This window comes from Geobacter sp. (genome assembly GCA_009684525.1).
Taxonomy (GTDB): Bacteria; Desulfobacterota; Desulfuromonadia; order Geobacterales; family DSM-12255; genus Geoanaerobacter.
In genome coordinates this window covers 1,035,622-1,093,292 of record WKKR01000002.1, presented here as the reverse complement: position 1 = coordinate 1,093,292, position 57,671 = coordinate 1,035,622, and the positions used below count along the sequence as shown (strand labels likewise).

Below are 57,671 nucleotides of genomic sequence, written 5' to 3'. Positions count from 1 at the left end.
TCGCAAGGGGCACGACTATCATTTGAGGGTAACTATACCGAACAGGCCAATTATCTGACCTTGAAGCGGATCTACGTGCAGGCAATTGAAGAGAACAACAAAATGGGTATGAGATGAAACCGGTTGAGACTGAAGATATTCTTGACTATGCAGTATACGCCGACGACCGCGAAGCATGCATAATGAACATTTCCGACTGGGTTGCATCAGGTGACCATTGCCGTTGGCTGGCCTGCCTCAATCCCCATTCCTTTGTTTCGGCACAAGACGATCCGCAGTTTGCCGAGGCACTGCACGATGCTGACTGGCTCATCCCCGATGGATCGGGGATCGTGCTGGCAGCGAAGATCCTCGGAAGACGAATTCGAGGGAGAATTACGGGAAGCGACATTTTCTGGGGTCTACAGGAGACATTGAATCGCTCTGGAGGATGCTCAGTATTTTTTCTTGGATCAACAGCAAAGACGTTATCAATGATACGAACAAAGATGTCGCAGGATTTCCCGCATATTGAAATTGCCGGAACATATTCGCCACCCTACAAAACCGAGTTCAATGAGGAGGACAACGGGCTGATGGTCGAGGCGATAAATCGTGTCAAGCCCGATGTATTGTGGGTGGGAATGACTGCACCTAAACAGGAAAAATGGATTTGCCAGAACAAAGCTTTGTTGAACGTCAAATTTATTGGCGCAATCGGTGCAGTCTTCGATTTCTACTCAGGGAAAGTAAAACGCTCCCATCCTCTTTTTCAAGAGCTGGGGCTTGAATGGTTGCCTCGACTTATGAGGGAACCACGTAGATTGTGGCGAAGGAACCTTATTTCAGCTCCCCGATTTTTGGTGAATCTATTATTAATGAGGGCCAGGAGTTTGGGTACTAAACAGAAATATTAGACAGATAGAAACAATATAGGCATTGGTGAGAAGCTGAAAAGCTCTCGGAAGAAATGCATGATCTTCTCGCCAGGCAAGTAGACGCAATAAGAGCGGGTCAAAGAAGAACCCGCTCTTATTGCGTCTGGGACAACAATCAGTGTTTATTGAATGGTGTAACTAGGTTGTGCATATGCCTGGAATGCACTCGTTGAACCAGTACTGCGAGCCCTAACCTGGACAACATATGTCCCAGCAACAGTCGGCGTCCAAACGTACGTGTTGGTGGTTGAGTACGCCTGCACCATCGTCCACGTACCTGCCGTGTCACGAAGCCAGAATTCATACTGTGGTAAATACCCACCGACCGCAGCCGCAGTAAAGGTTACGATTGTCCCCGTAGGCCTTGGGCTCGTCATGTTAGGCGTCAGGGTGACACTAGTTACTGCTACTGGTGCGGTTATCGTATAGCTGGGTTGTGCGAACGCCTGGAATGCGCTCGTTGAACCAGTACTGCGAGTCCTAACCTGGACAACATATGTCCCAGCAACAGTTGGCGTCCAAACGTACGTGTTGGTGGTTGAGTACGCCTGCACCATTGTCCACACACCTGTAGGATTACGAAGCCAGAATTCATATTGTGGTAAATACCCACCAACCGCAGCCGCAGTAAAGGTTACGGTTGTCCCCGTAGGTCTTGGACTCGCCACATCAGGCGTCAGGGTAACACTAGTTACTGGTGGTGGCGCCACCGTAACCGTCGTGGTAGCAGTCCCGACCCCACCGTTGGAATCGGTCACCTGCAGGGTCATCGTGAATGTCCCGATCCCGAGAACCGTCTTGAGGGTGTTGTAGGGGATGGTCGGGTTGGCGGTGAAGAAGTCGTACGCTCCCTTGTTATCCACGTTCCAGGCATAGGTGAGCGGCGTGGTGTTGCACGAATCGAGCGTGTCGGTCCCTGAACCGTTCAGGGTGACGCTGCCGCCAGGGGCAACGGTATACGGTCCGCCAGGGATTGCGGTCGGGTTGTGGTTGACGACCGTGACGTTGCTGGTTACCTGGGCTACTTCGCCGGTGCCGCTGTTTGTCACTGCCAGCGTTACCGGGTAGGTGCCAACCGGCAACGTGGTGCTGACGTTCTGGGTAAGGTAGTTGACGCCGTTGATCGTCCAGCTGTAGCCGGTGATGCTGCCGCTTGAGGCTGTACTGGTGCTGGTAAAGGTTATGGTTTCACAGAAGCCGATATCAGCGCCATTTGCCGATCCGGTAGCAGTGAAGCTGGCAGTAAGCGCCCCAGTAACCGCTACAGTAACCGGTGCGGAGATTGCCACCCCGCCCAGGCTGTCGGTCACCTGTGCCGTAATGGAATGATTGCCCTTTGCGACATTGCTCCAGACGAACTGGTACGGTGCAGCGCCCGGGGTCGTGTCTACGCCTATCTGGGTTGCGCCGTCAAAGAAGGCAACCTGGGTGATGTTCACGCCAGCCGGGATGCCGGCAAGCGTGGCTTCCAGTGTGATGGGGCCAGGAGCGGCGAAAGGACCGCCGTTGGCAGCAACGGTAACCGAAATCGGGCTGGCTACCGAGGAGAACGTGGAACCCTTGGCACTGAATGCCTCAATTTTGTAGCTGTATGCGGTGCCTGATACCGCAGTGGTATCAGTGTAGCTTGTGGCGTTGGCAAGAAGCTTGGCAGCATTGATCTTCGTGAAGTTCGTGCCGTCGGTCGAACGCCAGACATTGAAGCCGATCTCGCCGGCCGGGTCGCCATAGGTGGCAAACGAAGTGTAGATGACCGGAGTCGGGTCAACCCACGACAGGGAAACGGTACCATCCTGGTTGGTTGTCGCCGTCGAGGTGAATCCCGGAGGAGTCATGGCTGTATACTGGAGGACAATCGGACGCATCATGTCCATCTCCTCGTGGGAGAGGATATGGCAATGCCAGACGTATTCCCAGCCGAAATCGTACAGAATATTGGTTACTGCAGGAACCCGAGCCTGTCCCGTTACCCAGTCGACACTGTTGAAGCCCATGCCGGAGCCGATGGGGATGGCCGGATTGAGGGGACGCATGCTGTTGGGAATACCGAACGGCAATGCCGGGGCAACCGGACGAACAGCAACGATGGTATCCATCAGCGGGCTGATACGAACGGTATCTTTCCAGCCCAGTTCGTTGGGATCGGGCATGTAGATCTGGCCGTCCCAGGCAAGACGGTTGATCAGCTGAACATCGAAGATGTGGAAATGGATCGGATGGGTGTCCACACCGTTATGGGAAATGTTCCAGATCTGGGTACCGTCATCAAGGGTATAGAGGACATCCGCCTTGACCTTGACGATCCCTTCCGGTGAATTCTGGATGGTTTCTGTCGGAATATCGGAAAAACCGTACAGAATCAGGTTTGCGTTGTTGGTGCGCGGATTGGGGATCTCCATTGCCAGGTTGCCGCTCATGCGACCGTATTCGGGGTCGAATGAGGCGCCCATTTCGTCGTGAATCCCTTTCGGCTCCATGGGGACAATAACCGCTTTCCCGTCTATGGTCAGGAAGCTGAGGGAGTTTTCCAGCATGGAAGACCGGGTACCGCGCCACTGGCCGGCAACGGGGAAATAGGAATTCGGATAGGCATTCTGGTATGCGGCCTGACCGACGATGATCGGTTCCTGAGCGCGAGCGAACAGCGGCGCCCCAGTCGGGTTGGCTGCGGTGACAGGTGCGGCAGAGGTGAATTCCGCCTGAAGTGCTGCCTTGCTGAAGCTATAGGGCGTGCCCTGAACCGATGAACGCACCTTGATCTGCATGACAGTGCGAGTGTTCGGCCCCTTGCCGGGAAGCGTGCCGGTGCCGCCGACCCAACTGCCGGTTATCGGGTCATAGGTGCCGCCGGTACCAAATCCGCCGACATCCCGCTGGTCGGGAGCGCCGGTATAGTAGTCATAACGGACATCCAGAGCAGGCCACGCAGTCGGAGCATCGTTGTACAGGATGAGGGTCTGCCCCGCATACTGGCTGAAGTCGACAACGACATCGGCACGCTCGGCAGGCATCACGGCAAGGGAGGTATCCTTGACAACACCAACGGCAAATGCGGTCGGATCAGTGATATAGGTGATCGGCTGCGGCTCCCGCTCCACCAGATTTGGGAGGAACCCACTTTCAGTCCCGATTTGCAGCCATGTGGGCCCCCAGTTGCTGTATCTGCCGTCACCCTGGAGGGTACCAGGATCGGGAACGCCGCCTTCGCGGCCATCTGTCGGCCAGAGCGCCGGCCAGCCGGCAGTCGGGGCAGCAGAGACCATCTTGACTTCGGTGAGATTCGATTTCCGGCGGTTATCGGTATGGTAGACCGTGGGGTCTGCCTTGTACAACGACAGGTTCAGACCGCGGTCATTGTCAGCGTTCAGTATCCGGAAGCGGTACGCACGCGGATCGACTTCCAGCACCGGCAGAACCGTACCGTTCACGGTCATGGTGTCTAGGAACGCCTCCATGCCCATGGAGGGATGGGGAGTACCCGGTATGACCGGCGGCTGCCCCGGTGTGGTGCACTGGGCATAGATGAACGGATCTGTGCTGTCGCAATCCGGGTCATGGTAGGGGTTAGCGACCGGCCCATGCTTGATGACGGTGGGCGGGTAGAACCAGGGGCCGTACATCCAGCGGCCAAAGGGGTTCACGCCACTCAGATCAGGGTTGTACGGGTTCTGGGCAGGCATGTAGACATGCGGCAGCCACAAATCGCCGGTCACCGGCGGCCGGATGCCGTTTCCGTCAGGGGTACCGCTCCCCCAGTTCCAGAGGGGGTCCGTGATCCGGATCTTGGGAACGGTCTGGCCTGTTACCGGGTGCGTCGTGGGGGTGGCGTCGACAAAGGTTCTGTCCTGGATAATCAGGGGGATCTGGTCTGGAGGCAGAATGCCGCGAGTGATCAGATCCTGGTCCCACGTATCGGTGATCACGTATCCTGCTGCCATGCCGGCATAGACATTCAGGCGGGTGATGCCAAAGGCATGGTCATGATAAAACAACAGTCGGGCGCTCTGCTGATTCGAGTAGTAGAACGTCATGGAACCGTCGCCCGGATTGGGCATGTCCGGTACGTTCTGGACACTCACCCCTTGAGGATAGGGGGTGTTTTCGTTGGCAGGAGTAATCCACTGATGTGGTGTGCCGTCACTGATCCAGGGGGTGCGTCCGCCATGGAGATGGATGGTGGCGCGGTTCTGGGCGTAGCTCGCACAGGTGTTGCCATCAACCGTGTTGTCACAATCGGCGCCCGTTCCACGGGTTGCCCCCTGGTATGCCGGGCCTTTTCCTGCGCCCATGACCGAGGTATCCACCGGGATAAAAAGATCCCCGCCAGCTCCAGCCGGCAGTTTGTTGGTAAACTTGATCCGCACCGGGCGATCACGCTGGGCAACGATAATGGGCCCCATATAATGGATCGGCGCGACATCGTTACCAGCAGCATTAACCTGGACGTAGCCCCGCAACTTTGTGGGGTTGAGGTCGCTGTGCATTTTTTCGGAATATTCGCGCAGCTCAATGATGTAATAATCCGAGCCGGGATAGGTGGTGGTGTCCGGAACCGCCACGGGAATGCACTGCCCCAGATTGTTGGGGGTGGTGCAGCCGAGCGGGGCGAGCGTGTCGACAAATTTCGTCAATTGGGGGCTGAACGCCCAGTTGGCTGTGGTGTTGTAGTCGGGGACGGCCCAGTTGCCATTGGCATCTTTTGGACCGGTCGGGATGGCCAGGGGATTGCCCGCGAATGCGGTTACCGCCCACATGCAGAGCATTGCAGCGAGCAGGAGATTGCAGAATACTTTCGTTTTACGGTTTTTCATGGCCCCTCCTCGGCGTCTGGTCCTGTCCGGAATTATTCAAATTTGCTGGAGTCTGCAGCATGGTTCCGTGTTTTGCTTCATAGATTTTCTGCCGCTCCCGCTTGATGGCTTCTGCAGCTGCCCGCCGTTTTGCCGGCGTGATGCGCTCGGCCTGCTGACGCTTTGAACGCTCAGCCTTGGCAGCGACCTCAGGAGTCATCGGAGTTTGGCCTGCAAATACACTGCTGTACAATGTGCTCGCCAGCACTACAGCTAGACCCACTCCAATACTATTTCGCAGAGCTCTTTTCATTGTTACCTCCAGTCGTTGAGAGTGCAATTACTGCTGCCTCCATCTGAGCTATTGTATGAATGCTTGTGATACGGAATTTTTCCTACCAGGCAACTAGGCCTTTACACATTCTGTACCACTAATTTGATCAACAAATAACTATCTGGAAATAAAGCAATATATGAGTAATTAGTCTGACTTGGCCATGCCGAAGGGGTGCAAAAAAATTGACAAGTGGTTGTTCCGGAGGTGGAGGTTCAGATCAATGGATGACCCATTCGCTGACCGGCAGGATATCGGGTTGCGTGCCTTTCCCGAGTTGGATTATGTAGCATCCTTTTGAAGCATACCGTTGACCCGGCCCGAAACTGAATCGTTCATAGTCTCTGACAACCTGATCCATCTGCATGCTCATGACATCGAGCAGGTGATCCTGGTACTGGTTTTCGTAGAGCAGCTTGAGCCCTTGCAGAGCTGCCTGGAGAAGCATGGTTACAGTCCGGGAGGTTATCCTTCTGTCCCCGAAATCCTTGGAGGTGGTCAATATGGGGACTTTGGCGTCATACCCCTCCCGAGTGCCCAGATAAGGGGTGAGGCGATAGGGAAAGCTGAAGTAAACCCTGTCCCGCATCGCTTCGTCAACCTGCAGGGTCTTCTTCCCCAGGGCAGTCGAAGAGGCGAAAATGGGGACACGAGTATCCGCCCCCTGCGACAGGGCATTCAATGCGGGGAGTATGGCATCATCCCCCCAGAGAAGCAGAACTTTCGCTGGCTGTTCGGCCAGGATTCTCGCGAGCTGTCCGGGATCGGCAAACTGTTCTGCCGAAAGGGACAAAGACTGCACCGGGGACCGCCCCAGATCTTTCCAGCTCTGCAGAAAGCCGTCGGCCAAGGCCTTGCCCGTGGGCGTGTCCTGGACGATCTGCAGTATCGGCGCGGTGTCGTCAATACTCTCAAGACGGTTCAGATAGTTGGCTACGGCTTCGCCTTCTTGGAAATACCCTTTGTTGAAGTAATAGGTGTACCAGTCGTGTGTCGACACAACCGGAAAGTCGGTAATGGGAAAGAGGCAGGGAAGGCGACGCTCTTCGCAAAAATCGTGAACGGGCTGCCAGGAGCTGTTTGAAATCCCCCCCAGGACTGCAAAGACCGGGCCTTTTGCATAATATGCTTCAAGCTGCTTCCGCCAGCTTTCAGGCGGGCCTTTGAGTTCCCAGACAGCCAGGGACGCCGAACGGAAGGCATATTTCATGTCTATGGTCGGGGTATAGCCGAATTTGAGAAAGTCCCTGAACATCTCGACCTGACTGTTCGTGCCGTCGATGAATCTCTGCAGCACATCCAGCATGGCGGCACGGTCTTCGCTCTTCACGTCGTCGGTGACAATGGTGGCAAAGGCGAAGGATGACGGCGTCGCACCGGGAGAGATATCGGACGACAGCCGTTCGAGATACCTGACCAGAATCCCCATGTCCCGATCGTTCAACGGATACCGGGGCATCACGTCGTTGAAGACCTGCCCGGCGGGATCGACACCGAAACGTAGCGCTTTGGCGAGTGATTCCCTGGTATAGGCAGGTCGCTCGAGAACGGTTTTCGCATAGATATAGCGCCCGGTCTTGTCCACCACGTCCCCGAACGACGGTGGTCGCCGGTAGGGCTTAAACAGCTTGGCGCCGTTGGTCGGCGGAGTGACCACTCCGCCTTCGACCGAGCCGAGACCTGCGCGCAGATGGCAGCTGGCGCAGGAAAATGAGGTACTGTCGACTTCGACATCCCCACGGATGAATGCCTCCATGACCTTGCCGGAAGGGAGTATCCCCTCACGGTACATCCGTTCGCCAAGCCGCATGACATTGTCGTTTGAGACATCATCCGCAGGGGAAACGCCGGCCAAGGAGATCGACCCTGCAAGAAGGACGACAAGGGCCACTGCCACCACGCAGACGAGGTGACGGTATGCCGGCGCATGCCGAGTGAGCAGCCTCTGTAGGTGTTTGCCGCAAGTCGTCATCTGCCGACCGCCCACAGGTATTCATCGAGAAATTCGCGGGAGCTCATGATACCGAAAAGCCGCACCCAGGAGCCGTCTTTTCCGGTACGGATCAGGTTGATGGGATAGTGCGACATTTTGTCCGGGATATAGGCATTGAACGCAACCATGATCTTCGTGATATCCGCCCGGCTCCCGGTGAGGAAATCCCAGCCCGGTTTTGCGCGGAATCTTTTCAGATACTCCTTCATGACTTTCGGCGTATCGTTTTCAGGATCGATGGTGATCGAGATAAGGCGCGGTTGCGGCAGTCTGGCATCGAGCTTGTTCTGCAGATTGACGAAACCGGCAGAAAGCACGGGGCAGATCGTGGTGCATGTCCCGTAAATAAAGTCGATGATAACCGGCTGATTCACGTCGACAAGCTGCCGCAAACGGACCTTTTTGCCATCCTGATTGATCATGGTGACATCAGGCACGGTGTACCGTTCAACGGTGCGTTTGTATTTCTTGGTGTCAGCATGTGCCGGAGCTGCGAAAACAGCGAGCAGCACCAGCACGAGCAATAATCTCACCAGTTCTCTCAGGCTCTTGCCGTTGGGACAGTTCATTTATTTTACCGCTTTCGAGGTTTCTGCAGACGACGCAGGCTTGGAGAGACTCTCAGCCTTCTTCACCCCGACCAGTTCGACTTCGAAATCGAGAGTTGCGCCTGGAAGGATCATTTCACCCACGCCGTTATCTCCGTAGGCCAGGTTGGCAGGGCAGACAAACCGGGCCTTACCGCCGGGCTTCATCTTCTGGACACCTTCAGTCCAGCATTTGATGACTGCATCGAGTCTGAATTCCAGCGGTTTTCCCCGTTTGTAGGAACTGTCGAACTCCGTACCGTCGACCAGGGTGCCACGATAGTTGACCTTGACCGTGTCTGTTGCCGCAGGAGATTCCCCCTTCCCCTCCACGAGGGAAAAATAGACCATGCCGGAACTGGTCTTCACCGCACCCTTCTCCTGAGCGGCCTTATCGAGAAACTCTTTTGCCGCCGCTGCCTGTTTTTCACCAAGCTCCTTGCGTCGAGCCCTGGCCAATTCCTGGATTTTCGCATTATAGGCATTGAGATCTACGTCGCTCTTCTTGCCGTGATAGGAATCCTTGACCCCCTGGATCACCTGGTCGAATTCAGACTGGCTCAGATTGAAGACCGAAAGCGAGCGGTAGACATTCTGGCCGATGGCATGAAATACCCGCTCCTGCTCCGGATTGGCGGGATCTGCGGCAAAAACCGATGAAGCGGACAACAGTACCAGTGCAAGCGCAATAATTCTGTTCATTCGTCGAACCTCCTAAGAAAATTAATCAACTATCCAGGATAACACTCAGGTCTGGCACCCAAACTACGCAGTAACTATGCCATTTTACCCGAATTTTAAAAACTTCTGCAATTCAGTCAGTTGCAGGCCGAATCAACACCCTTGGCGCCAGAGAGGGTTGTCGCAAAAATTGCTGCCGCTGGCAACCAGCCTGACAACGCCCCACCCCTAAGCCGGCCCATCGGCATCTCCCCCTTTTTCGAGCAGGTTCGTCGACTCGTTTCTCAGCCGCTTGTTCAGACCCTGTCGCGATATCCCGAGCATCGATGCCGCTATCCCCTGGTTCCCCTTTGACCTCAGCATTGCCTCCGAGATCAGGTAATCCTCAACCTCGCGCATGGACGGGAAATGCCCGAACAGGTCCTCCAGCGGATTGCCTGCCGGAGGTCTCTGCTCGCCACGGCTGCGGGGCGTTCGTGCGCTGCCGATGGCACTGCTGAAACTCTCCATGGAGAGGACTCCGCTGCAGTGCCGGGCAACGGCATCATGAACCATCGCCTCGAGCTCCCTGACATTCCCCGGAAAGTCATAGGTTTGCAGCAGGGTAACCAGTTCTCCCGGAGGGGTCGGTTTCTTCTTGCCAAATGAAACGGCAGCCACCTCCAGAAAGTGGTCGAGCAGGGGAGCAATATCCTCGCAACGCTCGCGGAGCGGGGGAATGGTCAGCCGGTGCGCGTACAGCCGGTAATACAGATCTTTCCGAAAGCGTTTCTCCTCGATCAATTTCTGCAGATCGTGATTGGTCGCCAGGAGAACCCTCGCACTGCTCACGTTCGCGTTGTCCGAACCGACCGGATAGTACTCCCGTTCCTGCAGCAGCCGTAACAATTTGATCTGCGACTGGTCGTTCAGATCGCCGATCTCGTCAAGGAAAAGGGTCCCTTCTGCGGCCTTGGCAACGAGCCCCTCCCGGGCCTGATCGGCTCCGGTGAACGCACCCTTTCTATGTCCAAAAAGAGTATCAGAGAAGACCGTATCATCAAGTCCGGCCACATTGACCGCGACAAAGCCGCCTCTGCAGCCGCTCAGCGAATGCAGGGCCTTTGCCACCAATTCCTTGCCGACCCCCGTTTCGCCGCAGATCAGGATCGGTTGACGGGACGGCGCGATGACCTCCATATACTTGAACAGGTTATGCATCTTGGGGCTTGCGGTAACGATCGAGCTGAACGCCGCAATGTTCTCAATCTTTTCAGAAAAGAAACGTTCCCTGAGCGTATTGAGTTCCTGGTACATTGCCCGGTGTTCGATCGCCCGGCGGATGGTCGATGCAAGCCGCTCGGTCTCGACCGGTTTCACCAGGAAATCGAATGCTCCGGTCTTCATGCAGCTGACCGCGGTATCGGTTTCGTCTATGGCGGTCATGACCACAACCGGCGTGGAGGGATACTCGTTGGTGATCTCCGGCAGAAGATCAAGACCGCCGAGATGGGGCATGTTGAGGTCCAGCACGACAACACCGACGTCATGCTGCTGCAGGTAGCCCATCACCTGCCTGCTGTCGCTGATCGTCGCCACATTCGAGAACCCTTTGCTCATGAGCAGGAGCTGTGAGGCCTTGAGCAGTTTCAGCTCGTCATCCACCAGTAAAATGGGCGTCTCATTCATGCAGTGCATCTCCTTGAGCCGGCAGAACAGCTTCCGCAGCGGTATCGGCAATCGCCGGCAGGGACACATGTACTGTCGTGCCTTGCCCAGCCTGGCTGTAAACCTCAATGCTTCCGTGATAGGTCAGAACGATGGATCTGGTGATGGAAAGGCCGAGGCCGGTACCACCGGCATCCAGCTTCGTGGTGAAAAACGGTTCCATGATGCGCGCCTTCACGCCATCGGGGATTCCGCACCCTTCATCCGCAACCGTCAGGCAGACAGCCCGGTTTTCTTTATCATAGCCGGTCTTGAGGGTGATCCGCTGGGACCGGCAGGTCAGTGACTGCAGCGCGTTCATGACCAGGTTGACGATCACCTGCTCAAGCTGCTGGGCATTGCCTCGCAGTGCCGGGAGCTCTTCTCCGAGCTCGACAATGAAACTGTCGGTGTATTTGTTGATATGATGACTGAGAAGCTGCAGAGACGCCCGGACGGTCTGGTTGATATCCAGATCCCCCATGACGATGGCTCCCTGGCGCGAATAGCTTTTCAGGCTGCCGATGATCCCCTTTATCCTGCGTGCCCCTTCGGAAATGGCGGTAATCATCTCGGGGAGGGCCTCTTCGAGCCTGGAATAGGGAAGGCCCCCGAGCTGAAAGTCTCCGCGGCGGGCCGCTTCGTCCCTGAGCAACGGGTCGAGATCTTCCCAGATCCGGTAGAGCATCTGGGCATTGGCCATGATGTAGTTGTTGGGGTTATTGATCTCGTGGGCGATGCCGGCCACAAGCAGCCCCAAAGAGGTCATCTTGTTGGCATGGATCAGCTGCGACTGGATCGTGCGCGCCTCCTCCTCCATCTGCAATCTCTGGGTTATGTCCCGCAACGTGCAGTAGATTGCCTCGTCCCCCTGCAGTTTGATCACCTTCGCCCGCACGGAAACATGGATCTCGGCGCCATCCTTGCGGACGTTGATCATATGGTCGAACTGGGACGTCTGCGGCTCCTGCAACATGCATACGGCATGGATGAACTCATGGTACTCGTCCTTTGACCTGAAGACATTGAAGTGGAGCCCGATCAACTCTTCCCTGGAGTAGCCGTAGAGCTTTTCCGTGGTCGGGTTCACGTCGATGATGGTGCAGGTACCGGGGAGAAAGAGGATAATGGCATCCTCCGATTGCTCGAAGACCTTGCGAAACCGCTCCTCGCTCTCCAGGAGAGCGCTCTCGGCCACCTTCCGTTCATTGATGTCGATGATGATCCCCAGATACCCCGTTATGCCCTCATCCGAGCCCCTGAGGGCAGTGGCGCTCCCGAGCACCCAGTTTTCCCGGCCATCCGGGGTGCGGAACCGGTATTCAAGACTGAATGGCCTCCCTTCCCGGACCGATTCATACCACTCGTCCTCGATCAACTGGGCGTCATCCGGGTGCAATGCCGTGGCCCAGCCCCTGCCAAGGGCCTGTTCAGGGACTATCCCGGCAATTCGGCACCATTGCCGGTTGACAAAGATGCAGTTTCCCGTCGCATCGGTTTCAAAGATCCCCACTGGCGCGAAATCGGCAAGATTGCGAAACCGCTCTTCACTCTGCTTCAACTCCCTCTCGGCGCGAATCCTGTCCGTGCTGTCACTGAAGCTCCAGACCCGGCCGATGCTCTCGCCGTTGACCAACTGGGGCTGCGAATGCCGCTCGATGATCCTGCCATCGGCAAGAAGCAGGATGTCATGGGATATGGAATGCTGATCCCGATACAATTCCTCAACGCGGGTCCGGAAATCCGCAGGAACGGCCATGAGGCCGGACAGGTATTCGAACATCCCCCGGTAGTCGCGGTTTTCCATCAGGTTGCCGGGAATCCGGAACAGATCGACGAACTGCCGGTTGTACAACTGGATTTGACGATCCCAGCTGACGGCGAGAATGCCGTCGGCAGTTGACTGCAGCGTCGCTTCCAGCAGGGCATAGGACTTTTCCAGCGCCTGCTCCGCGACCCTGATCTTCGTCAGGTCCCTGACTATCAGGATCCGGACCCGTCGTCCGTTGTAGACTGCCTCGCTCGCCGACAGGGAGAGCGGAATCCGTTCGCCGTCTCCACGCAGCCCGAAACAGTCCAGGCGAACCACCGGTTTATCTGCATCAGCAGTCTCATGCGAACTGCCGAACAGCTCAGGGCTTCCCTCGGGGCAGGCAATGATGGTCTGGATCGGCGCTCCCACCAGTTGTTCGGCACTGCTGCCGAAAATGGACTCTGCTGCGGCATTGCACGAGGAGAGCCGGTTCAGCTCGTCAAGGATGATGACGGCATCGACGATCTGCTGTAAGAGATGCTCGAACTGGGCTTTTTCCGCCAGAGCCGCGGCACGCAACGGCCTGAACACAATCCACCAGATGAACGGGGCACTGAACAGGATGAGGAGGATGCTGTCCGCCAAGACCTGCGCCCAGGGGTCGGAATATGGCAGGAGCTTGGGCAGAAGCTGGTCGGCAGCAAACTCGATGACAAACACGAGGAGGATTACGGCGATGATTCTCGCCAGAAGTGCGAAAGCGGACAATTTGTCACTGTTGTGCCGGGGCTGTGGGATCATGACCGGCATTCCCGATGCGAAACAGCGCAACAAGTTTGACAACAGCTCATTTTGTTACAACGGTACGCCGCTCCGTGCATAAGCGCCTTTCGGGATCCGTAATCGGGGCAAGCGATCGATCTACGCCAGACAGAAGGATTTTGCAGCTCCCCACGCCTCTGCCACGGCGGAGAAATGGTCAGCACTTTTGCTTTGGCATCAGTTGTGCTGCAGAGTATTACGAAATCGTCAGACAGAGGCTCATCTCCTCGCAACGCAGAATACACATACATTCGACTCTTAAAATATATACCGCATAAGCAGAGTGCCAGCAAGGCAAGGGTACAACCAGCCATGGATCAGCCATCAATTTTCTCCTCGACACTCGGCCTTGCCACACCCTGGCAGATTACCAGGGTGGACGTATCTAAGGAACATCCACGGTTCGACATCTATATCAGCTGCAATCAATCCGTCTCCATGCCATGCCCCCTGTGCGGCCAGGACGCAACGATATGCGGCTTGGCCCAACAATCCTGGCATCACGACGATTTTTTCAGCAAGGACGCCTATCTGCATGTAGCCGTGCCCGTGGTACGCTGCAAAACCCCCTGTGGAGTACACAAGGTAAGAGTGCCATGGTCCCATCCCGGTTCGCGCTTTGTCCTCGTCAATGATCCATAAGACGCCGGAAAACCAGGGAGCGCCCCGTCGATTGACTTGTCGACCCATTTTGACTACTCTCGGGAACGACCTTACGCTTCAGCCACATCATTTGACACCCCGCCTTGATAGTCATTCCAGATATGTTATCTTGGTGGAGACTGTCCCGCTTTTGGAAAGTGCGGCTGAGTTGGACCATTTCGAACAATCGTGACGGCAGGATACCGGACCGCACGAGAGAACCGAACATATCCCCATCATGAGAAATTCTACCATTTACCTGCTCTTCACCACGGTGACCCTTTTCGCGATGGCCCTGATCGGCCTGCACGCACGCCAGGGCGCATCAGAGGCGCACAAGCACCGCAGCTACCGACTGCATCTGGTAAAAGAGCTGCGGCTTACCGACATCTGCCTCTTTACGGAGGCGCGCTATACCAGGCACCTCTCCATGGCAGACGACCATGCACCATTCCAGGATCACCCCGTCGCGCTGGAGCATTTCCCCTCAGGGGCATTGACACTCCCCCCGCTGTTGACTCAGAGGCACAATGACCAGGCCCGTTAACCGGCTCAAGAACATCCTCGACTTCGCCCTTTCCTCGCTTCTGCGCAGAAAAGTCAAGAACCTGTCCCTGTTGACATTATATACCCTGATCGTCTTCATCCTTGCCTCGCTGATCTTTTTCGTGCAGGCGCTGAAAAAGGAGTCCACCAGCATTCTCACCGGTGCTCCGGACATGGTGGTCCAGCGTCAGACAGCAGGCAGGCATGACCTCATCCCGCTCGAGTACGCCAGGAAGATCACCACGATCCTGGGAGTGACAGCCGTTGAACCCCGCTGGTGGGGGTATTACTACGATCCGGTTTTCGGCGCAAACTTCACCCTCATGGTCCCTGCTGCCAGGAAGGTCGAGCCAGGGAATATCATCATTGGCCAGGGAGTCGCACGAATCCTGCGGATTGCCACCGGCGACCTGGTAACGTTCAGGAGCTATGCAAAAACCCCTCTGCTCCTCAATATCCAGGAGATACTCCCCTTTGAGTCGGAACTGGTGGCATCGGACCTGATTCTCATGTCACAGCAGGATTTTCATGAGATGTTCAACTTCCCTGACGGCGTTGCGACCGATCTTGCGGTAACGGTCAGGAATCCCCGCGAACTGACAACCGTGGCGACGAAGATCGTGGAGGAGTTCCCTGATGCCCGCCCCATCCTGAAAAGCGAGATCCTGCGGACCTATGATTCCCTTTTTGACTGGCGGGGGGGCATGATAACAGTAGTGCTCTTCTCCGCCATCATCTCCTTTGTCATCTTTGCCTGGGACAAGGCCACCGGCCTGTCGGCCGAGGAGAGGAAGGAGATCGGCATCCTGAAGTCGATCGGCTGGGAAACAGCGGATGTGCTCCTGCTGAAATTCTGGGAAGGAATCGCCATCTCGTTCTCCGCGTTCCTGGTGGGAGGTATTCTGGCATATGCGCATGTCTTCATCTTTTCCGCGCCGCTTTTCGGAAGCGCCCTCAAGGGGTGGTCGGTTCTCTACCCCCACTTCCGGCTGGCACCGGTCATAGATGTCTATCAGCTCTCCATGCTCTTCTTTCTCTCGGTGTTCCCCTATACCGCCGCCACCATCATCCCGTCCTGGCTGGCCGCCACGGTCGATCCCGATGCTGCCATGAGGTCCTGACCGTGATCAGCCTTGCCCATGTCACGAAAACCTACAATGCCGGCAAATCCAACCAGTTTACGGCTGTGGACGATGTCAGCATCGATATCCGGCCAGGGGAACTGACCGTCCTCAAAGGGCCGAGCGGCTCAGGCAAGACCACGCTCTTGTCGCTGATCGGCTGCATGATCCGGCCGAGTTCCGGCAGGATCGTCCTGCATAACATGCGGACGTCATTCAGCCAGGGGGGGGACGGCAAGGAACTGTTCGACATCACCAGCCTCCCCGAGCGGTTTCTCACCGAGATCCGGCGCACCACCTTCGGGTTCATCTTCCAGCAGTTCAACCTGATCAAGGGGATATCGGTACTGGAGAACATCCTGCTCCCGGCCTATCCTACGGGCGAAAGCCATGCTGAATTCAAAAAGCGAGGGGAAGAGCTGCTGGAGCTGTTCAACATGAAGCGTCACGCGGCGTCACGCACAGACTGGCTTTCCGGTGGAGAGCTTCAGCGCGTAGCCATAGCCAGGGCGCTGATAAACAACCCGTCCATTCTCATTGCCGATGAACCAACCGCGCACCTGGACACCAAGCTCTCCCAGGAGTTCATGGAGATCATTGCCGACTTGAAGGCCAAGGGAAAGACCATCCTGATCGCCAGTCACGACCCGCTGGTGTTCGATTCGCCCCTGGCCGAGACGGTGGTGGAGATGCGGGACGGCCGGATAACGGCACAGGGGGACAAGGCGTGATCCAGCATCCGGCAATCCTCTCTCTGCTGGTATCGTCGGTCATCATCAGCCTGATGATCCTCTATGCCGGCTGGCACGGGCTCCGGATCGTCAGGAGCTGGGACCTGGCAAGCGGAAGCGAAAAACAGCTGCGCCTGGAGCGGACAACCTATCTGATCTCCACCATCCTCGGCTACAGTCTCTTTTTCCAGATCCTCTCGCTTTTCCTCTACATATTCACGGCAGATTACCTGCACGGCCAGTTCGTGGGGGCGATGTGCGCAGCAGGCTCACTGAATGCGAACGGTTTCGGCTACCCGGTCCTGATCCTCAAGATCGTCACCTGCCTCTTTGCCGGGGCCTGGCTGATCATCAATCACGCCGACGGCAAGGGGTACGACTACCCCCTGATCAGGTACAAATATGCGCTCCTCTTGGCGCTCGTCCCGTTTGTCGTGACCGAGACCGTCCTCCAGTTTTTCTACTTCGGCAAGCTCAAGGCGAATATCATCACCTCCTGCTGCGGCAGCCTGTTCAGTGCAAATACCAGCGGGATCGGTTCGGATATCGTCGCCCTCCCCAGGGTTCCCATGGAGATTGCGTTCGTTGCGGCGCTCGTGTTGACCTGTCTGTGCGGGATCTTTTTTCTGAGTAAGGGGAAGGGGGGGTATCTCTTCGCGGGGGCAAGCACGCTGACCTTCGTCATCGCGATTGCGTCATTGATCTCGTTTATCAGCCTGTATATCTATGCACTGCCGACACACCACTGCCCGTTCTGCATTCTCCAGAAGGAATATGGCTATGTCGGCTATCCTCTGTACGCGACGCTGCTCGGTGCCGGTATCTGCGGCCTGGGGGTCGGGGCGCTGATGCCGGCCCGGAAACGGCAAAGCCTTGCACGGACGGTGATGCTGTTTCAGCGGAAGCTTGCGGCGATAGCCCTGGTTCTCTACCTGCTCTTTTCCCTCATCGTGGCCTACCAGATGACCTTCTCCGCCCTGGAATTCTGAGCTCCGCCCCCCCACAAAAGCAATTCCGACTGGCAACCCTCCGCTGGCATCCAACCGCGGCATCTCTGCCGGAAACGGCTAACCTGCGAATCTAACCCTGGCGAACCGCCGCTTGCCGACCTGGAGAACGTATTCTCCCGTGGCTGCCAGTTCCAGGTTTTCGTCGGAGACCTTCTCGCCGTTGACCTTTACCCCCCCCTGCTGGATGGCACGACGCCCCTCGCTGTTGGAGGTCACGATCCCTGCCTTGGCAAGCAGCTTGTAGAGCACCACTGGCTCCCCTTCCACGGGGAATGAGAACTCCGGCATCTCGTCGGGGGTTTGGTTGTCGCGGAAGCGCTTGACAAAATGCTCTTCTGCCTCGCCGGCTGCGGCCTGGCCATGGTAGCGGCCGACAATCTCCCGGCCGAGGCGTTTCTTGGCATCCATGGGATGGAGTGTGTGGGCCTTGATCTCCTGGCGCATGGTTTCGATCTCGGCCAGGGAAAGATCGGAAAGGAGTTCGTAGTAGCGGAGCATCAGTTCGTCGGAGATGGACATCACCTTGCCAAAGATCTCGTCGGGCGACTCGTTGATGCCGATGTAGTTGCCCAGCGACTTGGACATCTTGTTGACGCCATCGAGCCCTTCCAAAAGCGGCATGGTCAGGACGGTCTGGGGGACCTGCCCCCATTCCCGCTGCAGCTCGCGCCCCATGAGCAGGTTGAACTTCTGGTCGGTCCCCCCCAGCTCGATGTCAGCCTTGAGCGCCACCGAATCGTATCCCTGGATGAGCGGGTAGAGGAATTCGTGGATGCTGATCGGCATCTGGGTGGCGAAGCGCTTGCCGAAATCGTCCCGCTCCAGCATCCGCGCCACCGTGTACTTGGCGGCCAGGCCGATCATGTCGCCAGCGGAGAGTGCGCTCAACCAGTCGGAGTTGAATACCACCCGGGTCAGCTGCGGGTCAAGGATCTTGAAGACCTGCTCCTTGTAGGTTTCGGCATTCCTGAGCACATCCTCGCGGGTCAGGGCCTTGCGGGTTTCCGACTTGCCGGTGGGATCGCCGATCATGCCGGTGAAGTCGCCGATGAGGAAATAGACCTCATGCCCGAGCTGCTGGAACTGCCGCATCTTCTGCAGGAGCACTGTATGCCCCACGTGGAGATCGGGCGCGGTCGGATCGAACCCCGCCTTGACCTTCAGCGGCACGCCGGTCTTGGCCGATTTCGCCAGCTTCTCCTCCAGCTCCTTTTCCACCAGGATCTCAACCGTACCCCGCTTGATGAGCTCCAACTGTTCGGCTACGGAAACTGCCATTGCCTCTCCCTCCACTATAACTATCGATCGGCTAAATTCTGAAAAAAGCATTCAACCGCAGATAAACGCAGATAAATGCGGATAAAAGCAAAAAAATACTTCACCCCTCAGTGCATGTTTGTCGGTCAGAAAGGTTTGTCATTATTCGTAGTTATCAGCGTTCATCCGCGTGCATCAGCGGTTAATTGCCGTTATCAGGTTCATTCGCAGGCGATGTTTACTCGCTCGATGGCGAGCGCCTTGCCGGTCGCGTCGTCGATCTCGATCACCACGCCGTTCAGCCGGATATCCTTCTTCGCCACCTCGAACTTGGTGGGTATCTGGGTCAGAAACTTCTGGATCGGCTCATCCTTGCGCACCCCGATCACCGATTCGAAGGCGCCGGTCATACCGGCATCGGTGAGGTAGGCGGTCCCCTCGGGCAGAATCCGCTCGTCCGCGGTCTGCACATGGGTATGGGTGCCGACCACGGCGCTCACCCGGCCGTCCAGGTACCAGCCGAGGGAGGTCTTTTCCGAGGTGGCCTCGGCATGGAAATCGACGAAGATGATCGGCGTCTCCTGCCGCAGCCGTTCGACCTCGCGGTCGGCAACCCGGAAGGGGCATTCCAGGTTGTTCATGAACACCCGGCCTTCCAGGTTGAGCACCCCGACCTTGATCCCGCCGGCGGTCCTGAGCAGGGTGCTCCCCTGCCCCGGCGTGCCCGGCGGGTAGTTGGCCGGACGGACGAGGCGCTCTTCGCGGGTGACGTACTCCAGCGCCTCTTTCTTGTCCCAGATGTGGTTGCCGCTGGTGAAACAGTGGATTCCGAGCTGGAACAGTTCCTGCGCCGTCTCTGCGGTAATACCGAAGCCGCCGGCGGCATTCTCGCCGTTGGCGATCACCAGGTCGATTCGGTGGCGGTCCACCAGCCGGTGCAGCATCCGGCCAATGGCCTGGCGTCCCGGCTTGCCGATGATGTCACCGATGAACAGCAGTTTAACGGGCATATTCGACTGCCCTGGTCTCCCGGATCACGTGAACCTTGATCTGCCCCGGATAGGTCATCTCGGCCTCGATCTTCTTGGCCACGTCCTTGGCCAGCACCACGGCCTGCTCATCGCTGACCTGGTCGCTGGAGACCATGACCCGGATCTCGCGTCCCGCCTGGATGGCAAAGGAATTGGTCACGCCGCCGAATGAGGTGGCGATCCGCTCCAGGTCTTCGAGCCGCTTGACATAGGTCTCCATCATCTCGCGGCGTGCGCCCGGCCGTGCGCCCGACAGGGCATCGGCTGCCTGAACCAGGACGTCCAGGACCGAGTTCGGCTTCTCGTCTTCATGGTGCGCCATGATGGCATGGACGATCTTGGGGGACTCGCCGTACTTGCGTGCCAGTTCGGCGCCGATAACGGCGTGGGAGCCCTCGACCTCATGATCCACCGCCTTGCCCAGGTCGTGCAAAAGGCCGGCACGCTTGGCCTGCTTGACGTTGATCCCCAGTTCTGCCGCCATGATGCCACAGAGGAAGGCAACCTCCAGGGAATGGAGGTAGACGTTCTGGCTGTAGGAGGTCCGGTACTTGAGCCGGCCGATCAGCTTGAGGATCTCCGGATGGATGCCGTGGACCCCCAGGTCGAAGGCAGCCTGGTCGCCTGCTTCCTTGATCGACTGCTCCACCTCGGCCTCGGCCTTGGAAACCACCTCTTCGATCCGCCCCGGATGGATGCGGCCGTCGGTGATCAGTTTCTCCAGGGCGATCTTGGCAACCTCCCGTCGAACCGGGTTGAACCCGGAGAGGATGACCGCCTCAGGGGTATCGTCGATGATCAGGTCGATGCCGGTGGCAGCCTCAAGGGCGCGGATGTTACGTCCTTCGCGGCCGATGATCCGCCCCTTCATCTCGTCGGACGGCAGGGCAACGACCGAAACGGTCCGTTCGGCCACGTACTCGCCGGCATAGCGCTGGATCGCCAGGGCCATGATCTCCTTGGACTTCTTGTCGGCGGTCTCCCTGGCCTCTTCCTCGATCGCCTTGATCCGCTTGGCCGCATCGAGCTTGGCCTCGTTCTCCATCTCGTCCATGAGGAGCTTTTTCGCCTCGACCGCGGTCATCCCGGAGATGTTTTCCAGCTTGAGCCGCTGCTCCTCGATGAGTTGGTTGATCCGTTCCTCTTTCTGCCCCAACGCCTGCTCACGATTGAAAAATGCCTGCTCGCGCTTGACGAAATCAGCGTCACGCTGATCGAACAGGTTGATCTTCTTGTCAAGGTTCTCCTCTTTCTGCTGCAACCGTTTTTCAAGTGCCTGGAGATCCTTGCGTTTTTCCTTTGCATCCCGCTCTGCCTCTGCCTTGGCCTGGAACACCTCATCCTTGGCCTTCAGCGAAGCCTCCTTGATGATGGTTTCGGCCTCCCGTTTGGCATCTTCCAGGACCCTGATCGCATCTTCCTGGACAGCCCCACCCTTTTCCGCCCCCTTGCGACGCGTCAGGACCCCGATGGCCCCTCCGGCCACTGCAGCGACCACTAGCAACAGCACTACCACTGTCATGTCCAAGGTTGTTTCCCCCTTTATGTGAAATGACCGCGAGGGTGGATCACCCTCTGGTCGGTAACGACCATATCCATCTGTACGTCGTGCGGAGCTCCGCTGATCGGCTCCACCAGCTGGAAATCGTAACAGAGCCCGACCAGGCGCCCCTGCCCCTCCAGACGATGGAGGGTCTTGTCGTAAAAGCCTTTGCCGTAGCCAACGCGCAGTCCTGCGGAATCGAAGGCCACGCCCGGGATGAAGAAGAGGTCGATCTCCTCCGGGGCAATGACCGGACAGCCGGGCAGCGGTTCGCAGATGCCGAAGCGGCTGCAGACCAGATCCTCTGGGACACGGACGACCCGGAATACCAGCAGATCCGCCACCATCGCCGGGAACACAACCCGCTTTCCCGCCGCCAGGGCCGCATCATGGAGCATCTCGGTTGCGACCTCGTTGCGGATCGGCGCGTAGAGGGCAACGGTACGCGCCGCGGCAAATTCCACCAACGCGAGGCCATGCTGTTGCGCGCGCCGACCGGCCGCCAGACACTCGGACGGGGCAAGGCTGTTCCGCCGCTCCAGCATCAAACGCCTGAGATCCCGCTTGGGCATCGCGCCACCCATGGGTACTGCCGACCGTACACTATTGCACAATGGGAAATCGGCCGGGCTGCGGCCTGCCGCATCAGCGGACCAGGCTCGTTATTGCCGGCTCTCGGGGAGAGTTTTTGAGTATGGAGGAAGGGTTACAGAGTTGCCTGAGCCTGCTGCGGGACCGATCCCACTGCATTCCGTTGCGACGCACTATTCGCTGGCTTGACCTCTGACAGATTAATGATGGCTGCAGAGCCATCTATCAGTGAAACAGGGGCATGAATGCAAGCGGTGCGGAAGGCCCCTGCTGGAACTGACGTAAATTTCCAATCCGACATACTCATATATGAAAATCTCCCGAGAGAGACGGTACGGCTACGGATTCCCCCCGTCCAAACGGTTGAGGAGCCGAATCAGCCGATCATGGTACTCCTGGCTCAACCGGTCATGCTCTTCGGCCAGCGCCAGAAAATCCCCGGCAAGGTTGAGCAGTGCCAGACTCACAACCGCCAGGGTGTCGCCCCCCGACGCCGAAGAAGGAACCTCGGCCAGCCGGGCATTGACGAACTGCTCTATTTCGAAAACCTTTTGCGGGGACGCCGGACTCCTGACCAGCAGCTCGCGTCCCATGACCTTCACGCGATGGGACAGCACACCACCCATCAGACCGTCTCAAGACGGCTGATAATGGCATCGATGCGGCTTTTGAGCCCCTCCCGCTCCAGGAGCAGGCGCTGGTTTTCTTCCGAAAGCCGTGCATGTTCCTGTTTCAGGGTGGCATACCCATCCAGCAGGGTCTCGATCCGCTTTTCCAGAACCGACAAGAGTTCGCCGTCCATGCAAGCCCCCTTGTTTCGCGGAGAAATTTTATGTGACAACCCCGCAAAAGTCAAGGCGTTTTCTTGATTTCGGCAATTAGGTAGTGTCCATCCGGAAACCGGATGAGACACTACCGGTTTCCAGATCGGAAACGAGGGATTTTTTGTCCTGGCAAGGAAATCAAGGGGGTGCGCGGAGGCGTACATCGGTACGCCGCACAAGCAATCCCGCAGATTGACACCGCCAGGGCGGAAAAGAACTGTTTCCGGATGGAAACTAGGTAAAGAGCGCCTTTACAAACTGTTCCGGATCAAAGAGACGCAGGTCGTCGGCCTGTTCACCGATGCCAATGAACCGGATGGGAAGCTGGAATTCGTTGCTCACCGCCACCACGATCCCCCCCTTTGCCGTGCCGTCCAGCTTGGTGAGCACCACGCCCGACACGCCGGCCGCCTCCTTGAAGAGACGGGCCTGGGAGATGGCATTCTGCCCGGTGGCGGCATCCAGCACCAGCAGGGTCTCGTGGGGCGCGCCGGGCAGCTCCCGCGACATGACGCGGCGGATCTTCTTCATCTCCTCCATCAGGTTGACCTTGGTATGGAGCCGGCCGGCGGTATCAACGATCAGGATGTCGCTCCCCCTGGCCAGAGCGGCCTTGCAGCTGTCGAAGACCACGGCCGAAGGGTCGGACCCGTCCTGGTGGCGGATGACGTCCACCCCGGCCCGCCTCCCCCACTCCTCGAGCTGTTCCGCCGCCGCGGCGCGGAAGGTATCGCCGGCAGCCAGCAGAACCTTTTTCCCTTCGCCGGTATAGCGGCTGGCCAGCTTGCCGATGGTGGTGGTCTTGCCCACCCCGTTCACGCCGATCACCATGATCACGTAGGGCTTGGCCGCGGAAACATCCAGCGGCGACGCGTACTGCTGCAGCCGGGCAAGGATCTCCTCCTGCAGCGCCTTTTTGATCGCTCCGCCGTCCTGCAACTCGTTCCTCTTGAGACGCCCCTCCAGGGTCCTGATCAGCTCCACTGTCGTGGCAACGCCGATGTCGGCAGTGATCAGGATCTCTTCCAGCTCCTCCAGCGTGTCGGCATCGATCTGCTTTTTCCCCAGGAGCAACGTGTCGATGCGACCGACCAGGCTTTCGTGGGTCTTGGCCAGCCCCTTTTTCAACCGCTCGAAAAAACCCACTTTCGCCGGGGCTTCCGTGACCGGCGGGGCGGGGGCCGTTGCCACGACCGGCTCCCCGGCCGGTTCTTGGGCCGGTTCCGCAGCAGGCTCACTGACAGGTTCCCGGGCCGGTTCTTTGGCAGGCTCCGCGAGCTGCTCTTCCTCGCGGTCCGCCTCGACCGGCTCGCTGTCAGCCGCAGCTCCGGTCAGCTTGCCCCATAACCCCTTGAAAAAGCCCTTGTTCTCTTCAGCCATCTCAGTATATCTCCTTCGCAAACAGATGCGCCACCCGGCGGAGCCCCTGCACGGCTCGGGCAGGCAACGCAGCCCGCTTCATGGTCATCACCAGCACGTAATCCGGGCCAACGGTATGGATGACGTGATGCTGTTCTTCCGTGGTTATGACGATATCCTGCAGTTCGCCAAGCGGATAGCGGGCGTGCAGTTCGCGCAGCTGGCTCAGGATGATCCCCTTGTGGGCACCGATCACCTTCATCTCGAACTCGTCGAAATAGCAGTACTGCTCGACCGCTTCCCCTTCCCAATCGGCCAGAATGGCCCCGCTGGCACCGGGAACCGACTCCACAAGCTCCTTGAGGGTCTCCTTGAACGACACCTGAACCTCCCGCATCCGACAGGTAGTTTCCATCCGGAAACTCCGGCCGGAAACGAGATAAATCAGTCGGATATTCTTGCACGTTTCCGGTTGCGAGGCAAGTGCCTGAAAGGGAAATACGCCGGTAAAATGGAGGAATAGCGCCCTATTCAGCCTCCAGTTCCGCTTCCTTGACAAACGGCGCAACAAACACGCCAGCTTCTTCATTCTCAACATCAAACTCTTCCGCATCGACATACGGTTCTGTTCTGCAGCCGAAGAAAGAAATGATTTTACCGGAAAAAAGCCCGGAGCCAGCGGCGATGAGTACCGTTACCGCAATCCCGGTCAACTGGGCGCGACTGTCAATGCCGGTCACCACGAGCAGTGCCGCCAAGCCGCCAAACAGGCCGGGCAGGCCGTGGAGATAGAGCACGCCGCAGGTATCGACCTTTTCGATCGCATCGGTGAGCCTTCCCTGGATGACGGCAAAACCGAAGGTCGAGACAATGCCTGCCAGAACGCCTATAGTAAAAGCGGCGCCAGGTGTTGCAAGGTCGCAGGTCGAGCCGATGGCCACTCCCCCGGCCAGGGTTGCATTGGCGATGTCTGCCGTCGATATCTTCCCGCGCAGTTTGACCGTGGCAACGTAGGTGGCAAGGGTTGACCCGCACAGTGCCAGGATAACGTTGACCGCAGTTTTCGGCACGTCCGCCGGTGCAACAAGGGCGGCACAGAAACTTGGCCAGAATACCCAGAGGACCATGCTCCCCAGCAGAGAATATCTGTCGCTGGTTTCGTCGCATTCGATCGGGGTATCGAACTCTTTCGGTGTAGTCATGGAAGCGGCCACGGCAAGACCGAAAATGGCACCAAAGGCGTGAATCACGATGGAGCCGCCGGTATCCACGACTTTATTGGTGATCAAGCCCAGGCCGCCACTGAGAACGATCCATTCATTGAGCGCATAAAACGGCACAAAGAGGATGCCCAGCAACAGGTACTGGTTCATTTTCAAACGGCCCAGAACAGCACCCGCACAGATCAGCAAGCTGGCGGCAGCAAATTCGGCCAGGATAAGCTTGTCGATAACCGCTTCGGAGCCTCCCAGGTTGAAAAGGCTGTCCTTCAGAAAGTAGAGCGGAATGGCAACACTCACCAGCAGGTAGGTCGCCGTGATCGCCGACCGGCCGTACTTTTTGACGAATACCATCAGAAAACCGAAGCCTACGAGCAACATCGCCATGATATGAATGGACCGGTTGTATTTTTGCACATCCGTCAACTCCCCGAGGGTCGTCCCCGGCGATTCTCCGGCAAGTGACACTCCCAACAGTGTTAACAGCACGACAACCGTGACAAGCAGACAGGTAATACATTTCTTCATGCCAATTCACCTCGTTGTGAAAAGTACCCCGAGAAGGGGTTTGCAGCGGCGACGTCGTTGTCGCCTTTGAAATGAGCTGTTTTGTTGGGTATTGAACAATGCTGGAGGTGCGGGCGGCTAGGAAGGGAGCAATACAGGCCGTGCGCAGACGTTAAAGTAAACCAATGTCCATGTCAAGGCGGGATTACGACAGGTGTCTCGTAATTACAGCGCACCAGATAGAGGACTGCACGCAATATTGGCCGGTTAAGCAGGCAAGGCACAAACAGGGGCCAGCCGTTTTCAACCGGCAGCCCCCCTAGAGTAACCCGACCGCCATACGCAGGATCACGATGGTGTCCTCGACATCAACCAACCCGTCACCGACTGAGATACCATTGACCATCGGTGCTACATCGAGTCGCAGGACCTGGCCGGCATGCTGCGTGACGACACCGACCGTCATCATCAACGCCTGCAGAGCGTCGACAATGGTGAAGGGATTGGATACACCCGAGGTGCGGACGATGTTGCGATGCACGGTCTGACTGGAGCTGTTCTCGTCGATGCCGGTTACGCTCACCCGGTATACCCCGGCATCGCTCAGGTAGAGCTGCTGCTGGAACGCGCCATCAACCACGGCCGGGTGGTAGCTCTGTCCATCCATGTCCACGGTAATGGCAACCGGGGTGGTATTGTCCGCCACGGTGCCGGTCAAGAGGCAGGTATCCCGTACCGTGCGGACATCGCTGTCAGGCGAGGCAATAGCCAGGGAAAAGGGAGAGAGGGAGCTGAGCGTCCGTTTCGCCTGGGCGGTTTTCCCTTCACTGTTGACCGCCGATATCTGGATGGTGTTCATCCCCTGCGTGAGGTTCGCGGTGAACGAGAAGGTCGTATCGGTCAGGGTTGCCGTTTGCGGGGAAGAGCCGTTTACCGTGTAGGTGACAATCATGCCCGGAATGGTTGCGACCGTGCCGGTAACGGTAACGTAGTTCTGGGCCACGGCCGCGTTGTCCGGCGGGAAGGAGACAGTCAGATTCGGGGCCGTGCTGTCCAGGGTAATGGTGCGGACGTCGCTGGTAACGGTGCCGACGTTGTTGGTGGCGGCCACGGTGATGCTGTTGGCCCCGGCCACGAGTTGTACCGGGAAGCTGAAGCTGCCGTCCGGGTTTACCGTGACGCTGGTGCCGTTGACGGTCAGCGAGCCGATGCCGTTGAGATCGAAGACCGTGCCGCTGATGTTCTGGGTGGTCCGGGCGGTGGTTGCGCCATCAGGAAGAGCCGAAATGGTCAGGAGCGGCGGCGTGGTACTGATAGTCACCGTCAGATTCTGACTGACGGACACGGCCGCATCAAAGTTGGCATTGCCGGGTTGCGAGGCAATGATGGAGGTCTCTCCGACACCGACAATGGTTACGGTGCTGCCGCTCACGGTGGCCACGGCCGGATTTGAGCTGGCAAAGGCAACCGGCAGGCCGGAAGTTGCCGTGGCACTGATGGTGAAAGGCGCAACACCGAAATATTTTGGCGGAAGCGATGCAAAGGTGATGCTCTGGCTCCCCTTGCCGACCGTGATATCCTGGGTGACCTGCGGTGCCGCGTCGTAGTTGGCATCGCCGGCCTGATTCGCGGCAATGGTGCAGATGCCGGCAGTCAAGCCGGTAACGGTGGTGCCGCTGATGGTGCAGACAGGGCTGGTCGTGGAGCTGAACAGCACGGGACTGGTGGAAGTACCGCCCGTGGCGCCGACCGTGCCGATGCCGCCGACAACCACGGCTGGAGCATTGCCGAAGACGATGGCCTGGCTGCCCTTGCCAATGATAATGTTCTGCGTCACTTGCGCTGCAGCGCTGTAGTTTGTATCTGCTGCCTGATTCGCGGCAATGGTGCAGGTGCCGGCGGTCAAGCCGGTAACGGTGATGCCGCTGATGGTGCAGACAGAGGTGGTCGTGGAGCTGAACAGCACGGGGCTGGTGGAAGCGCCGCCCGTGGCGCTGACCGTGCCGGTGCCGTCAACTGCCACTGCCGGGACCGTTCCAAAGGTGATGGTCTGGCCGGCCTTGTCGATGGTCAGGGTGCCGGTGGCCGTGCCGTTGTAGTTGCTGTCGTTCACGGTGGCGACAACCGCGTAGCTGCCGGCGTTCGTCGGGGCGCTGGCCGAGCCGTCGTAGGTGAGAGCCGTTGTCAGGCCGGCCGGTGTGGTGGTGGCGCTGGCTGCCTTGGCCGTGCCGTCGTAGGTTGCCGTCAGATTTCCCAGGCTGACCGTGGCAGTCCCCTTAGTATTGGTCAGGTTATACGTAGCGCTCAGTGCGCTGACCGCGGCCGTAACCGTGTATGAACCGGCCGTGCCGTTGGCGCTGACGCCGTAGGCAGCGATGCCGGAGCTGTTTGTGACGGCGCTGCCGGCGGCGCTGATGCCGGCACCGCTCCCCGGACCGGTAAAGGTGACGCTGGTGCCTTCCAGCATCCCGCCGAGAGAGTCGACAACCCTGGCCGCGAGTGACGTGGCAAAGGGGGTATTGATGGCCGTGGACTGAGAGGTGCCGGCGGTTGCCGTCAAGGCAGCCGGGACGCCACGTTCGTAGGAGCCCATGTCGCAGGTAGCATTCTGGGGACGGCTCATGCCGCGCTGGTCAGTGGCCGGACCGCTGGCGCAGTTTCCGGAGTCGATGGCCGGACTGCCGGCAAGCAGGGGGATCGTACCGGTGTTGCCACCATAGTTGCCGAGAACGCCCAGAAGCGGATCAACGCTGCTGACATTCGTACAGGTGCTGCCGGGGTAACAGCCGTTCGTGACGATGCTGTCGCTGATGGTGGCTATGCCGGAGATATACGAGCCACTGCCCCAGAATATGGCGTTCCGGATGGTGACCGTGCCACCTGACAAGTTGACCAACCCCCCGCCGGAGTTGTCGGCGATGGTCGAATGATCGACCGTCAAGGTGCCGGCCGAGTTGTTCAGCATGCCGCCGCCACCGCCCGCCATGGCCGCATTACCGAAGATGGTGGTGTTGGTTATGACGGCTGTGCCGTTGTTGTTGTAAACGCCGCCGCCGAGAGCATCCGCCGAATTGCCGGAAATGGTGCAGCCGGTTACGGTGAGCGTAGCTCCCGGATTATTGTAGATACCCCCCCCGGAAGAGCTCTGGGCGTAATTCCCGGAAATTGTGGCATTGGCAACGGTGAGCACGCCGGAGTTGAAAATGGCAGGACCATCGAAGGCCATGCCGTGGGAAATGGTCAACCCGGAAATATGCACGGTTCTGCCCGAATTCACGGTGAAGATCCGGGTCATGTCACCGCCGCTGATGATCAGGTTTGGCGCACCGGGACCGCTGATGGTCAGGTCTTTGTCAATACTGAGATCGGTGGCAATGGTGATGACCTGGCCGTCAAGGCTGCTGTCAAAGGCAATGATATCGCCGGGATTGGCGTCGGTGACGATCTGACGGAGCGATCCGGCGCCGCTGTCGCTGGTGGAGGTGACGATACGGGTCGTGGCCGTGGTCAGGGCGATGGTGTTGGAACTGTCGCCGGTGCCGGCGCTGCTGTAGGCACGGACCCGGTAGAAGTACGGGGTGCCGGCAGTGAGGCCGGTGACGCTCAGGCTGGTGACGTTCCCTGCATCCAGGTTGCTGTAGCCGGTGACAAGACTGGTGAAGCCGCTGTCCGTTGCGACATCCAGGTAATAACCGGTGGCGCCGGTGACGCTACCCCAGTTGGCGCTGAATCCGGTGGCGATGATGGAGGTGGCGGCCGTGGCAGTGGGGATCAGGGTATCCACCAGCACTCCGGTTGTTGCGCCCACGGCATGCAATGACAGCACCGCATCGTTACCCGCCACATCCCTGATGGAGGTGGTGTTCAGGGTCAGGGCGCCAACGGTGATGCCGTTGTTGTCAATATCGCCGCCCTGAACCGTGTAGCGGTAGGTGATGCTGGTGGCTGTCTTCGACTGGTAGGCCGCCGGTCGGGAAGCAGCGCCGACGGTGAGGCTCAGGGTCGAGTCGGTGCCGGTGACCGTGACGTTCTTGTTGACGTTCACGGTGAAGTCCAGGTTCTGCCCGGTATCGTAGGTGGCATCCGCCGGGACGCCGACAGAGGTTATTGTCGGCGCTGCCTGATCGAGCAGATAGGCCTGGCTGTAGGCTGTCCCGATGTTGCCCGCCGTGTCGGCGACACGCACCTTGAGGGTATTGCTGGCGATCAGCGCCTGGCCGGCCAGGGACCAGGTGCTCTGGCCGGCGGTTGCCGTCGCAGCGGTCCAGGTGGAGCCGTTGTCCAGGGAGACTTCGACCATTTCACCTGCCGCAAGGTTGGCGTTTAAGGTTCCGCTGATGGTCTGGGCCGCGGTGTTGGTAATGAAATCCGTGGCACTGGTGCCGGTATCGGCGGAAAAGGCTGCTGTAGCGACCGTGGTGGCAGGACCGGTGGTGTCGATGGTAACGCTCAGGCCACTGGAAGCTGCCGAGGTATTGCCCGCGGTATCGGTTGCCTTAGCCGTCAGGGTGTGCGCACCAGCGCCCAGGGCGCTGCTGGTGATGCTCCAGTTGCCTCCTGTGGCCGTGGCGCTGCCGAGCACGGTGGTGCCGTCGGTGTCGTACAGCGTGACCGTGGCGCCCGCCTCGGCCGTGCCGGTGATGGTGGGCGTGGTGGCACTGGTAACGTTATCCGTACTGGAGCTGCCGCTGTCGCTGCCCGCTGCCAGGTCCGGCGTGCCGGGCGCAGCCGGTGGCGTGGCGTCGATGGTAACGCTCAGGCCACTGGAAGCTGCCGAGGTATTTCCCGCGGTATCGGTTGCCTTGGCCGTCAGGGTGTGCGCGCCAGCACCCAGGGCGCTGCTGGTGATGCTCCAGTTGCCTCCCGTGGCCGTGGCGCTGCCGAGCACGGTGGTGCCGTCGGTGTCGTACAGCGTGACCGTGGCGTCTGCCTCGGCCGTGCCGGTGATGGTGGGCGTGGTGTCGCTGGTAACGTTATCCGTACTGGAGCTGCCGCTGTCGCTGCCCGCTGCCAGGTCCGGCGTGGAAGGCGAGGACACGGAGTTGTCGACGGTGTAGGTGTTATCGTTGGTCCCGGTAGGCGTGGTGTTGGTAAAGGCGTTACCTGCTGTGTCGGTGATATTTTGACCGGCGGCAAAGCCGAGGGTGACGGTGCCATTGAGGCTGGCCAGGTTGCCACCGGAGATGGTGACATCGCAGACCATGTAGTCAGAAGAGGTCACGCCGGTGACTATGGCGGTGGTGCCGGAGACGGCGAAGTCGCCGGTGCTCAGGTTATTGACCGGTGTGCTGAAGGTCACCCGGAACACCAGGATGTCGGCGTTGGTAACGGCTTCTGCCGGGGTTCTGCGGACGATGGAGGTAACCGTGAGCGGTGGGATTACCGTCACCGAGATCTGCCGGGTGGCCGTGTCCGAGCCGTCGCTCACCTCCACGGTAAAGGAGTCGGTACCGATGTAACCGGCTGCTGGCTGGTAGGTGATGGTACCGCCGGGCGTAATGTCGGTGGACCCTGAAGAAGCCGTGGCGCCGGAGAAACTGAGGGTGCCATGATTCGGGGCGACGCTCTGGGTCCAGGTCTCGGTCTGACTGGCGTCGGCATCGCTTACGTGCAACAGGCCCTTGATATCGGTGACGCCTGAGTTCTGGCTGACCGTCAGGGTGGTGGTCGCGCCGACAAAGGTCGGTGCCGTGTTGACAACAGGGTTGTCGATCACGATATCATTGATGCCGAACCAGGACCCGAAGCCATCGGTTTTGGAAATCCGGACCTCATCGATATTGTTGAACCGATCATCCAGAACGCCGCCTTGCGCCAACAAATAACTGGCACCAGTGGTGATAAAATCAAAATAGCTTTTACCTCGGGAATTACCGTTGTCGAATGCTTCTATTGTCCAGAAATTATGAGAGTCCAAATCTTCTGCATAATCGTTGAAATTGAGCGACGTCAGCTTGAAATGCGTACCTCCTGTCGCTTTTATCGCCATTCCATAGGGAGCACTGCTGCCATTCCACAGTACTATTGGCGGTACGCCCCAGTCGTCATGGAACTCAAGAGATCCGTTAGCCGTCAGTTTTGTGCCAACACTGTTGGAAATCCCGTACACTTCGATGGTTATGCTTGGTATGTCCGTCGAACCGCCCTGCCCATCGGCAGCGGTATTCACCGGCACTCCGGTAAATCCCGCACCGCTCGTGAAGGTTATGGTGCTGGCCGCCGGGATCTCCCCATAGGCGTCACGGGCAGGAAGCGCGAAAAGAACGAGAACAAAAACGGCAATCGCACATACATGAAAAGCTCTGTAAATGGATGTCATGATTGAGGGCTTCCTGCCTGTCGAGGCATGTAAATGTTATGCCAATCCCAAGACAAAGTGAGGTTTTCTAACCAATCAGGCTGGACTTGCACATAGACTTTTGATCATCTCTCATATTCCGTATCGGATAATATTTAATTTTATTTATTAATTTCTATATATAATCCAGTAAATTGCATGATTACGAGGAGATACCCGTTCCATTCGCCTCCTGCAGAAAAAGGAGTCCCCGGAATTGCGTTCGCAGATAAACCCGCTATGATCATTAAACTTGCCGAATTATTGTTACCCGGCCTTAATGAAAATACTCGGCAACATGGTGCGGTACTGTGCGGCATGTCCTGCCCGGAAACCGCGGGCACGTGGCAGACAAGACTGAAATGTCGCCTTTCCGGATTACGATACGGGATCTCAAAACATGAATGAGGAGGTTGTGGATGGTTGATTACATGCGGGAAGTCAAGCGGACCAAGATCGTGGCCACATGGGGACCATCATGTGCACTGCCGGGGATGGCGGAAAGGCTGATCAGTGAAGGGGTCGACCTCTTCCGGCTCAATTTTTCCCATGGCACCCATGAGGAGAAGCGCACGGCCCTGGAGACCATCCGAAGCGCCGCGGCCGCATGCTCTGTGCCGGTGGGGATCATTGCCGACCTGCAGGGGCCCAAGATCCGGGTCGGGACCCTGCAAAACGGCGCCATGCAACTGACGGACGGGACCGAGGTCGTGATTGCGGTCGGCGAAACCCAGGTCGACCCAGCCATTATCCCGACGATCTACGAAGGGCTCGTGCGCGACGTGCAGCCTGGATCGCGGATACTTCTGGATGACGGCCGCATGGAGCTGCGGGTGATCGATACGAGTGCGGCAACAGTCCGCTGCCTGGTGGTCAAGGGAGGGGTGCTGAAGGACAAGAAGGGGATCAATCTCCCCCAGGTGAATGTCTCCGCGCCATCGCTGACCGACAAGGACCTGGAAGACCTCCGCTTCTGCGTCGAGATCGGGGTCGACTGGGTTGCACTCTCCTTTGTCCGGACCCGGAACGACATCCTGAATATCAAGGTGGAACTGGCCCGTCTGAACAGCGAGATCCCCGTGATCGCCAAGATCGAGAAACCGGAGGCGGTGGAAAACCTGGACGAGATCATCGCCGTTGTCGATGCCCTCATGGTGGCGCGGGGGGATCTGGGGGTGGAAATGGAGCCGGAACAGCTCCCCCTTATCCAGAAAAGGATGATCCGGGCCTGCAACCAGGCGGGCAAACCGGTCATTACCGCGACCCAGATGCTTGAGTCCATGACCGACAACTCCCGGCCGACGCGGGCCGAGGCCTCCGATGTGGCCAATGCCATTCTTGACGGGACAGATGCCGTCATGCTCTCGGGCGAGACGGCCGTGGGGAACTACCCGCTGGAAACGGTCGCAACCATGGCCAAGATCGCCTTCACCATCGAGCGCTCCACCCTGCTCGACTCACACCACCTCACCCCGAAAGGGGGCGAGATAGACATCGCCATTGCCAGGGCTTCCGCCGAAGCCGCCGAATCCCTGCAGGCAAAGGCGATCATCGCCATGACCGAAAGCGGCCACACTGCCGCCCTCCTGTCCGGCTGCCGCCCCAATGCCCCCATCCTTGCCATCACGCCGGAAGAGCGGGTGCGCAGGAAGCTCTCGCTCTACTGGGGGATAAACTCCCTGGTGATGCAGATGAAAAGCGATACCGACGCCATGGTGGCCGAGGCAGGCCGGCTCCTGCTGGCAAACGGCTTCCGACTGGGGGATATGGTGATCATGACCATGGGCGCGCCATTGGCGGCCCGGAACACGACCAACCAGCTGCGTGTCTTCAGGCTGGGCGAATGACCGTGCCCCTTCCCTGACAGGGATCACTCAATCCTCAGGCAACCCCTCTCATTCCCGCTGTGGCAGAGGGGCCGGCGACGGCCGGCCCCGTGCCATGGCGACCGGCTACTGGTGGCCCACGGTATCGCCGTCCCGCAGACCCGGCTTCGTTGTCCAGCTTTCCGTGTTGTTCAGAGCACGCACCTTCACCATCCCCAGCCCGCCCCGGCTGGTGTGCACGGTCAACCTGGCCTTCATCCACCCGTCGATCCAGTCATCGAAGATCAGGTCCTTGAAGGTGCAGCGCGGCTCGTCGAGCAGGGCAAGTGCCACGGCGCAGGTCATGTTCTCCCGCGGAGGCGGCCTGAGCACCCGTTTTCTGTCCCCTTTGCACAATGCGGACACTTTCCTGGCTATGCGGCAATCCTCGGGGAATTCGGCCCGCAATTCGGCATCCTGCACCTGGACCCGGTTCGGAAACCCCGACTTGTTCTCGACGAAGATCGTGATGGTGTTTCGGTACTCCCCGGCAGACGAATCGCCGCCGACAAACGGAAGCAGTGCGAGTGCACAAACGAGGATCGTTTTCATGGCTTACCCCTTTTCCTCGACACGATGGCTTGTTCTCATCGGCCGCAGACAGTGGCCGCGCCTACTTCAGATATTTCTCCACCAGGATCTCCGCGATCTGCACCGCATTGGTGGCCGCGCCCTTGCGGATATTGTCCGCCACCACCCAGAGGTTCAGGCCGTTCTCCACCGATGCGTCCTCGCGGATGCGGCCGACCAGGGTCAGGTCCTGCCCTGCCGCATGGATCGGCATGGGATAGACCCCCTTGGCCGGGTCGTCCAAGAGCTTGCAGCCGGGCGCCTTTTTCAGCAGCTCGCGGGCCTTGGCAACGGTTAGTTTCTTTTCCGTCTCGATGTTCACCGACTCGCTATGGCCGAAAAAGACCGGCACCCGGACTGCAGTGGCGGTAATGCCGATCTCCGCCTCCATGATCTTGCGGGTTTCATCGATCATCTTCAACTCTTCCCTTGAGTAGCCGTTCTCCTCGAAGACATCGATCTGGGGCAGGCAGTTGAAGGCGATCTGGTGCGGATAGACCGATGATTGTGCCGGCCGGCCGTTGAGCAGTTCCACCACCTGTTTGCGCAACTCCTCGATCGATTTCTTGCCGGTGCCGGAGACCGCCTGGTAGGTGGAGACCACGATCCGCCTGATGGTGGCAAAGTCGTGGAGCGGCTTCAACGCCACCACCATCTGGATGGTAGAACAGTTGGGATTGGCGATGATCCCCTTTTTGACATACTGGGCAATGGCATGAGGGTTCACCTCCGGGACGACCAGGGGGACGTCCGGGTCCATCCGCCAGGCGCTGGAGTTGTCGATGCAGACCGCCCCCGCGGCCGCCGCCACGGGACAGAACTCCCTGGAGCGTTCGCCGCCGGCGGAAAAGAGGGCGATATCGATCCCCTCGAAGCTATTACGGGTCAACTCCTCCACCATGACCGGCTTGCCGGCATATTCCAGGACATCACCGGCACTGCGGCTGCTGGAGAGGAACCTGATCATTCCCACCGGGAATTTCCGCTCCTCAAGGCATTCGATCATCTGGCTGCCAACGGCGCCGGTGGCACCGACAACGGCAATATTCCACTGTTTTTTACCCATTGTGTACAATCTCCTCTCGTAACGACACAGAAAGCACCGGCAACCGGGAATGACGGTGCCGGCGAATGTAATACCCCCTACTGATACCGAAACCGGCCGGTAAAGACAAGGGAGAATTGGGTGCACCGCCTTCAGACAAGGCGGCACATCTCAGCTCACGTTGTGCATCAGCAGCGATATCCCCAACGCGAACATGATACAGGCGATCAGCGAATCCAGGACCCGCCACGCGCCGGCCCGGCTGAACAGCGGGCCGAGCAGCCGCGCCCCATAGCCAAGGGAAAAGAACCAGGCAAAGCTGGCGGCAGCGGCCCCGGACCCGAAGGCCCAGCGCCCCTCTGCACCGAACTGGTTGGCCAGCGACCCGAGCAGGATCACCATATCCAGGTAGACATGGGGGTTGAGAAAGGCCTCGTTTCATATCGCAGCCAGGTACAGACATCCAAACGCAAACAAGGCGCGAGGCCGAAGCCCCGCGCCTTGTGACACGATACATTACAGCTTTCCCTATTTCTCCATCAGGACGCGCAGCATCCTTCTGAGCGGCTCGGCCGCACCCCAGAGGAGCTGGTCGCCGCAGGTGAAGGCCTGGACGTACTGCGGACCCATCTTCATCTTGCGCACCCGGCCGACCGGCACGGTGAGAAGCCCCGAGACCGCGGCCGGGGTGAGACCGGCAAGGGTTTCGGCCTTGGTGTTGGGGATCAGCTTGACCCACTCGTTGTCGTTGGCGATGAGTCTCTCGATCTCCGCAATCGGCAGGTCCTTGTTCAGCTTGATGGTGATCGCCTGGCTGTGGCAGCGCATGGCACCGACCCGGACGCAGATGCCGTCCACCGGAATCGGGGTGGTCGTGCCGAGGATCTTGTTGGTCTCGGCAAACCCTTTCCACTCCTCGCGGCTCTGGCCGTCCTCGACCTCGCGGTCGATCCAGGGGAGCACGTTGCCGGCCAGCGGGAAGCCGCCGAACTCCTTCATCGGCATGGAACCGTCGCGCAGGGTTGCGGTCACCTTCTTGTCGATCTCCAGGATCGCTGAGCCGGGGTCCTTCAACTCCTCCGCAACCACCCCCTGCAGCACGCCCATCTGGGAGAGGAGCTCGCGCATGTTGGGTGCGCCGGCGCCGCTCGCCGCCTGGTAGGTCATGGACGACATCCACTCCACCAGACCGGAGCGGAACAGGCCGCCGAGCCCCATCAGCATCAGGCTGACCGTGCAGTTGCCGCCGATATAATCCTTCTGCCCCTTGGCCAGGGCCGCATCGATAACGTTGCGGTTGATCGGGTCGAGGATGATGACCGCGTTGTCCTCCATCCGCAGCGTTGAGGCCGCATCGATCCAATAGCCGTTCCAGCCCTGCTTGCGCAGCTCGGGGTGCACCGCCTTGGTGTAGTCGCCACCCTGGCAGGTGATGATGATGTCGAGCTTCTTCAGCTCCTCGATGTCATCCGCTTTTTTCAGGGTACCGCCACCCATCGGCGCAGGCTGGCCCGCCTGGGAGGTGGTGAAAAAGACCGGCTCGAAGCCGAGATCAAAGTCCTTCTCCTCCAGCATCCGCTGCATGAGGACCGAACCGACCATACCGCGCCAACCGACCATTCCGACTTTCATATACGAAATCCTTTCACAATCTCATGTAGTTAAAAGACATTCTTAAAGTTGTATTGACCTTAACCTCAACCTAAACACTGAATTATGGCATTGCCCATTTCTGTAGTATTCACCAGCTTCTCCCCAGGCCTGTTCTGGTAAATATCACGGGTGCGGTACCCCTGGTCGAGCACCCTGGCCACGGCCGTGTCGATGGCGTCCGCCGCGTCGACCATGCCGAAGGAGAACTTGAGCATCATCCCCATGGAAAGGATCTGGGCGATGGGGTTGGCGATCCCCTGGCCGGCGATGTCGGGTGCAGAGCCGCCGGAGGGCTCGTACATGCCGAAGGTCCCCTCGGCCAGCGACGCCGACGGCAGCATCCCCAGCGACCCGGTCAGCATGGCCGCCTCATCGGAAAGGATGTCGCCGAACATGTTCTCGCAGAGCAGCACGTCGAACTGCTTGGGCCAGCGGACCAGCTGCATGGCGGCATTGTCCACGTACATGTGGGAGAGCTCCACATCCGGGTATTCCTTGGCTATGCCGGTGACCACATCGCGCCAGAGCACCGAAGAGGAGAGGACATTGGCCTTGTCGATGGAACAGATCTTTTTCCCCCGCTTGCGAGCGGCCTGGAAGGCGACATGGGTAATCCGCTCGATCTCAGGCACCGAGTAGCGCATGGTGTCGAAGCCGATCCGGTCGCGCCCCTGGCCGTCGATCCCCTTGGGCTCGGCGAAATAGATGCCACCGGTCAGCTCGCGGACGACCAGCACGTTGAAGCCGCCGGCAATGACCTCTTCCTTCAGCGACGACGCCCCGGTGAGGGACGGAAAGATGATGGCAGGCCTCAAGTTGGCGTAGAGGCCGAAGATCTTTCTGAGCGGCAGCAGCGCGCCCCGCTCCGGCTGCTCGTCCGGCGGCAGGGTCTCCCACTTGGGGCCCCCCACGGAACCGAACAGGATGGCGTCCGCGGCCTTGCAGATGGCCACGGTGGTGTCGGGAAGCGCCTTCCCTTCGTTATCGATGCCGGCGCCACCCACATTGGCATGAGTCCGCTCGAACGTAACTTCATACTTCTTTTCCACGGCGTCCAGCACCCTGAGCGCCTCCGCCATCACTTCCGGCCCTATCCCGTCTCCCGGCAGAACCGCTATCTTGTATGTCTTGGCCATCCCATCCCCCCGTCTTCAGATCACTAGAAAATTGAACGATTTTACGGGCTCCCGTCAGCCCTTGTCAATGGAAAAAACAGCGTTTCGCTTCTTCTTCCGCCGCACCCATGGGGAGATCGCAGCCCCCGACTCAGGGCTTTACCACCAGTCCGGCCTTCATCAGGCTCTCGGCGATGGTGAACATATTGGTGACGGCCCCTGCCCTGAGCTTCTCCTTGCAGTGGAAGAAATCGAGGCAGACCCCGCAGGAGAAGACCTCGACCCCGCGGTTGCCAAGCCGCTCCAGGGCGTCGAGCACCTCGGACCCCTCGCTGGTCAGCAGCACCCCGCTATTGACGAAGAAGATCCGGTCGGGAAGCACGTCCAGATCGAGCAGGGTGATGATGAAATTCTTCATCAGGAGCCGGCCCAGTTCGTCCGCCCCCTCCCCCATCCGGTCGGACGAAACGAGCATCACGGTCGGGCCGCTCTTCGCCCCCTTCTCCTCCTCGACCTGTGGCGCCCTTTCACCCGAGCCGATGGTCAATGCATAGCCGCCGTCCACCGGCTCCTCAGCCACCGCGTAGCCACGGTTGACGGCAAAGCGGGTCACATTCTCCCGCGGCGGACCTGCATCGAGCAGTACCCGCACCATTTCGCCGGCAGCTTCCTCCAGAGCCCGTTTCACGCTCACCACCGGCAGCGGACAGGCCATGTTGCGACAATCCAGGGTTTTCATCGGTCACTCCTCCAGGTGTAATATGCAGAGATTCATGTTTCGGTCGGTTCCACGGCCACGTAGGTATCGCCCTGCTTGACGAATATCTCCACCGGCGCCAGGGAGGCATCGACCAGGGCCCGTTCCACCGCTTCGCGGTCACCCGGTGCATAGCGCAGTGCCAGCCCGCAATCCGAGGAAAGGACCCGGGGAGCCGGGATCAGCAGCACGGCAAACCGCAGCCCCTTCAATAGTTTCTCGGCCTTCATCACCCGGTGAATGGAGTGGAACACGGCCACGTAATCGCCATCGGCAACCATTCGCTTACCTCCTCACCGGCCCGGCAGCCGAACCCGGCCAAAGACAGAGGCACTCATGAACCTGGTTCATTGACAAACCCCGCAGAAACAGCATACTATGCCGGAAGAGGTCGACATGAATCCCCTGTACAAACTGCTGGGTGTGACGGTCCTGGCGCTGCTCATCAACCTGCCCTTCGGCTATCTCCGTCAAAACTGCGAGAAATTCACCTTTGCCTGGTATTTCTATGTTCATATCTCCATACCTATCATAATTTATCTGCGGGTCAAAGCAGGTTTCAGCTGGCACTTCATCCCGATCACCCTTGGCAGCGCCTTTGTCGGCCAGTTCCTGGGAGGGACCATCAACAAGAGGATGAAACGGAGTGGCTAGGGGCCGGAAGCGGAAAGGTCGCCCCACCCCGGTCGGCGAGCTGCTCGCGTCGGCCCTCCAGGGGACGCCCGCAGCGCAGCGGCTCCGGGAAGCGGAGATCTGGCGGATCTGGGACGAGGCAGTCGGCCCGCAGATCGCCTCCCGTGCCCAACCGGCGGCCATCCGCAACGGGATCCTCACCGTCACCGTTGCCAGCGCCCCCTGGCTCCAGCAGCTCAATTTCCTCAAGGCCGACCTGCGCGGCAAGCTGAACGCCCTCTTGGGTGAACCGCTGGTCCAGGATATCTACCTGAAGAGCGGCAATCCTGCCCGTCCGGACGCACAGGCCACGCCCCGGCGCCGGCGCAGACAGCGCCGTCTCACCCCGGAAGAAACGGCCCAGATCGACCGGGCCACTGCCGAATTGAGCGATCCCGTCGTCCGCAAGGCACTGGCAACGCTTTTCACTCGCCACCTGGCCAGCGAACCGGCAGGAGACGAATAGCCGCCCCTCCAGTCCTCCAGTCCTCCAGTCCTCCAGTCCTCCAGTCCTCCAGTCCTCCGCCTTTTACCCCCCCAGGATCTCCTCCGCCTCAGCCCCATAGCCGCCATCGTCTCCGTAGATAATGAGTGGCGGTTCCACCGTCAGCTCTCCTTTTCGCCCCTTGACCAGTTCGACAAGAAACATCCGCGCCTCGGCGGCAAGGGTGCCGTGCACCATCCGGAGCCGTGCGGGCGCCAGCTTCAGCTCCCGGCTGGCAGCCATGAATTCGCCCAGCCGCGACGGGTGGTAGATGAAGCAGATGCTGCCGCCGGGCCGCACCAGGTACTTGGCCGCGGAGAGGAAATCGGCGAGACCTGCCGTGGATTCATGGCGGGCCAGGTCGCGGCCGGGACGGGGGCTCACCCGGCCGGTGCCGGGGCGGCGGTAGGGGGGGTTCGACACCACCAGGTCGAAGGAAGAGACGGGAAACCGGCGGCGCAGTTGCAGAATGTCGTCGGCAACGATGTCAACGCGCCCTTCGAGGCTGTTCAGCACCACGTTCCGCGCCGCCAGTGCAGCCATCGGCTGCTGGCTCTCCACCCCGACCGCCCGGCCGATGCCGTAGCGGCGGGCCAGGACCAGCGGCATCACCCCGCAGCCGGCCCCCAGGTCAATGGCGGTCTCCCCAGCGCATTTCGCGGCAAAGGCGCACAAAAGCAGCGGGTCGAGGGAAAAGCGGTAGCCGTCGCGGGGCTGGATCAGCCGGAGCCCGTAGCGCCGCAGCTCGTCGATGGTCTCCTCACCCTTCACCCAGCCTCCGCTGCACAATCATGCGACGCAGTTCCCAGCCGAGAAACGCAATGAATACGGCAAAGGAGGAGAGGGTCAGGTACTTGCCGACCTTGAACGGCCAGGGGTCGAAGAGGAACTCCAGCCGATGGTCGCCGGGCGGCAGGTAGACCCCGCGCAGGACATGGTCCACCGGGACGATCTCTACCTGTTGCCCGTTATCGGTTGCCTTCCAGCCGTGATAGTACTTTTCACCCAGCACCAGCAAGGCCGAAGCACCATTCGAAACGGTCAGCGTTATGTGGTCTCCCGCATAGCCCGTCAACTGGACCGTTCCGGGCGAGAACTGCATGGCCTGGGCAGGTGGCGGCATCGGCAGCGAAGGGGGAGATTCGACGAGCGCCATCCGTCGCGGGTCAAAGACCGGGCTCTGCATCATCGCCAGGAGCTGGTTCGGATCGGCAACCTCCACGACGGACGGGACGAGCCATGCCTTCGGCAGGACGTTCCGGTTTTCGAGGACCACCTGCCTGCCATCGGGGGACTGGTAGACCGGTACGAACCGTTCACCTAATGCCCCTTTTTCAGCCTGGTACTTGGCCGGGTCGTAGATGAGATATTTCAGGTTGATCAGGTCCGGCATGGCCGAGTTGAAGGCGAATGCGTCGAGGAACTCCTGCCAGCGCCGCTGCTGAACAGCATTTGACGTGAACATCACCGGGATCTTGTTGCTGACGAACTGCATCGGGTCGGAACCATCCATCGGCAGCACCCGGTATTCCTTCGGTATCGAGGAGAGAAATTCGATGACCGGGGTGCGAACGCCGCGGACATGTTCGGGGACCTTGATCGTGAACATGAACTTGTCGTCAACCCGCCAGACATCCATGAGAAAGAGCCCTGCCAGGACCAAAAGCAGTATCCTCGCGGACAGCAGGCCCCGGTAGAAGGCAGCGATCGCGGCGCAGCAGAGGAGTGCGACTCCAGCCGCAATGCCGGTTTCCATGACCAGGTTATCCCAGCGTTGCGCAACGAGAAAGTCCCCCTGCTCGAAACGGGTCGGCTGTGCCAGAAGCTCCCTGAACATGGCAATCCAGTGTGACCTGCCGATCGCTTCTGCGGCAACCAGGGCGAGCAACAGAAGAGGTACGGCGGCAATCCCCCACACATATCGCCGGAATGCGGGCGTTCTGCGCAAGTCGGGATCGCGCAGGCAGTCCAGGGCTCGTGCCGCCAGAACCCCCAGCCCCATCACGCTGGCAAACAGCATCATTTTTGGCACACGGAACCGGTTGATCCCCGGGAAATAGTCGAAGAGGAAATTATAGACAGGGGTGTACTTTCCCATGGAAAAGACGATACCCCCGACAACCGCAACCAGCGCAATCCAGGTGTAGCGGTCGCGGCGAAAGAGCAGGGGCAGGGGGAGCAGCAGCCAGGGAAGCAGCCCCATATAACTCACGGTCTGGGTGAAATTCATCCGCCCCCAGTAATAGGCACGGATATTGGTGGGGTTTTCTCCCCCTTCCTGGCGTGAAAGACCGAAAAGACCGGGGATGGCGAAGGCTGCCACCTCTTCGGGGGGCAGCGACCATGACATCGCCTCATCCCTTTCGAGCCCACCCTTCCCTGCATTGGCTCCACTGTAAGCACCCCGGTTGGTATCCTTGGACCAGTTGGCCAGCGGGAACAGGGCAATGGAAACCGTTGTCAGAAAGAAGACCAGTGTCAGCAGGTTCAGGCCCAGCAGGCGGGTCAGCGCACCAGGGGTCTCCTCTTTGCGACGAAGCTGGGCAACGAGGCGGATCAGCGCATAAACGGCGATAGCAAGACAGGTGTAATAGGCGATCTGCCAGTGCGTGTTGAAGAACTGGAAGGCCAGGGTAAAGCCGGTCATGAGGAAAAAGAAGGCACGCCGGGTCCGGAAGCCCTTTTCAAAGAAATAGAATGCCCAGGGCGCATAGGAAATCGTGGCAATCTTCATCACATGACCGGCATTGATCAGTGACGCGTTCTCCGGGGCCACGGCAAAGACAAGCCCCCCCAGAAAAGCGGCCGCACGGCTGGTCCCGATCAGTCGGCAATACGCATAGATGCCGGCGGCACCGAAAAAGAGATGCAGCACGATGCACCAGCTGACACTCATCGGAGGCGGCACCAGCGCAAACAGGAGCTTCAGGTGCAGGAGGAACTGCTGCGAAGCCCCTCCCCCCTCGGCAGTCTGCCCGCTGTTGGTGTAGATGTCCCATCCCGCCGAGGAAAGGTCGATGGAGAGGGCCTTGGCCAGCCCGCCATTGTAGATGTCGACAACACCCCAGTAGAACTCGTTGATGATGTCGGGAGCACGGATGACCTTGTCGGTGAACAGGATCGGCGCAAAGAAGAGAATCAGGAGGACCAGCAGTGCGACAACGGCAAGCAGGTCCTTTTTCCGCTCATTCATGAAAAATCTCCAGACTCGTCGATCCCGGCGTTACCGGAGCCAGCCGCACCAGGATGCACACCCGCACGTATCGGCATCGATCTACCTTTCATCGCAATGACTGACATAGAAGTCGGCAAGCCTGGCCGCATGATCCTTCCAGGCAAAGTGCTCCAGCAGGTAACGCCGGCCGGCAGCACCGAGTTCGGTGCTCCGGGCAGGGTCAAGAAGCAGGGAGACCGCAGCATCGGCCATCTCCCGCCAGTCGTCCGGTTCACAGACGATCCCCGAAACACCCGGTTTTATGTATTCTGCCAGCTGCCCTACCCGGTCGGCAACCACTGCTACCCCGGTCCGCAACAGCTCCGTCAGCTTGGCGGGACACTTGGAACGGTTGATCAGGGTATCGGCAAAGGGGTAGAGGGCCACATCCCCGGCAGCCAGGTACGAAGGGATGTCAGCCGGCTCGATCCATCCCGCCATGACCAGGGCATCGGCAAATCCCATGACATCGCCCACCTCCCTGAGCCTCTCCTCTTCATTGTTGCGCCCCTTGCCCGCGACCAGGAAACGGACACCCGGCACCCGCCGGCAGATATCGGCAAAAAGGAAATGGAGCTTTTCCTGGCTGAACTCGAAGAACCGGGTATAGAGGAGCAGAACAGGCGCATCGGCAGGGATGCCCAGCCGCTGACGAACGGCCTGCCCGTCCCCTCGAGGAACCTCCTCCACGCAGTTCGGCAGGTAGAGCACCCGCTCGGGCTGGATCCCCATCCCCCACGCCTTTGCCTGCAGCGCCCGGCTTGCCACCGAAACCGCGCGGGCCTGCCGGGGTATCCAATCCTCCTGAAACTGGAAGAGCGCCTTTTCCGCAGGGGAATAGGGGTGCAGATCGTTCATGCCGCCGCGCCCTTCCCAATCATCCATGTCGACACAGAGATGCGGCTGGCGCAGCCCCAGGCGACGGGACAGAACGAGCCCCATGGCTGCAAGGCCGCCATATCCCTTGGGCTTGAAGAGATGCACCAGGTCGGGCCCATCAGCCAGTGCTGCCCGGTACATCCGCCAGGCGAGTGTCGGCGCGGTTGCGATGCGCCGCGCCCCCCCCAGCGCGATGTTCCTGACCGTCACGCCCCTGACCGTCTCCACCTCTCCGGAATCCTCGGGATTGGTGTAGGGAGGGGCGACAATGGTCACCCGGTGGCCGAGACGCTGCAGCTCGTCGGCCAGGGGGAGCATCCGGGCGATCAGGGTCCCTTTGGGACGAATGCCGAATGGTGCCAGAAAGACGATCTTCACTCGTTACGCCTCCCGCCCGGCAAGCTCGTGGTACAGCGCATAGTAGTCTTTGATCCGGTTGGCGATGTCGAACCGCTGCCGCGCCAGCTCCCGCCCGGCACTTCCCATCTGCTGCCGCAGCGCAGAGTCGGCCAGCAGGACGTCGATCCGCTCCGCCAGGGCCGGAGAATCGCCCGGCTGCACCAGATAGCCGCAGACCCCGTCGTCCACCACCTCCCGCATCCCTTCCAGGTCGTGGGCGATCACCGGCAGGCCGGCAGCCATTGCCTCGACCAGCACCAAGCCGAACGACTCGCGCCGCGAAGTATGCACCAGAACCGCGCTTTCGGCAAGTACGCCGCCGACATCGTCGGTGGGGGGATGAAAATAGACCCGGCCGGCCAGCTCCGGCTCCCTGGCCCGCTCCCTGAGCCCCTCTGCATATCCCTTGGCCGACAGGCCGACATTGCCGTAGAAGTGGAGTTCCGCCTGCTGCCGCACCAGGGCAAAAGCCTCCAGCAGCAGGTCCTGCCCCTTGCCGGCATTGATGCTGCCGATCATGACCACCCGCGGCACACCAGCGGCACGCCGCTCCGGGAGAGGATCGGGAATGGCGACGGCGTTCAGGAGCAGACGCCGCTGTCGAGCTGCCACGTCGGCATAGTGGTCGGCGCAGGTCTGCGAACAGAAGGCGACGCAGTCGGCCCGGCCGATGACGGCGCGCAGGAGCGGACCGATCCGTGCCGCCAGCTCGTGGAGGTGAAAGACCGTCCGCGCCCCGGCCAGGCTCACCGCAAGGGCGGCCGGCACCAGCTTCGTGCTGTTCAGGTGGACCAGGTCCGCCTGCCGCGCATACCCGATGAGGCGCGGAATGATGAGAAAGCGCTTGAACCGCCAGAAAAAAGGGGTCTGGTCACCGCCGGTATGCACCGTCACCCCCTGCTGGCGCAGCTCCGCAGCGCAGGGGCCGTCGAAGGGGAAGAGGACCACCGGCTCCACCCGGCTCCTGTCGAGGGCGGCAATGACCCGGAGCATGACCGACTGCACCCCGCCGCGGCGGGCATCGTGAATCATATAGAGTACCTTGAGCGGATGACGGGTCATTCGTTCCCCAATTCTATGCTGCTTGGCCATGGTCGTCCCGGCCAGTAACGGAGATTTATCCTCAACCGGTTGCACAGGCCGAGGATCAGCCCGGCCGGGAAAAAGCGCCCGGAACGTATGAGCCCGCAGGTCATGCGGCTGCGGTCGAACTGCGCAGCGCAGTTCTGCTTCAGTGCTGTCTTGAAGCAGGTCCTCCGCCGGTAACGGTCATACTCGTCGCGAAGCCCTGGATCGTCGATCCGTGCGGCATACGCATCGAGGACTGCCAGCAGGTCGGGTAACTCCAGGTTGCGGCGCAGCTCCCTCTCGCTCCCCTGCCCTTCGTGAATCCTATACCGGACAAGGGGACGGGGAATAACCGCCACCCGATGCACGGCTGCTATCCTGAGCCACATCTCGTAATCGCCTGCAGAGCCGAAAGAGCCGCTCGTGTCGAATCCGCCCAGGTCCAGGTAGAGCTGTCTGCGAACCATGACGGACGGCGTGACCAGGACGATCCGGTCGCCGCCGTTGCCGAGAATGGCCCGAAACAGCTCGGGAAACCGGTATGATTCCGCCAGCACGACCCCTTTGGGAAGCGTTACAGGATACTGTTCCCTGCCCGAGCCGTCAATGACTGTCGCCAGCGTCCCGACCAGGCCGACTTTCGGGCTGCGTTCGAGCAGCCCCACGGACTCGGCCACGATGCCGGGATCGTAGAGATCGTCGGCATGATAGATGGCCAGGTAGTCGCCGCGTGCAGACTCTATCAGCCTGTTCCAGTTGGCAAAAGGCCCGCGGTTGCAGTCGCCGGTAAGTAGCCTCCAGCCGTGGCGCTCGGCAAAGGGCCGGGCAATGGCCAGGGTTTCGTCAGTCGAGGCATTGTCGCTGACGATTACCTCGCAGCTGGGCCATGTCTGCGCAGCGATACTCTCCAGGGTTGCCTGGAGGAACCGGGCGCTGTTGAACGTGGGGATGCCGATGGAAACCAGTGGCAGGCTCCGTTTCATCGAGGCCCCCCCCTTTGCAGCAACCCGGAAAGCGGCCTCGGCAGCAGACCTCCCAGAAGGGTCTTCATTTCGGGGGAGAAGCGATGCCACGAAACCGCCAGATAGGCCAGGATCAGCGCGAAATCGGCGAGCAGGCGCAGGACGGTTCCGGGGATGAACCGTTCGGCCAGCAGAACCCCCGCTACTGCCGGGAGCAGATGCATGCATAGCTGAGCCGCCAGCGGCCGCCATTCGAGACGGATTGTCCCCTCCGTGCGTTTGCCTATTTCACGGGGGATGAGCCAGAAGACCGTGCAGAGGGACGCCAGGAAGGTGCCGAGGGCAACGCCGCCCATTCCGAGCACCCGAATGAGGAGGAGCGAGAGGGCAAGGTTGACACCCGCCTCCAGCCAGGAAATCAGCGGCAGATTCCGAACGAGGTTCAGGCTGGTCAACAAGGCGGCATGAGCCCCCACCAGGGAGAGAAGATAGCCGTAGCCTCCGAGGGCACAGACAACCAGCGGTCCGGCATAGGCCGCATGCCCGGCCCAGAGGTCAATGACCGTTTCGGCACAGGCAAGCGAACCGAGCCAGACCAGGCCGCCCAGCACTGAAGAAACCTGGGCGATCTGGTTCCAGGTGCCGTTGATCCAGGATCTGTCTCCTTCGGCCCAGGCCCGCCCATAGTGGGGGGAAATGGCCGGGTTGATGGCGGTGAAGAGAATGAAGGTCATGGTGATCAGCTTGAAGGTCACCTGATAGGGGGTGACGGCTCCGACCCCGAGGAAATGGCTGATCACCAGGTTGTCGGTCTGCCAGACCACCAGGGATGCCAATCCCACCACAAAGAGACGGCCGCCGGAAGCAAGGATCGACCTGCCGGCATATTCCGGATCGCGGGTGGCATCAAGCAGCGGCTGGAGACCCTGAACGAGCAGCTGCCTGGTTTCCCGGTAGCCGAACAGAAAGTGCAGTGCACCGGCCAGGCTGCAGAGCAGAACCAGGGCCCCGCGGGCCAGCGCATACTCGGCCAGGTTCCCTTTGAACAGGATGACCCAGGCCAGGGCAAGGACATAACTGTTGGTGCTGATGGTGTTGTAGAACCGCTCCACATGGACCTTCCGGATCGCAATGAAGCCGGCCAGGAAAGGGGCGAAAAAGAGGTTTGCCAGAAAGAGCACCGCGGTCCAGAAGGCCGCCTGCCGCACTTCATCGGTTATCGCCGGGGGGATCCTGCCCAGTAGAGCCACCCACCCGGAAATGCCGGAGAGGCCGAGGAAGAGCAGCAGCACGGCCGTACTGATCATGCCGAGAAGGAGAAACGAACGGAAGACAATGGCCAGCTGCTGGCGCCGGTCGGCGCTTTTCGCCCCCAGGATCGCACAGGCCGAAGGGATGCCGAAGTTGGTCACCGACAGATAGTTGACAAAGGTCATCACCAGGGCCAGCGCACCGTAACGGTCGGTACCGAAATAGCCGAGGGTCACCGGCACCGCAACCACCGACAGCAGGTTGGTGATCAGGATGTTCAGATACCCCGACGAGGTGCCGAGGAGAATCCCTTTCCGGCGTTCACTCCCCATGGGCACCCCTCGCTCCCTGCAGTGCCCTGCTGCAGGCCCGTGCCCCCCTGAACAGCCATCCCGGCAGGAGCAGCAACGGAAGATCGATCAGCCAGAAGGAGGGAAAGGCGCGGTAGAGTTCCACGAATTCCCGCACCAGGGAAGCATCCACCCGCAGCCCCTTGGCCTTGGCCAGCGGAATGTTTTTCAGATACCCTCCCTTGATGGTCAGGTAGGCTGCCCGGACAATGGCCGGGTCATAGCCGAGGGACGGCATCTCCCGGTAGATCCGCACCAGGTTGAGACCGGTCCTGAGGAAACTGCCGGTCCCTCCCCAACGGCCGATTCCGAACCCCTCCTCAAGCACCAGTTGGGCGACCATCTCCTCGCAGATGACATAGGACGGAAAGCGGGCAAGCGCCTGCACCAGAAATCCGATATGCAGCCAGCCGCTGCCAATGTACTGCCGGAGATCAACCTCCTGCCACGCGCTTCTGCGAAAGATGTTCGAGGAGACCAGTCCGCTCTTGAAACGGCTCTTCCTGAAGAAATCCGATCCGTCGAGGCACAGGCCCGAATCCGTGGTGTTGAGACGGATCGGGTGCCGGGAATCGGCAAAAATGGCAGCCACTGCAGGATGAGCCCGGATCACCTGCAGGACCTTCTCCACTGCCCCAGTTCGACAGATGAGGTCATCGTCGCCGATCAGCCAGACGAAATCGCCCCGAGCCCGCTGCAGGCACAGCTCGACGTTACGATCGAACCCAACATTGGTCTCATTGCTGATCAAACGGATCTGCGGGTGACTGCCGGCGATCTTCCTGACGATCTCTGCAGTCCCGTCGGTCGATGCGTTGTCGCAGACCAGCAGTTCGACCTCGGCCTGCAGTTCCGGCACTATGCTGGCAATGCAGCGGGAGATGGTCCGCCCCCCGTTGTAGGTCGGGATGGCAATGGTCAGGAGCAAATCGTCACCCATGCACAATCCCCGTAAGTAGCGTCTCGGCAAAGCAGTCACATGAAAACGGCCATGCGCGCCTGCTGGTCAGAAAATCCTCAATGGCATCGAGATAGCCGAGATACCGTTCGTCCGTCATCTCCGTCAAATAGGCATAAAGGGAAGGATAATCGTCAAACCGGCGCAGGTCGATGAAACATTCCGTCGGAATGTGCGCCGCCACGTTGTCCGCTCCCCGGTAAACCGGAACGGTGCCGGCAAAGAAGGCATCGAACAGCTTCTCGGTTATATAACCCGGCACATCGCTGATGTTTTCATAACAGAGTGCAAAGCGGTACAACCCCATGACATCCCGCTTGCGTTCAACTACCCCCTGCCACGACGGGAACAGCGGCTTCCCCAGTCTCCTGAGCCGGCTGCAGCGACTGGCGAGGGCGCGGGGGAACCCTGCCCCGATTGTGCCGATATCCCAGCCGATCCCGTAAAGGTCGAAATCGGTCGGATGGTTCCGCTCAAACCAGTGGATGGCGGTCAGGCGCTCGGTGTAGAGTTCCTGTGGATGCGACGATCGCTTGTTACCCGCTATGGTCAGACAGAGCCTCTTCTTACAAGCGAGGTCGTGCGGCACCCTGTCGGGGAGATCGAAGGCGTAGTTGATCTTGAGATAGCGGCTGCCGTCCACCAGGGAATCATCATAGGTAAAGATAGATCTGAACCGTTCATGGCAGGCAACGTGGCGACTGTGGGGAGACGCCAACGGGCTTTCGAGCACCAGGAGATAGAGCGGCCTGCCACTCTCGATGGCATGCCGAAATGCTTTGTCATTCCGGGCAGGCATGTCGATGAATACGTAGGCGTCTATCTGACCGGGCTCCAGTACTGCCGTTGTGGCAACGGTGATCCCCTGCTGCGCGGCCTTCTCCCTCAATACGCCGAACGGCACCAGCAGGTCGTCGCCGATGGGCGCCTGACGGGCCTCGAACAATCGGTTGTCCCGGTTGAGCTCTTCATAGAGATTATGGAAGGCGATGGTGGAAACGGCCATGGTCAGAATCTGCGGAATACGCAGTCGAACTGGGCGAGCTTCCAGGGACCACGTCCGGCATGGGCGACGTCGTAAATCTCGGCAGGAGCGAATCCATACTCGTGAAGGAGTTGAAAGAGCCTGAGATACTCGGCATCTTCACGACGTTGACGGACAAAGGATATCTCCATAATCACCGCATCGACCAAATTCGAGAAGGTATCTCTCCCCCCCCGCAGGACCTGCAGTTCCACCCCTTCCACATCGATCTTGACGAGGTCGATATGTTCGATCCGTTCTCGAGCCATAAAATCGTCCAGACGCATCAAAGGGATCTGCTCTGAGCCAACCGTTGCAATGTGTGGGTTCAAACGCAGATACTCCTCACCGGGCGGTACCATCGAATTGGCTCCATGCGAAGTGGCAACGTGAAGCGTCCCCACGGTTTCCTCATCGAAAAAACCGAGCCGGTGGGGGCGAAAGCGATCACTCAGGCCAGCCCGGGCAACATTCGCCACCAGCCTCTCATAGGTCTCGCTGCACGGTTCAAACGCATGAACAGTGGCCTGGGGAAAGTAATGCAACATATAGCAGCTGACATCTCCCACATTTGCACCGATGTCAAAGACCATCTTGAGGTTACGTTCCATGCGGGCCAATATCGGGCCAATACCGGGGCGGCCGGGCTGCAGCAGATCAAGGAGAGTCTTGCGCCACCCGTAGGGGATCAGCCCTTTGAGTGCGGCGGCACTTACACTCATTCAGGCACCTCTCCCTCGTCCACCAGGTCGATCAGCATGGCTTCGGCCAGTTCCTTGCGGTCGAGGTGAGGCGACATGTCCTCGATGGGGCGGTTCACCACCAGTTTCGGATTGACGCAGGAGTTCTGCTCCAGCTTCACCTCAACAAAGGCGGGGCCGTCCAGGGCCAGGGCCTCGTCGAGCACCGCGGCAGCCCCCTCCAGGGAGTCGATGGAAAAGGCGGGCAGGCCGTAGGCCCCGGCCACCTTCACCAGGTCGGGACAACCGTAGCCGATCACCGTGGACTGGCGCCGTCCGCCGAAGTACATGTCCTGGAACTGACGGACCATGCCGAGACAGTTGTTGTTGAGGACGATCACCTTCACCGGCAGACGGTGCGAAACGATCACCTCCAGGTCCTGGATGTTGACCTGGATACCGCCGTCGCCGGCAATGGCGATGGCGCGGCCGCCTGTGGCCTTGGCCGCGCCGAGTGCGGCGGGCAGGGCAAAGCCCATGGCCCCCATCCCCCCGGAGATGAGCATCCGCTGCCCTTTCTTGAGCCGGAACGACTGGCCAGCCCACATCTGGTTCTGGCCGACGTCGAGGCAGATCGCATCCCCTTCGCCCGAGCGGTCGGCAAGGATTTCCATGAAACGGTTCGGGTCGATGCCGGGGAACTCCGCCGGGTCGGCAAGGGTTGGGTACTGTTCGCGGTAGCGGTTGATGACCCCGTACCACGCCGTCAGGTCGGTCCGGGCAGCTGCAGCCGTTTCCCGGTTGAGCGCATCGAGAAACGCGCGGACATCGGCGCGGATGGCCAGGTCGACCCGCACCTTGGCATTCAGCTCGTGGGGGTCGATGTCCACGTGGACCCTGGTGGCGGCACGGGCAAAGGTATCCGGACGGGTGCCGGTCTGGCGGCTGTCCAGCCGCGCCCCCAGGATCAGCAGCAGGTCGCTGTTGGCCAGGGTCATGTTGCTGTAGCGGTTGCCGTAGGCGCCGATCATGCCGAAAAAGGCGGGGCTGTCATGGGGTATGACGTCCAGGCCGAGCAGGGTGCTGACCACCGGGATGCCGGTACGCTCCACCAGCGCCTGCAGCGCCTCTGCTCCCCCGGCGGTCCTCACACCGCCGCCGGCAAGGATCACCGGCCGCTTCGCCTGGCCGATCAGCCCGGCTACCTGCCGCACCTGGACAGGATCGACGGCAGGAACGGTCGCGAGCGCCGCATGTTCTTCGCTGCCCAGGAAACCGGGCAGGTCAGCGGGATCGATCTGGGCCCGCTGGATGTTCATCGGGATGTCGAGCAGCACCGGGCCGGGCCGGCCGCTTCGGGCAAGCCAGATCGCCTTTTCCAGGTGGTAGCGGATCGACTCCGGCTCGGTCACCAGCACCGCATACTTGGTGAGCGGCGTAACGACACTGACAATATCGGTCTCCTGGAAACCGATCTGCCGGACCGGGCGGTCGAACTTGTACTCGTAGGTATTGACCTGGCCGGTGATGAAGAGACAGGGGACCGAATCGAACCAGCAGCTGCCGATGCCGGTGACCATGTTCAGTGCGCCGGGGCCGCTGGTGGCCATGGCCACCCCGAGCCGGCCGTTGATGCGGGCATAGGCCTCGGCGGCAAAGGCGCCGGTCTGTTCGTGGTGCACCGAAACGCACGCCATGTCGGAGCGATGATAGATGGAATCGATCAGGTGCGTGATGGCACCGCCGATGAATTCGAAGACATGGGCCACACCCTCTTTGGCGATGCATTCGATGACGTAATCGGATAGTTTCATTATTTCCTCCGGTAGAGATGCAGATGCTGGCTCAGCCACGCCACAGTCCTGGCAAGCCCTTCGTGCAGGGGTACCTGCGGTTCCCAACCGAGCTGGTCACGAGCCCTGGCAATATCGGCAACCCAGTGGGTCGGCTCCGGCCGTGCTGCTGCACGCTCGCCCCAGAGCGATCTGATTCCGGTGCCGGCAAGTTGTTCCAGCTCTGCAACCACCTCGCCGATGGAGCTCTGACGGCCGCTCCCCACGTTGTAGATACCGGCAGCCGGTTGGGCTCTCCCCTCGACAAGCATCATGTAGCAGTCGAGCACATCGTCGATATAGACATAGTCGCGAACCGAATCGGGAGAGGCAAGGTGTGGCGGTTCACCGGTCAGCAGGGCAGCCGCGGCATAGGGAATCAGCCGTCGGGGATCGTCCCAGGGCCCATAGGGAGAAAACAGACGGAGCGTAACCACCGGCACGCCTCTCGTTGCGGCCTCCGACTGGCAGAAGAGCGTGGCTGCAAGCTTGGTCACGCCGTAGTCCCCCACCGGTTCGGGCAGGGTGTCCTCCCGCAGGGGGTGATTCTTCGGCCCGTATTCGGAAGAGCTGCCGGTGTTGATAATCAGCCTGACGCCACTCTTTTCACAGCTTCGCACCAGGTTCATGGTACCCAGCAGGTTTGCCTCGACGATATCCCGGCTTTCCTGCTGGGTGGCGAACCCTCCATAGGTGGCCAGATGGCATACTACTTCGGGTTCGATGGCCGCAACGCACGATGCCACCATGGCAGCGTCCCGAAGGTCGCAGCCATGCTCGGTCAGGCGTCCGGCAAGGTCGGCTATCCGCCAGCGGTTGGAGTCGTGACGGGTCATGATGTGGAGATCATACCCCGTCTCCACCAGACGGCGCGTCAGGCAGGCCCCGACAAAACCGGTAGCTCCGGTTATCAGCACCCTCATCGAGCGCAGAACTCGCGGATCTGCTGTACCATGAACTCCAGCATCTCCTCGCTCATCCCCGGATAGACCCCGATCCAGAAGGTATCGCGCATGATCCGGTCGGTAACCGGAAGACCGGAAGACCGGAGGGTCGGAAGATCGGCGGCAGGCGTGTTCGGGACGACCCGGTAGCCTTTGCCGCTCTGCCGCATCTCGTCAAAGCAGGGGTGCTTGATCAGGTTGCCGGCAAAGAGCATCCGTGTCTGGATACCCTTGCGCTCCAGGTGGGCGACGATCTGGTCGCGGGAAAATCCCGCTTCCTCGCGCACCGTGAGCAGGAATCCGAACCAGGAGGGGTCGCTGTCCGCTGTTGGCTCGGGGAGGACGAAGCGCTCTTCGAGACCAGCCAGCCCGTTGCGCAGCGTTCGCCAGTTCCGTCTGCGCGCCTCGACAAAGCCGGGGAGCTTTTCCAGCTGGGCGCATCCCACGGCCGCCTGCATGTCGGTCACCTTCAGGTTGTAGCCGAAATGGGAGTAGACGTACTTGTGGTCGTAGCCGGCCGGCAGCTCGCCGAACTGCTGGCCGAAGCGGTTGCCGCAGGTATTGTCGCGGCCGGACGGACACCAGCAGTCGCGGCCCCAGTCACGAAAGGACTCCACCAGTCGCTTCAGGGTGGTGTCGTCGGAGTAGACCGCCCCCCCCTCCCCCATGGTCATGTGGTGCGGAGGGTAGAAACTGGAGGTCCCCAGGTGGCCGATACTGCCGGTGAGGCGCCAGGTGCCGTTCAGGCAGTAGCGTGAGCCGAGGGCGTCGCAGTTGTCCTCGATCAGCCAGAGGTCGTGACGGTCGCAGAACGCCTTGACCGTTGCCAGGTCAAAGGGGTTGCCCAGGGTATGGGCCACCATCACCGCCCTGGTCCGCGGCGACACCGCCGCCTCCAGCTGCGTCGTGTCGATGTTGTAGGTGGGGAGCGCCACATCGACGAAGACCGGCACGGCCCCGTACTGGATGATCGGGGCAACGGTGGTGGGGAACCCGGCAGCCACGGTGATCACCTCGTCTCCCGGCATGATCCGCCGCTCCTTCAGCTTGGGGGAGGTGAGGGCCATGAAGGCGAGCAGGTTGGCCGAGGAGCCGGAATTGGTCAGGGAACAGTGCGCTACGCCGATGAAAGCGGCAAACTCCCGCTCGAACCGCTCGGCATAGCGGCCGGTGGTGAGCCAGAAATCGAGCGACGAATCGACCAGCGCGGCAACCTCCCGCTCGTCGAAAACGCGGCCGCCATAGGCAATGCGGTCACCCGGCTGGAATGATTTCTGCGGGGCGTGGCGAAACCGGTAGTAGGCAATGGCCGCGGCTATCGCCTGTTCGCGCAGTTCGGCCTCCTGTTTTACATTCTCATGCATGTCGGATCTCCATAGGCAGTAATCTGGGCGAGACAGGCCTGGCGCAGGTCGCCGCCGTCCCGGTAGGTCTTGGTCCAGGCAATGATGCTCTCCAGCGCCGATTCCAACGACCAGCGGGGCGACCAGCCCAGTTCTGCGCGAGCCATGGAGCAGTCGAGCCTTAAGTAATGCGCCTCGTGCGGGTGCTCCCCCTGGTCGATCAGGAACGAGGCCCCCTCGCCCCAGCGTTGACAGAGCCGGTCGACGATCCATCCCACCGGACGGGCGTCCCGCTCTTCCGGACCGAAATTCCAGCCCGAGGCGAAACGGATTCCCTCTTCGCAGAGGCGCTGCGCCAGCAGCAGATAGCCGGAGAGCGGCTCCAGCACATGCTGCCATGGCCGGATCGCATGGGGATTGCGGATCTGCACCGGCTCACCGGCAAGGATGGCGCGGACAATATCGGGCACCAGGCGGTCGGTGGCCCAGTCGCCGCCGCCGATCACGTTACCGGCCCGTGCCGAGGCGACTGCCACGCCGTGCCGGTCATAGTCGGCCGGATTGAAATAGGAGGAGCGGTAGGCGGCGGTCACCAGCTCTGAGCACCCCTTGCTGTTGGAATAGGGGTCATAGCCGCCGAACGGCTCGTTCTCCCGGTAGCCCCACGCCCATTCCCGGTTCTCGTAGACCTTGTCGGTGGTGACGTTCACCACGGCCCGCACGCTCGGGCAGGAGCGAACCGCCTCCAGCAGATGCACCGTGCCCATGACGTTTATGGCATAGGTCTCCACCGGGATCTTGTAGGAATCCCGCACCAGCGGCTGGGCAGCCATGTGAATGACGATCTCCGGCTTTGCCCGCTCCATCTCGACCGCAAGACGCTCCGGGTCGCGCACGTCGGCGATCACCGAGGTCACCAGCTCGCCGATGCGCGCCAGCTCGAACAGGCTCGGCTCGGTGGGGGGCTCCAGGGCGTAGCCGGTCACCTCGGCACCCAGGCTATGGAGCCAGAGGGAAAGCCACGCCCCCTTGAAGCCGGTATGGCCGGTGAGAAAGATTTTTTTGCCTCTCCAGAAGCCGTTGTCGTTCATTGTACCGCCCCCGAGCCCATTTCCCGTCACCAGAGTTTCCACGGCGCAGCCCCCTCTTTCCAGAGGTCTTCCAGATGCATCTTGTCGCGTAGGGTATCCATCGGCTGCCAGAAGCCGTGGTGCTTGTAGGCCATCAGCTCGCCATCCCCGGCCAGCCGCTCCAGCGGTTCCTTTTCCAGAACCATGGCATCACCATCCAGATAACCGAGCACCTCTGGCTGCATGACGAAGAAGCCGGCATTGATCCAGTGCCCGTCCCCCTTGGGCTTTTCCTGGAAACTCATGACCCGGTCGTCGTTCCCCAGGTTGAGCGCGCCGAACTTGCCGCTCGGCTGGGTGGTGGTCACGGTGGCAAGCCGTCCGTTCGCACGGTGGAACGCCACCAGTTCGGCGATGTTCACGTCACCGACCCCGTCGCCATAGGTAAGCATGAACGGCTCCCCGTCCAGATAGGGGGCCACCCGCTTCACCCGGCCGCCGGTCATGGTCTCCAGACCCGTATCCACCAGGGTCACCCGCCAGGGCTCGGCCGTGTGGCTATGGACGATGCGCCGGTTTTCATCGCGGAAATCGAAGGTCACGTCCGATTCGTGGAGGAAATAGTGGGCAAAGTATTCCTTGATGCAGTACCCCTTGTAGCCCAGGCAGATCACGAAGTCGTTGAAGCCGTAGCTGGAGTAGATCTTCATGATGTGCCAGAGGATCGGCCGGCCGCCGATCTCGATCATCGGCTTCGGCTTCAGGTGCGACTCTTCGCTGATCCTGGTGCCGAAACCGCCGGCAAGGATGACCACTTTCATCGTGTAACCTCCTGTTGGGCCGCACCGGGCGCCCGGAGCAATGCCGGGTCGACCCCCCTGTGCAGCAGTTCATTGCGTAAATCCCCGCCACGCTTCAGTGACGTCACCACAATACAGCCGACATCCAGGAGCAGGGCATCTGCCAGACTCAGTACCGGCAGGCCGAAAAAGGTCTCTCCGGCATGCTCGTCATCCATGACCCGGCAGAGCTGCAGACCGGTTCCCTGGATCGACAGGTAGGCGATCTCGGCCACCTCGTCGACACCGCAGAATGCCACCGTTCTTACCCCTGCAGCGAACAGCTCCTGGAACAGCTGCTGATAATCCTGGCGGGCGATGGTGTAGAGGCTGGTGAAATAGCTCAGATGCTCGTAGGCAAGGCGGCTTTTTTCCGCAACACCGGTCGGCGTAAGGAGATACGCGTAGCGGTTGC

At 60.0% G+C, this 57,671-nt stretch carries 47 protein-coding genes and 1 pseudogene (2 of these 48 only partly in view); 9 read left to right on the top strand and 39 right to left on the bottom strand.

The features are described 5' to 3' along the window. Positions 1–117 carry the 3' end of a glycosyltransferase gene (locus tag GJT30_10935; protein MSM40122.1) on the top strand. 1,086 nt of this gene lie to the left of the window's left edge, so only the last 117 of its 1,203 coding nucleotides appear in the window; the start codon falls outside the window, past its left edge; its stop codon occupies positions 115–117. Continuing rightward, entirely contained in the window at positions 114–896 is a 783-nt protein-coding gene (locus GJT30_10930) for a WecB/TagA/CpsF family glycosyltransferase (protein MSM40121.1), read from the top strand. Before GJT30_10935 ends, GJT30_10930 begins: the two co-directional genes overlap by 4 nt. 143 nt (positions 897–1,039) lie before the next feature. On the opposite strand, the gene GJT30_10925 is transcribed toward GJT30_10930, so the two are convergent. The 7 genes from GJT30_10925 to GJT30_10895 all read right to left on the bottom strand — a co-directional run bounded on the left by GJT30_10925 (position 1,040) and on the right by GJT30_10895 (position 13,551). Next, the gene (locus tag GJT30_10925; GenBank protein MSM40120.1) at positions 1,040–5,728 is read right to left on the bottom strand and encodes a multicopper oxidase domain-containing protein; all 4,689 of its coding nucleotides are present in this window, start codon (positions 5,726–5,728) and stop codon (positions 1,040–1,042) included. After that, positions 5,715–6,020, bottom strand: a complete 306-nt coding sequence (locus GJT30_10920) for a hypothetical protein (protein MSM40119.1) — start codon at positions 6,018–6,020, stop codon at positions 5,715–5,717. The genes GJT30_10925 and GJT30_10920 overlap by 14 nt, the downstream gene beginning before the upstream one ends. Before the next feature lie 241 nt (positions 6,021–6,261). After that, positions 6,262–8,013, bottom strand: a complete 1,752-nt coding sequence (locus GJT30_10915; GenBank protein MSM40118.1) for an ABC transporter substrate-binding protein — start codon at positions 8,011–8,013, stop codon at positions 6,262–6,264. Then, complete coding sequence (locus GJT30_10910; GenBank protein ID MSM40117.1) at positions 8,010–8,603, bottom strand: SCO family protein; 594 nt, start codon at positions 8,601–8,603, stop codon at positions 8,010–8,012. Before GJT30_10910 ends, GJT30_10915 begins: the two co-directional genes overlap by 4 nt. Further along, positions 8,604–9,323 (bottom strand): FKBP-type peptidyl-prolyl cis-trans isomerase, encoded by a 720-nt coding sequence (locus GJT30_10905; protein MSM40116.1) that lies wholly within the window; start codon positions 9,321–9,323, stop codon positions 8,604–8,606. Between the two features lie 207 nt (positions 9,324–9,530). Beyond that, positions 9,531–10,979 carry a response regulator gene (locus GJT30_10900; protein MSM40115.1) on the bottom strand — a complete coding sequence of 483 codons (1,449 nt, stop codon included), beginning with the start codon at positions 10,977–10,979 and terminating at the stop codon, positions 9,531–9,533. Further along, entirely contained in the window at positions 10,963–13,551 is a 2,589-nt protein-coding gene (locus tag GJT30_10895) for a PAS domain S-box protein (protein ID MSM40114.1), read from the bottom strand. Before GJT30_10895 ends, GJT30_10900 begins: the two co-directional genes overlap by 17 nt. Before the next feature lie 1,015 nt (positions 13,552–14,566). On the opposite strand from GJT30_10895, the pseudogene GJT30_10890 reads away from it, so the two are divergent. The 4 genes and pseudogenes from GJT30_10890 (at position 14,567) to GJT30_10875 (ending at position 17,592) form a co-directional block, all read left to right on the top strand. Then, positions 14,567–14,752, top strand: a pseudogene (locus tag GJT30_10890) (hypothetical protein). Then, on the top strand, positions 14,736–15,872 hold the full coding sequence (locus GJT30_10885; protein ID MSM40113.1) for an FtsX-like permease family protein: 1,137 nt from the start codon (positions 14,736–14,738) through the stop codon (positions 15,870–15,872). Before GJT30_10890 ends, GJT30_10885 begins: the two are co-directional and overlap by 17 nt. A gap of 2 nt (positions 15,873–15,874) precedes the next feature. Beyond that, a complete protein-coding gene (locus GJT30_10880; GenBank protein MSM40112.1) occupies positions 15,875–16,603 on the top strand; it encodes an ATP-binding cassette domain-containing protein in 729 nt (242 codons plus the stop codon). Continuing rightward, on the top strand, positions 16,600–17,592 hold the full coding sequence (locus GJT30_10875; protein MSM40111.1) for a hypothetical protein: 993 nt from the start codon (positions 16,600–16,602) through the stop codon (positions 17,590–17,592). Before GJT30_10880 ends, GJT30_10875 begins: the two co-directional genes overlap by 4 nt. A gap of 78 nt (positions 17,593–17,670) precedes the next feature. Here GJT30_10875 and GJT30_10870 read toward each other — a convergent pair whose 3' ends face one another. From GJT30_10870 to GJT30_10825, 10 genes are all read right to left on the bottom strand, one after another. After that, positions 17,671–18,891 (bottom strand): tyrosine--tRNA ligase, encoded by a 1,221-nt coding sequence (locus tag GJT30_10870; GenBank protein ID MSM40110.1) that lies wholly within the window; start codon positions 18,889–18,891, stop codon positions 17,671–17,673. Between the two features lie 200 nt (positions 18,892–19,091). Further along, positions 19,092–19,880, bottom strand: a complete 789-nt coding sequence (locus GJT30_10865; protein ID MSM40109.1) for a TIGR00282 family metallophosphoesterase — start codon at positions 19,878–19,880, stop codon at positions 19,092–19,094. After that, complete coding sequence (rny, locus tag GJT30_10860) at positions 19,870–21,429, bottom strand: ribonuclease Y (GenBank protein MSM40108.1); 1,560 nt, start codon at positions 21,427–21,429, stop codon at positions 19,870–19,872. The genes GJT30_10865 and rny overlap by 11 nt, the downstream gene beginning before the upstream one ends. Before the next feature lie 14 nt (positions 21,430–21,443). After that, positions 21,444–22,016, bottom strand: coding sequence for a 5-formyltetrahydrofolate cyclo-ligase (locus GJT30_10855; protein ID MSM40107.1), 573 nt, complete (start codon positions 22,014–22,016; stop codon positions 21,444–21,446). Between the two features lie 357 nt (positions 22,017–22,373). Further along, positions 22,374–22,661, bottom strand: coding sequence for a cell division protein ZapA (zapA, locus tag GJT30_10850; GenBank protein ID MSM40106.1), 288 nt, complete (start codon positions 22,659–22,661; stop codon positions 22,374–22,376). Beyond that, positions 22,661–22,837, bottom strand: coding sequence for a cell division protein ZapB (gene zapB, locus GJT30_10845; GenBank protein MSM40105.1), 177 nt, complete (start codon positions 22,835–22,837; stop codon positions 22,661–22,663). The genes zapA and zapB overlap by 1 nt, the downstream gene beginning before the upstream one ends. Positions 22,838–23,093: 256 nt before the next feature. Beyond that, positions 23,094–24,239, bottom strand: coding sequence for a signal recognition particle-docking protein FtsY (ftsY, locus tag GJT30_10840; GenBank protein ID MSM40104.1), 1,146 nt, complete (start codon positions 24,237–24,239; stop codon positions 23,094–23,096). A gap of 1 nt (position 24,240) precedes the next feature. Next, on the bottom strand, positions 24,241–24,600 hold the full coding sequence (locus GJT30_10835; GenBank protein ID MSM40103.1) for a roadblock/LC7 domain-containing protein: 360 nt from the start codon (positions 24,598–24,600) through the stop codon (positions 24,241–24,243). 145 nt (positions 24,601–24,745) lie between these two features. Then, complete coding sequence (locus GJT30_10830; protein ID MSM40102.1) at positions 24,746–25,966, bottom strand: ammonium transporter; 1,221 nt, start codon at positions 25,964–25,966, stop codon at positions 24,746–24,748. A gap of 298 nt (positions 25,967–26,264) precedes the next feature. Continuing rightward, a complete protein-coding gene (locus tag GJT30_10825) occupies positions 26,265–32,264 on the bottom strand; it encodes a hypothetical protein (GenBank protein ID MSM40101.1) in 6,000 nt (1,999 codons plus the stop codon). Between the two features lie 449 nt (positions 32,265–32,713). Here GJT30_10825 and pyk point away from each other — a divergent pair, with 449 nt between their 5' ends. After that, a complete protein-coding gene (gene pyk, locus GJT30_10820) occupies positions 32,714–34,129 on the top strand; it encodes a pyruvate kinase (protein ID MSM40100.1) in 1,416 nt (471 codons plus the stop codon). A 105-nt stretch (positions 34,130–34,234) separates the two neighbouring features. Here pyk and GJT30_10815 read toward each other — a convergent pair whose 3' ends face one another. From GJT30_10815 to GJT30_10785, 7 genes are all read right to left on the bottom strand, one after another. Further along, positions 34,235–34,699, bottom strand: coding sequence for a hypothetical protein (locus GJT30_10815; protein ID MSM40099.1), 465 nt, complete (start codon positions 34,697–34,699; stop codon positions 34,235–34,237). Positions 34,700–34,760: 61 nt separating this feature from the next. Further along, positions 34,761–35,783 carry an aspartate-semialdehyde dehydrogenase gene (locus GJT30_10810; GenBank protein ID MSM40098.1) on the bottom strand — a complete coding sequence of 341 codons (1,023 nt, stop codon included), beginning with the start codon at positions 35,781–35,783 and terminating at the stop codon, positions 34,761–34,763. 150 nt (positions 35,784–35,933) lie between these two features. Further along, positions 35,934–36,164: a hypothetical protein gene (locus GJT30_10805; GenBank protein MSM40097.1), complete on the bottom strand. Its 231-nt coding sequence runs from the start codon at positions 36,162–36,164 to the stop codon at positions 35,934–35,936. 126 nt (positions 36,165–36,290) lie between these two features. Continuing rightward, entirely contained in the window at positions 36,291–37,394 is a 1,104-nt protein-coding gene (gene asd, locus GJT30_10800) for an aspartate-semialdehyde dehydrogenase (GenBank protein ID MSM40096.1), read from the bottom strand. 65 nt (positions 37,395–37,459) lie between these two features. Next, positions 37,460–38,551 (bottom strand): 3-isopropylmalate dehydrogenase, encoded by a 1,092-nt coding sequence (gene leuB, locus GJT30_10795; protein MSM40095.1) that lies wholly within the window; start codon positions 38,549–38,551, stop codon positions 37,460–37,462. A gap of 130 nt (positions 38,552–38,681) precedes the next feature. Beyond that, a complete protein-coding gene (yedF, locus tag GJT30_10790) occupies positions 38,682–39,269 on the bottom strand; it encodes a sulfurtransferase-like selenium metabolism protein YedF (protein ID MSM40094.1) in 588 nt (195 codons plus the stop codon). A 32-nt stretch (positions 39,270–39,301) separates the two neighbouring features. After that, a complete protein-coding gene (locus tag GJT30_10785) occupies positions 39,302–39,568 on the bottom strand; it encodes a DUF3343 domain-containing protein (GenBank protein MSM40093.1) in 267 nt (88 codons plus the stop codon). 115 nt (positions 39,569–39,683) lie between these two features. On the opposite strand from GJT30_10785, the gene GJT30_10780 reads away from it, so the two are divergent. Further along, the gene (locus tag GJT30_10780) at positions 39,684–39,941 is read left to right on the top strand and encodes a hypothetical protein (GenBank protein ID MSM40092.1); all 258 of its coding nucleotides are present in this window, start codon (positions 39,684–39,686) and stop codon (positions 39,939–39,941) included. Continuing rightward, positions 39,934–40,425 carry a DUF721 domain-containing protein gene (locus GJT30_10775; protein ID MSM40091.1) on the top strand — a complete coding sequence of 164 codons (492 nt, stop codon included), beginning with the start codon at positions 39,934–39,936 and terminating at the stop codon, positions 40,423–40,425. Before GJT30_10780 ends, GJT30_10775 begins: the two co-directional genes overlap by 8 nt. 63 nt (positions 40,426–40,488) lie before the next feature. Here GJT30_10775 and GJT30_10770 read toward each other — a convergent pair whose 3' ends face one another. The 15 genes from GJT30_10770 to GJT30_10700 form a co-directional block, all read right to left on the bottom strand. Beyond that, positions 40,489–41,214 (bottom strand): methyltransferase, encoded by a 726-nt coding sequence (locus tag GJT30_10770; GenBank protein MSM40090.1) that lies wholly within the window; start codon positions 41,212–41,214, stop codon positions 40,489–40,491. Further along, a complete protein-coding gene (locus GJT30_10765) occupies positions 41,204–43,636 on the bottom strand; it encodes a hypothetical protein (GenBank protein MSM40089.1) in 2,433 nt (810 codons plus the stop codon). The genes GJT30_10770 and GJT30_10765 overlap by 11 nt, the downstream gene beginning before the upstream one ends. An 81-nt stretch (positions 43,637–43,717) precedes the next feature. After that, on the bottom strand, positions 43,718–44,914 hold the full coding sequence (locus tag GJT30_10760; protein MSM40088.1) for a glycosyltransferase: 1,197 nt from the start codon (positions 44,912–44,914) through the stop codon (positions 43,718–43,720). A 3-nt stretch (positions 44,915–44,917) separates the two neighbouring features. Next, positions 44,918–46,027, bottom strand: coding sequence for a glycosyltransferase (locus tag GJT30_10755; protein MSM40087.1), 1,110 nt, complete (start codon positions 46,025–46,027; stop codon positions 44,918–44,920). Next, entirely contained in the window at positions 45,994–47,217 is a 1,224-nt protein-coding gene (locus GJT30_10750) for a glycosyltransferase (GenBank protein MSM40086.1), read from the bottom strand. Before GJT30_10750 ends, GJT30_10755 begins: the two co-directional genes overlap by 34 nt. Further along, a complete protein-coding gene (locus GJT30_10745; GenBank protein MSM40085.1) occupies positions 46,983–48,548 on the bottom strand; it encodes an oligosaccharide flippase family protein in 1,566 nt (521 codons plus the stop codon). The genes GJT30_10750 and GJT30_10745 overlap by 235 nt, the downstream gene beginning before the upstream one ends. Continuing rightward, positions 48,538–49,506, bottom strand: coding sequence for a glycosyltransferase (locus GJT30_10740; protein MSM40084.1), 969 nt, complete (start codon positions 49,504–49,506; stop codon positions 48,538–48,540). Before GJT30_10740 ends, GJT30_10745 begins: the two co-directional genes overlap by 11 nt. Beyond that, positions 49,499–50,323, bottom strand: a complete 825-nt coding sequence (locus GJT30_10735) for a hypothetical protein (protein MSM40083.1) — start codon at positions 50,321–50,323, stop codon at positions 49,499–49,501. Before GJT30_10735 ends, GJT30_10740 begins: the two co-directional genes overlap by 8 nt. Before the next feature lie 209 nt (positions 50,324–50,532). Beyond that, positions 50,533–51,270, bottom strand: coding sequence for an FkbM family methyltransferase (locus GJT30_10730; protein MSM40082.1), 738 nt, complete (start codon positions 51,268–51,270; stop codon positions 50,533–50,535). After that, entirely contained in the window at positions 51,267–53,042 is a 1,776-nt protein-coding gene (locus GJT30_10725; protein MSM40081.1) for a thiamine pyrophosphate-binding protein, read from the bottom strand. Before GJT30_10725 ends, GJT30_10730 begins: the two co-directional genes overlap by 4 nt. After that, the gene (locus GJT30_10720) at positions 53,042–53,983 is read right to left on the bottom strand and encodes an NAD-dependent epimerase/dehydratase family protein (protein MSM40080.1); all 942 of its coding nucleotides are present in this window, start codon (positions 53,981–53,983) and stop codon (positions 53,042–53,044) included. Before GJT30_10720 ends, GJT30_10725 begins: the two co-directional genes overlap by 1 nt. Next, positions 53,980–55,368, bottom strand: coding sequence for a lipopolysaccharide biosynthesis protein RfbH (gene rfbH / locus GJT30_10715; protein MSM40079.1), 1,389 nt, complete (start codon positions 55,366–55,368; stop codon positions 53,980–53,982). The genes GJT30_10720 and rfbH overlap by 4 nt, the downstream gene beginning before the upstream one ends. Further along, complete coding sequence (gene rfbG, locus GJT30_10710) at positions 55,353–56,438, bottom strand: CDP-glucose 4,6-dehydratase (protein MSM40078.1); 1,086 nt, start codon at positions 56,436–56,438, stop codon at positions 55,353–55,355. The genes rfbH and rfbG overlap by 16 nt, the downstream gene beginning before the upstream one ends. Before the next feature lie 26 nt (positions 56,439–56,464). Beyond that, on the bottom strand, positions 56,465–57,238 hold the full coding sequence (rfbF, locus tag GJT30_10705) for a glucose-1-phosphate cytidylyltransferase (protein MSM40077.1): 774 nt from the start codon (positions 57,236–57,238) through the stop codon (positions 56,465–56,467). Further along, positions 57,235–57,671 carry the 3' portion of a winged helix-turn-helix transcriptional regulator gene (locus tag GJT30_10700; protein MSM40076.1) on the bottom strand. Its footprint extends 187 nt past the window's final position, so the window shows 437 of its 624 coding nt (coding positions 188–624); its start codon lies off the right edge, out of view — the gene reads right to left on this strand; its stop codon occupies positions 57,235–57,237. The genes rfbF and GJT30_10700 overlap by 4 nt, the downstream gene beginning before the upstream one ends.

Bases quoted from the DNA above. Each gene is read 5' to 3' on its own strand.
- GJT30_10920 (MSM40119.1), bottom strand. From the start codon at position 6,020: ATGAAAAGAGCTCTGCGAAATAGTATTGGAGTGGGTCTAGCTGTAGTG.
- pyk (MSM40100.1), top strand. From the start codon at position 32,714: ATGCGGGAAGTCAAGCGGACCAAGATCGTGGCCACATGGGGACCATCA.
- GJT30_10905 (MSM40116.1), bottom strand. From the start codon at position 9,323: ATGAACAGAATTATTGCGCTTGCACTGGTACTGTTGTCCGCTTCATCG.
- GJT30_10885 (MSM40113.1), top strand. From the start codon at position 14,736: ATGACCAGGCCCGTTAACCGGCTCAAGAACATCCTCGACTTCGCCCTT.
- GJT30_10765 (MSM40089.1), bottom strand. From the start codon at position 43,636: ATGAATGAGCGGAAAAAGGACCTGCTTGCCGTTGTCGCACTGCTGGTC.
- GJT30_10825 (MSM40101.1), bottom strand. From the start codon at position 32,264: ATGACATCCATTTACAGAGCTTTTCATGTATGTGCGATTGCCGTTTTT.
- GJT30_10815 (MSM40099.1), bottom strand. From the start codon at position 34,699: ATGAAAACGATCCTCGTTTGTGCACTCGCACTGCTTCCGTTTGTCGGC.
- GJT30_10720 (MSM40080.1), bottom strand. From the start codon at position 53,983: ATGAGGGTGCTGATAACCGGAGCTACCGGTTTTGTCGGGGCCTGCCTG.
- GJT30_10925 (MSM40120.1), bottom strand. From the start codon at position 5,728: ATGAAAAACCGTAAAACGAAAGTATTCTGCAATCTCCTGCTCGCTGCA.
- GJT30_10750 (MSM40086.1), bottom strand. From the start codon at position 47,217: ATGGCGGCCGCTGGCGGCTCAGCTATGCATGCATCTGCTCCCGGCAGT.
- GJT30_10930 (MSM40121.1), top strand. From the start codon at position 114: ATGAAACCGGTTGAGACTGAAGATATTCTTGACTATGCAGTATACGCC.
- zapB (MSM40105.1), bottom strand. From the start codon at position 22,837: ATGGACGGCGAACTCTTGTCGGTTCTGGAAAAGCGGATCGAGACCCTG.
- GJT30_10785 (MSM40093.1), bottom strand. From the start codon at position 39,568: ATGGTTGCCGATGGCGATTACGTGGCCGTGTTCCACTCCATTCACCGG.
- GJT30_10900 (MSM40115.1), bottom strand. From the start codon at position 10,979: ATGCACTGCATGAATGAGACGCCCATTTTACTGGTGGATGACGAGCTG.
- leuB (MSM40095.1), bottom strand. From the start codon at position 38,551: ATGGCCAAGACATACAAGATAGCGGTTCTGCCGGGAGACGGGATAGGG.
- yedF (MSM40094.1), bottom strand. From the start codon at position 39,269: ATGAAAACCCTGGATTGTCGCAACATGGCCTGTCCGCTGCCGGTGGTG.
- GJT30_10810 (MSM40098.1), bottom strand. From the start codon at position 35,783: ATGGGTAAAAAACAGTGGAATATTGCCGTTGTCGGTGCCACCGGCGCC.
- GJT30_10895 (MSM40114.1), bottom strand. From the start codon at position 13,551: ATGCCGGTCATGATCCCACAGCCCCGGCACAACAGTGACAAATTGTCC.
- GJT30_10755 (MSM40087.1), bottom strand. From the start codon at position 46,027: ATGGCCAAGCAGCATAGAATTGGGGAACGAATGACCCGTCATCCGCTC.
- GJT30_10725 (MSM40081.1), bottom strand. From the start codon at position 53,042: ATGAAACTATCCGATTACGTCATCGAATGCATCGCCAAAGAGGGTGTG.
- rfbH (MSM40079.1), bottom strand. From the start codon at position 55,368: ATGCATGAGAATGTAAAACAGGAGGCCGAACTGCGCGAACAGGCGATA.
- GJT30_10805 (MSM40097.1), bottom strand. From the start codon at position 36,164: ATGGTGATCCTGCTCGGGTCGCTGGCCAACCAGTTCGGTGCAGAGGGG.
- GJT30_10830 (MSM40102.1), bottom strand. From the start codon at position 25,966: ATGAAGAAATGTATTACCTGTCTGCTTGTCACGGTTGTCGTGCTGTTA.
- GJT30_10910 (MSM40117.1), bottom strand. From the start codon at position 8,603: ATGAACTGTCCCAACGGCAAGAGCCTGAGAGAACTGGTGAGATTATTG.
- GJT30_10855 (MSM40107.1), bottom strand. From the start codon at position 22,016: ATGCCCAAGCGGGATCTCAGGCGTTTGATGCTGGAGCGGCGGAACAGC.
- rfbG (MSM40078.1), bottom strand. From the start codon at position 56,438: ATGAACGACAACGGCTTCTGGAGAGGCAAAAAAATCTTTCTCACCGGC.
- GJT30_10735 (MSM40083.1), bottom strand. From the start codon at position 50,323: ATGCCTGCCCGGAATGACAAAGCATTTCGGCATGCCATCGAGAGTGGC.
- GJT30_10865 (MSM40109.1), bottom strand. From the start codon at position 19,880: ATGCCCGTTAAACTGCTGTTCATCGGTGACATCATCGGCAAGCCGGGA.
- GJT30_10730 (MSM40082.1), bottom strand. From the start codon at position 51,270: ATGAGTGTAAGTGCCGCCGCACTCAAAGGGCTGATCCCCTACGGGTGG.
- asd (MSM40096.1), bottom strand. From the start codon at position 37,394: ATGAAAGTCGGAATGGTCGGTTGGCGCGGTATGGTCGGTTCGGTCCTC.
- rfbF (MSM40077.1), bottom strand. From the start codon at position 57,238: ATGAAAGTGGTCATCCTTGCCGGCGGTTTCGGCACCAGGATCAGCGAA.
- GJT30_10740 (MSM40084.1), bottom strand. From the start codon at position 49,506: ATGGGTGACGATTTGCTCCTGACCATTGCCATCCCGACCTACAACGGG.
- GJT30_10780 (MSM40092.1), top strand. From the start codon at position 39,684: ATGAATCCCCTGTACAAACTGCTGGGTGTGACGGTCCTGGCGCTGCTC.
- ftsY (MSM40104.1), bottom strand. From the start codon at position 24,239: ATGGCTGAAGAGAACAAGGGCTTTTTCAAGGGGTTATGGGGCAAGCTG.
- GJT30_10870 (MSM40110.1), bottom strand. From the start codon at position 18,891: ATGGCAGTTTCCGTAGCCGAACAGTTGGAGCTCATCAAGCGGGGTACG.
- zapA (MSM40106.1), bottom strand. From the start codon at position 22,661: ATGGGTGGTGTGCTGTCCCATCGCGTGAAGGTCATGGGACGCGAGCTG.
- GJT30_10915 (MSM40118.1), bottom strand. From the start codon at position 8,013: ATGACGACTTGCGGCAAACACCTACAGAGGCTGCTCACTCGGCATGCG.
- GJT30_10745 (MSM40085.1), bottom strand. From the start codon at position 48,548: ATGGGGAGTGAACGCCGGAAAGGGATTCTCCTCGGCACCTCGTCGGGG.